The sequence below is a fragment of the Psychrobacillus sp. NPDC093180 genome (assembly GCF_044754065.1).
Taxonomy (GTDB): domain Bacteria; phylum Bacillota; class Bacilli; order Bacillales_A; family Planococcaceae; genus Psychrobacillus.
Genome location: NZ_JBIVOJ010000004.1, coordinates 230,685 through 288,355 on the forward strand (window position 1 = coordinate 230,685; position 57,671 = coordinate 288,355).

The window sequence follows — 57,671 nt, forward strand, 5'->3', positions numbered from 1 at the left end:
GAAAAGTAGAAATGAAAAACGAGCATTTATTGCCAAAGGATGGCGGGTATATCGTCACTTGTACGCATAGAGGCTGGTTAGAAATTGTCATATTAGGAATGTGTGTACCAAAGCCGATTCATTTTATGGCAAAGAAAGAGCTTTTTGAAAACAAACTGATTGGGCGGTTTCTACGAAGCATAAATGCTTTTCCTGTCGACAGGGAAAACCCATCTCCTAGCAGTATTAAGCAACCAGTAAAGCTTTTAAGATCTGGTGAAGTAGTTGGCATATTCCCCAGTGGCACTAGAGCATCAGAAGGAGCACCTTTAAAAAGAGGTGCCGTAACAATTGGTAATTTATCGAAGGCCCCAATCATTCCTGCATTATATGTTGGTCCTAGGACATTAAAAGAGTTACGGAAAATGAAAAAAGCTACAATCATTTTTGGAGAACCTATATACATAAAAACAACCAGCAAAGAGGAGCTAGCTACATATACCGAGCTCTTAAATGAAAAAACTAATTTACTAGAAACACAAATTGGATAATGGAAGCTAACAAACATAGCCCAACCTTGAGCTTGAAGGGTATCTCTCTTACTTTGACTGAAAAATGCTTTTACATCTTTTGCAGTAGTAATACGCCTCAAGACTTAGACAAAGTCACTTCTCCAGACCATTTGAATATTTTCTATACACTATATAATAAGATGTATTAAGGAAATATTAAATGGGAGCTGACAAGATGAGTTTAAAAAAGATTGCAATTATATGTATATTTGTATTATTAGCTGGAGCAGCTATAAATATTATCTTAAATGTCACAGATACTTTCGTAAAAAAATCAGATGAAATTGTCATAGAAGAAACTAATTTTTCCAAGATTGAAGTTTTAGCAGACAATGCAGCTGTAGAATTATTACCATCGAAAGAAAATAAAACGATCGTATCGTTTTCAGGTAAGATGAAGAAAAAATTGAACTATCATTTAAGTGCGGATGTTAACGGTGATACATTAAATGTCGAATTAAAAGAAAAAGGTTGGCATTTTATCCAAATTGGATTTTCTTCATTAAACAATAAAATCACTATTCAAGTACCTGAAAAGGAATATAAAGAAATTAAAACAGAAATTGATAATGGTCAGATAATCATAAAAAATATGCTAGTTACTGAAGTGAATCTGGAATCTGATAACGGAAGAATAGATCTTCAAAATCTTGCTAGCGAAAATGTACGGGTTCAAACAGATAACGGGAAAATTGCCCTTAACAATGTAGAAGGCTCTATCAATGCAGAAACAGATAATGGCCAAATTTCATTAATTACAAACAACCTGGACCGAAAAATAACGTTAGAAACGAATAATGGACTTATTAGCATTCAGACTGGTCAGGAGCCGACTAATGCAACGATACTTGCTAAAACAGACAATGGTAGAATAAGCATTTTTGGTAAATCAGCAGAGAAAACGACGTTTGGAAAAGGAAAAAATATGATCTATTTAACCACTGATAACGGTATGATCACTGTCAAATAAGGTTATCAATTATTGGGGAACAACATTCATTGACGTGCATGATTTTCTTTGATAAATTTAATGTACTATCATTTAGAAGAGAATACTCTTGTATTTACAAGTAAGACTCGTCCTAATTGGGCGAGTTTTTTTCATCGAGTTGGAGGGGAACATAATAGAATGAAAAATTTAATAGTCATTGTGGGCTCTCTAATTATCGCATTTGCATTTAATTTATTTTTGGTGCCTCATGAAATACTAAGTAGTGGGGTAAGTGGAATAGCCATTTTACTTGGTTTAATCACTCCATTCGATACCGGGTTACTGAACTTCATCCTTAATTTGCCTTTACTAGTATTAGGTTATTTCAAGCTTGGGAAAAAAATTACGTTGAATACACTTGTTTGTGTAATCTCCTTATCCATTTTTTTATACTTCATACCTGCCCAATCCATTACAGATAATGTACTACTCTCTTCTATATTCGGTGGTATAATAGGCGGAATTGGAATTGGAGTAATTCTAAAATATTCAGGTACTTCAGGCGGAATGGACATTATTGCGATGATTATTTCTCGAAAAAGTAATATTCGTGTCGGTTTACTTTTAACTGGTATGAATGGGCTCATCGTACTCATCTCGGGAGCAGTATTTAACTGGGAAATCGCATTGTATACATTGTTATCCATTTACTTGACCGGTAAAATGGTGGATACAATTTACACAAACCACGAAAAGCTGACGATGCAAATCGTTACAACTTCCGGAGAAGAAATAAGGAAAGAACTACTTAGCTCCATCTACCGTGGAGTGACGATTACAGATGGGTATGGCGGTTTTACTTTAGAAAAGAAGCAGATTTTAATGATGGTAGTTACTCGTTATGAAACGATGCAGATAAAGCAAATTGTTCGTAAACATGATGAAAAAGCATTTATTAATATTTTTGAGACAGTAGAAGTAGATGGAGAATTTGCACGTAATTAAATAGTTCCAAATTAAAGAGCTTAACTTCCAATAATGGGAAGTTAAGCTTCTTTTTGTGGCTAGTCGATCAATTGGGGAAATGCGTTCTAGCCTACGAGGGGGGACTCAACTGGAACATATCTGGTTACTTGAAAATTTGAGTGGTATTTGTACAACATTCTATTCCAATTTCTCACTGCTTATAAAAAACAGCTCCTAACATTGGCGTTTTGATCAAGTAAACTTCCTATTTTAAGTATTAGTTGCTTTCACTAGTATTTTGGTTGCTCTCATGCTGATTTAGTTGCTTTCCGAATAGAATTGGTTGCTTTCAATGACTGTTGTTTGCTCTTAGCTATTTACTGGATATTAGTGCATCGTGGTTCTTCCCGATATGGGGATAGTGAGTTGTAGTTACCGACGTCCCACTACAAGTAAACTTGTTATTCTAAGAATTGATTGTTTTAATGAACAATCTGTTGCCCTTAGACATTTATTGGATTTACCCAGTCGAAAAACTGCTGCTCATTCTGCTTTTAACAAGTCGATAATTAATAATGGCTGTTTTCGTAAAGATTGTTGTTATTTAATATACTAATTTTTGAAACGTTAAGAGGACTTGCTTCGTCTAACCTGAATAATAAAGACAATACAATAGGAGGTTATCATTTATGAGTAAAATTATGTTTCTTGCATTGTCATTGGCTTTAACGTCTGTCATTCTTTTAGGTTGCCAATCAGAAGATCGCACTACAATAGACACAGATAAGACTAACACTGAACAGCAATCAGAAAATAACGGAAAATTGAAATTCGATGGAGAAATTACCAAGGTTAGCATTTCAAAATCAAAAGGAAGTAGTGCAACCATTTTTGAAGATGATGGCTCTATTGAAACTTTTAAAAGTATGATTTCAAGTGCTGTAAAAGAAAATGGTATAGCAGAAATGGCTAAACCAGAGTTTTATGTAGATGTTATCTATGAAAACGAAAACAAACAAAGTTTTTATTTATGGATAGGCGAAAAAGGTGAAAAAAGCACTTTGATGAAAACTGATGATACACACACCATTTATACGGTTTCAGAAGAAATGACTAACAAGTTAATTGATTTAATTGATTAGCAGTTGTAACCAAGACCTTGAATTGAGGTCTTTTCTAATACACTTCTTAGCATTTCAACCGTTGTATGACTGGACTTTTGGCAGGCTGAGATAAGCATTTGGCAATTTCCTTTGATTTGCGCTAGTGGCTGCAACTCCTGCCTGATGATGGGGAAAATTAAGTAGGTACCCATCTCGTGGCATTTCTTTTACGGAAATTTATTAGACTTCCTCTTAGTATGTAAGTATGTATCACCATAAAGACATTGTAGGTTACAAAAACATATTAGATAATAAGGGTAATGACAGTAACACATGGAGGGCTAATAGCAAATGAAATATCCTATACAATTCGTAAATAAAGTGATTGGTGCATTTGGTGAAGTAGGGGAAGAATGGCTAAATAATTTGGAGAGCACTATCCAACATTATTTAGAAAAATGGGATCTGCAACTGGAAGGGCCAGTTGATAACTTATCGTATAATTATGTCTTAAAAGTAATAGATGAGAATGGGAATAAAGCGATTTTAAAGCTTGGTGTTCCAAATTATGACTTTGAAAATGAAATTCGAACGCTTCAAGCATATGATGGAAAGGGATGTGCAAAGTTATTGATTGCAGATGCAAAGCATGGAGCTATGCTATTAGAATATTTACATCCCGGTAAGATGCTTAGTAAAGTGCATGATGAACAAACAGCAATCCAACATTTTGCGAAAGTTTGGACTTCTATACGTACCAGTGTTATGAAGAATGACAGTCATCCTGCTATCAGCGATTGGTTAGTCGCGTTTGATAGCTACTCAGAAAAAAATCCCGAAGAGGAGGGAGGAATTTCTCTGGACTTTATTCAACAGGCAAAGACATATTATAAGGACTTGGTTGATACTAGTAGAGGAAACGAGCTCTTGCATGGGGATTTACATCACGAAAATATTTTATACTCGGAGTCAAAAGGTTGGATGGCAATCGATCCGAAAGGGGTAATAGGGGATTCTTATTTTGATGTTATCTCGTTTTTAATCAACCAACTATTTCATCATGACAACCCAAAAACAGTATTAAAAAATCGTGTGGAAATGCTTTGTGAAGAACTCCAATTAGAAAAGGCTAGATTACTTAAAGCCGCGATAGTTATGGCTACTCTTTATGCCTGTTGGGGTGTGGAGGACAAAGATCCTGACTGGGCGGATGCTTACACATGTGCACAATGGTTTAAAGAATTTCTTTTATAAAAAAAGAAACGATTATATTTACACTTGTAATGCCAAGAGCTTTATTGTCTCTTGGTATTTTTTATTGCTTTGTAATGTCCACTCAACGAATAAACGTAGGATGATATGGAAAAGCTTTCTTATAACATGCAAAATAAAATTGGTAAAGAGGGATAAAATGGGTTTTTTTTATGAGAGAAAAAATGATCAGTCAAAGCCCACTACTCCTTCGGAAAATCAGTCTCAATCGAAGGAGTCCAATGATAAACAAATATTAACAACTAACCTTCAGGATAATATAAAAACCGTAAAGGATACGTTAGGCGATAGTACGGATATTGTAATTCGAGAGATTCGAATTGGTAATAATGGAGTTCTTAAAGCTGCAATAGTGTATACAGACGGTTTAAGCGATGGACCTTCTATACAAAATTTTATAATGGAATCATTAATGCTAGACATTAAAGAAACAGAAATAGAAAGCGAGCTAACTCCTAATCCAAACCTTATAAACACTATAAAAGATTATGCGCTAACCATGGGCGAAATAAAAGATGTTACTGATTTTGAAGAGCTTTTTACCTCACTCTTATCAGGGGATGTAATTTTTTTAATCGATGGGTATGCAAATGGGTTAACAATTGGCAATAAACATTGGGTTGAACGAGGAGTTACAGAAAGCACCACCCAGACAGTAATAAGAGGGCCAAGGGAAGCTTTCTCTGAAAATATACGTATTAATACCGCTTTAATAAGAAGGAAAATAAAAGACCCAAAACTTTGGATGGAAAGTAGAGAGATTGGAAAACGAACAAAAACGAATGTTGCAGTCATGTATATTAGCGGTATCGCAAATGACAAAATAGTCGAAGAACTTCGTTTACGACTAGATCGGATTGATATAGATGGAATTCTTGAAAGCGGCAATATAGAAGAGTTAATCCAAGATGCACAAATGTCCACGTTTCCAACTGTCTATAATACAGAGCGTCCAGATGTAGTAGCTTCAGCTTTATTAGAAGGAAGAATTGCCATTTTAATCGATGGTACACCTTTTGTATTACTCGTTCCTGCTTTATTTGTTCAATTTTTTCAATCTTCGGAGGACTATTACCAGCGCGCGGATCTAACTAGTCTTGTTCGTATCCTTCGTTTTTTTTCATTTGGAATTTCTTTACTTGCTCCAGCTTTGTTTGTAGCCGCAACTACTTTTCATCATGAAATGATACCGACCGCACTCCTTATTAATCTGGCAGCACAACGAGAGAGCGTCCCATTTCCTGCATTTATAGAGGCGCTCATCATGGAAATTACGTTTGAAATTTTACGTGAAGCAGGCTTAAGAATGCCCAGAGCAATCGGTTCAGCCATGTCTATTGTAGGGGCATTCGTTATAGGGACTGCAGCGGTAGAAGCAGGCATGATTTCCGCTGCAATGGTTATTGTTGTTTCTATAACAGCTATCGCTAGTTTCGTTTCTCCCACTTATGACATGGCGATGTCTGTTAGAATATTGCGCTTCGGATTTATGGGCCTTGCAGCTACTTTTGGGTTATTTGGCATCACAGTAGGTCTAATTGCCCTGATTTTGCATTTATGTAGTTTACGGTCATTTGGCATTCCATATATGGCTCCAATCGCTCCTTTTAATATGGAAGGACAAAAGGATACATTTATACGATTACCAATTTGGAAAATGCTGACTCGCCCACGTTTAATCAGTCAACAAAATAGAAATAGACAGCAAGATCCAACTTCCGCAAAACCAGGTCCGGAAAAGGATCAATGAGAGATGGCAAGGGGATTAGTGTATGAAAAAAGGCATCGTTATATTACTGGTTCTTTGCATCTTTCTAACTGGTTGTTGGAATCGAAGGGAGTTAAACGAGCTGGCAATCACTCTTGCCATAGGGATTGATAAATCAGATGATGAATACCTTGTTTCTGCTCAGGTTGTTGTACCTTCCGAAGTATCATTGGCTGGAGGAAAGGTAGGTTCACCAGTAACCCTCGTCCAAGCAAGAGGTGAAACTGTATATGAAGCTTTTCGAAAAATGACAAAGAGCTCACCTAGAAAAATTTATCCAGGACATCTTCGAATGCTTGTGCTAGGTGAGTCATTAGCTGAAGAAGGAATTGGCGATCCTTTAGATCTAATATCAAGGGATTGGGAATTTCGATCAGATTTCTTTGTAGTAATAGCTAGAGATTCGACAGCTGAAGAAATATTAAATATTCAAACCCCAATAGAAACCATACCAGCCAACAAATTGTTTAACACGCTTAAAATATCCGAAGAAAACTGGTCGGCTACAGCTGGAGTGAGAATAGATGAGTTAGTAGTAGATCTTAGAAGCGATGGAAAAGAAGCTGTGTTAACAGGGATTCTAGCTATAGGAAATAAGGAAATAGGATCGAGCAAAGAAAATTTGGAAACCATTATGCCTTATGCCGAACTTCAATATGATGATATAGCAGTGTTTAAAAAAGATAAACTAGTGGGATGGCTAACAGAAAATGAAAGCAGAGGCTATAATGGCATCAGAAATGAAGTAAAAAGTACGGTGGCAACAATATCTTGCCCTAAGGAAGGAAAAGCTAATTTAGAAGTTCTACGTTTCAAAACAAAACTTAAAGGCAAAGTGAAAAATGGAAGTCCGGAAGTAGATATTAATATGCACATAGATGCAAATGTTGGTGAGATAGAATGTCCAATCGATATTAGTAAGCCTGAATCCATTAAAGCTTTAGAGAAAATATACGAGAAAGAAGTGGAAGAGACAGTTAGACAGTCTATTACCAGCGTACAAAAAAAATTCGAAACAGATATTTTTGGATTTGGTGATGCTATTCATCGGTCTAATCCAAAAGAATGGAAAAAGTTGAAACATCAATGGGATGAACATTTTACTAATATGAAAGCTAATATTAAAGTAGACGTAAAGATTTTGAGAACTGGTACAGTCAATAATTCCATTACTGAAAAGGAAAAGGACAACTAATTATGCTTAAAAGCTTTGGAATACTATTAGTAGCAGCTGTTATTGTATATCTCGAAGTCCCATCTCTGGTGAAAAAAAAGCAAAAAAAAGAGCTGATTGTATTTTCAGTGCTACTTGCGATTGGAGTAGGTCTTGGTGTTTTACATAGTTTTGGTAAACCTATTCCGAACCCAACACAACTTTTAACTTTTATTTTCAAGCCATTGCATCATCTCCTATCCCGTTAAGAAAATTAGATTAAAAAGTGAGGTGGAAAAATAATATAATGCCAAAAGTAAAAATAAATTCGTATCAATTCTTAGTTTTAGTTACATTATTTACGATTGGTACGAGCATATTACTTGGTCCCTCTCCTTTAGCAGCAGAAGCTAAGCAAGACGCTTGGATTGCCGCCTTACTTGGTACGGGTATTGGATTATTAATTGTATGGCTATTTACCATAATAGGTTTTTGGTTTCCTGACCTCACTTATATTCAACTGAATGAAATTCTTTTTGGAAAATGGATAGGTAAAGCCTTATCTTTTTTATTTATATGCATGATGCTTTTATATACTACTACTCTTTTGTATCATTCCGGTTCTTTCCTTACGACGCATATGATACCGAATACGCCGATGGTAGCAACAAATATTCTAATGGCTGCAATATTAATAATGGCGGTTCGGCTTGGGCTTGAGACGATTGCTCGTTCTGCAGAAATATTTTTTGTTGTTTTTTTCCTCCTATTTTTTTTCTTAGTCATTTTCATATCACGTGAAATCGAATTTGAAAATCTTGAGCCGATATTTGAGGGAAACATAAAAACGATTGCTGAATCTTCCTTAATACTAGTCATTGTCTCTGCTGTCAATGCAGTTAGTTTATTGATGATTTTCCCGGCTTTTATCAACGAACCTAAAAAAGCTAAAAAATCATTTATCCTTGGAAGTTTAATAGGTGGATTAGTTGTTAGCATCATCACTATTTTGTGCATTTTTGTGTTAGGTTCTGACACAACCGCAAGACAAATTTATCCAAGCTATGGCTTGGCTAAAAGGATTAACATCGGGGATTTTGTGACTCGCATAGAGGCATTTATGGCTGCACTTTGGATAATCGGTCTTTATACTAAGATGGTTCTCTATTTTTACGCAAGCGTGTATGGATTGGCGCAAATTTTAAATTTGAAAGATTATCGACCTTTAACTTATCCGTTAGGAATGATCGTTGTCGTTTTATCACTTGTTATTTTTCCGAATGTTGTCTACCAACAAGAATTCGAGCGGATCACAGGACTTTATTTCTCGGTTTCCATTGGACTTCTTATACCTCTTATAATGGTAGTTGTATATGCTATAAGAAAAAAACAATTGAAAAAAGAAATTGATTCTTCTTAATTTAATCCTATTGATTAAAAAAACCCTGCCGTTTTTTAGGCAGGGTACATTATTGTGCTTATTTCACTATTAACACAGGACAATTGGCTCTTTTGACTACTTTATGGCTCACGCTTCCAAGTACCATCTCCTGCAATCCATTTAATCCTCTTGAACCAATCACAACTAATTCAAAAGAGTTATCATTTGCGTACTTAATAATGGTTGGGCCGGGTTCACCTCGTAAAATATTCGTCGTGTATGAAATATTTTGAGCATGTAATAGTTCTTGCACTGGAAGTATTTTTTGACGGCGTGAAAGATCGAGTTCTTCTTTACCTTGCGCATGCAATATTTCCTTCTTTGATTTGGAGAAATCTGCTACGTATACAATATCAACTTTACATTCAGAATTCATTGAAGCTATCTTTACAGCTTCAGTAGCTGCGCGAAGAGAGTTTTTTGATCCATCGACTGCTAACAAAATCTTTCCATACATACTAACACCTCCACGAATAGATTAATTAGAACTAGGGTTTGCTTTATTGTAAATAGCTAATTTTTGTACCATGCTTTCACTTTTCGAATCCAGTCCTTTGATGGTGACTGTATTTAGATGTTCACGATACTTTAAAACTACCTTATCAATTGCACCAACTGCTGAATCGTCCCAAACATGAGAGTGTGAGAAGTCGATGATAATTGATTTATTGTCCACATTAAAGTCAAAAGCATCTACAAAATCTTCCACAGAAGCGAAAAATAATTGACCTTCAATATCAAACTGAGTAGTACCGTTGCTTAGGTCTTTTTCTATTACTTTTATTTTGGCTATTTTGGCTACAAAAAAGACAGCACTTAAAATAACCCCTGCAATAACCCCTTTAGATAAGTCATGAGTTGCAACGACGATAATAACCGTAGTTAGCATGACAATTGCATCTGTTCGAGGAGCTTTTCGTAAGTACGTAAAAGAGGACCAATCAAATGTTCCGATACATACCATAATCATAATACCAACTAATACTGGCATTGGAATTTGGACTACAAGATCTCCTAATACAATGATTAAAAACATTAAAAGTAAACCTGCGACAAATGTGGAAAGTCTTCCGCGCCCGCCTGATTTAACATTAATCACCGATTGACCAATCATCGCACATCCAGCCATTCCTCCAAAGAAACCAGTTACGATATTAGCAATCCCCTGTCCTTTTGCTTCTTTATTCTTATTACTTTCGGTCCCAGTCATATCATCCACGATTGACGCAGTTAGTAAGGATTCTAATAAACCGACAATCGCTAGAGCAAGGGAGTAGGGGAATACGATAGCAAGTGTTTCAAAATTAAAAGGGATATTCGGAATAAAAAGTTCCGGTAAAGATTTCGTTATTCCTCCTAGATCACCAACCACTTTCATATCAATTCCAGCGTATATAGTAACCGCTGTAAGAACAATAATCGCAATAAGTGGAGCAGGTACAGATTGTACAAATCGAGGAAGCACGTACACAATGACTAATGTAATCCCTACAAAAACATATGTCATTGTAGACTCTCCTAGAATATGTGGTACTTGGGCTAAGAAAACTAGTATAGCCAATGCATTTACAAAGCCAATCATAACAGCCCGAGGAATAAATTTCATCAGCTTAGCTATTTTAAAAACACCAAATAGAATTTGAATCACACCTGTTAAAACAGTGGCTGCTAGTAAATAATCATGTCCATACTCTTTTACTAATGGAACCATTAATAGCGCCATTGCACCTGTTGCTGCAGAAATCATCGCTGGACGACCTCCGACGAATGCAATCGTAACAGCTATTAGGAACGAAGCATATAATCCAACCATCGGATCGACTCCAGCAATAATAGAGAAAGCAATTGCTTCTGGAATCAGTGCTAAGGCTACTACAGCTCCAGACAAGATGTCAGCTCTCACATTGGAGAACCATTCTCTCTTTATTTTTTCTAACACTAAAATGTTCACCTCATCTAACTTTCCATTCATTAATTTCGATAACCATCATATCAGTTTATCATTTTTTATTTTATAAATGAATATTTTTCGCTATTTAATTTACTTTTATCTTTTTTACTACGAGAGTGCAGTTACGGGTAATTACTCACAAAATAAAAGATAAAACGCTCTCAGAGCTAATTTGAAGCAACCTAGAATATGGAATTATTTTTCCTTTAAACGAGTTCATTTTACAATAAATCATTAAATTTCAATAAGGTTCCCAAATTCATATTTGGGAACCTTATTTTGTGATAAAATAGGAGAAGAAGAGGTGAAATAAGTGCCGAAAATTTTGAAGGATTTTTTAGTATATTTAACAACAATAAAAGGAAAATCGATTCGAACCAGAAAGGAATACGAATATGACATTATCTTGTTTCTTCGTTTTTTAAAAGCAATAGAAAATGATATAGATCCTACTAAAACGGAAGACATCGATTTAAAAGATTTAACTATCGAATTTATCCGTGAAATTTCATTAGAAGACATATATTTATTTTTGGAATTCTGTGAAGTACAAAGAGGAAATAGTGCAGCGACGCGAGCACGCAAAGCCGCAACGATTAAATCATTCTTCAAATATTTAAAGGGGAAAAGAAGATTAATAGAAGAAAATGTAGCCGACGAGTTAGAAACACCCAAAATCGGGAAGAAAAAGCCAATTTATATGAACCAAGAAGATGCGGAAGTTTTTATCAATGGTATTAAAAGAAATAATCATTACTATCGTAATTACGCGATGATAATGTTCTTTTTAAACCTAGGGCTCCGTGTATCTGAGTTATGTAGCTTAAACTTAAACTCGATCCAGGATAGGGTGTTGCATGTAATAGGGAAGGGAGATAAGGAACGTACAGTTTTCTTGAACAACGTATGCATTCAATCGCTTGAAGTCTATATGTTAAAGGAACGCAAATACATACAAGGAGCAAATAGCAACGAAGCATTATTCTTGTCACAAAAAGGGACGAGGTTAACTCGTCAAACAGTCGCCAAGATAGTAAAACAAATAAATGCTGACTCTGGTTTAAACAAAGAGAAATTAACTCCACATAAGCTAAGACATACTTCAGCGACGATTATGTATAAAAATGGAGCAGATATCCGTAGTTTGCAGCATATACTTGGCCATACCAGTGTTTCCACGACCCAAATTTATACGCATGTAGAAGATAAAGAAATACAACAGGTGATTGAAAATAATCCATTTAATCAATTAGGTTGAAATAATTGTATTATGTTAACTAAATGAAAAATAAACTATATTAATATTTAAAATAATGTTACAATTTAACGATATTGGATGCTATTTCACTGAGTAGTCTTTTAGAGAATTATTTTAGATTCATCTCTTAATAGAAAAGATAACGGAGCCGCAGTTACTATTTTTGGTAATGAAGAACAAGAAAATGCTTAATTTATGGATTGTAGAACGTTTGTTCTATTAGTTGGGCGACTCGTTAGTATTGCACAGATAATGGTTTCCAATGCTAGGTAGCGCTAGGTGTGTAGCTACTTTTCAAAGTTTCATTAAATAGGTTAACATAATCTTATTATGTTAACTAATAGGAGGTTTTTTTATGTTTACATACAAATTAGACGAAAAAACACATTTAAAAATGCTCGATTTACGGGACATAGAACATCTGTTCCATTTAACGATTGGCTCAAAAGACAGCTTGAGAGAATGGTTGCCATTCATCGATTACACCAAGTCTGTTGTTGATACACAAAGCTTCATCCAGTCCACGATGAAACAATTTAGTGATAACAATGGAGTACAGTCAGGAATTTGGTATGATGGAAAGCTTGCTGGCGTGATTGGCTTTCATCAAATTAATTGGAGCAATAAATCAACTAGTATTGGCTACTGGCTTGGAGATGATTATGTTGGTTTAGGATTAATGACTAAGTCAGTTAAAGCCTTTGTCGATTACGCACTAAACGAATTGGAGTTAAACAGAGTAGAAATTCGTGCTGCCGTAGAAAATACAAAAAGTAGAGCAATCCCTGAAAGACTAGGTTTCATAGAAGAAGGGTGCATTCGTCAAGCAGAGTGGTTGTATGATCATTATGTTGACCATGTAGTTTATGGAATGTTAAAGAAGGATTGGGAAGAGAGAATGTAAATCTATTTATCCGAAGAAACCCTGCTAGTTAATTTAAACAATTAATAGCAGGGTAGAAATCATAATTCAATTATAACTATAGTAATCTTGCGCATGTATGACGACGAAACCGACTGATTCATACAGCTTAAGCGCATTTGCATTTGTTGTTTCTACCTCAAGATGAACAGAGTGACCAGATGCTGATTGTTCTTTCACTACTTTTTGTATTACTTTACGGCCAATACCTTTTCTTTGCTGGGTAGGTAGAATCGAAAAGCCATAGATCCATGCTTCGCCATTTTCTTTTTTCACTCGAATTTTTCCGACCGTTTCTTCATTCACATCTATCATGTACATAGCATTGTCACTATCTCCATTGATTCTGCTTTCCATTGCGTGTGCATCTTCTCTCGTTAAACCAAATGCTTCAACATCCAATCGAACACGCATTTCTAAATCCCCTTCATTTGCTAGCCGCAAGGTGAAGCCATTAACTTCTTCCAAAAATTTTTCTTTCCACTCCATTTGATGCTCTGAGAATACATAATTTGCTCCAATTGTCTTTAAGAATAGCTTAGCTTCTGCAGAACTTGTTGGCGCATTTAATAATATTTTATTGTATGGAGGTTGTTTGGCTATCGCCATCCCTTGTTGAAACAGTTTAGAGAAATATCCCTTTCTCCGTTCATAAGGCTTCACCATACCACATACTTCTATAGTCGAACCGAACGGATATAACCCCAAAAAGGCTACCAGCTCATCATTTTCATATTGAAAAAAGTCTAATTGAGTGGATGTACGATTTCTAAGCATTTCCCAATTTAACTTCAGTTGGATGTGATCATGTGTTTCACATTCTTGCTGAAGTTGATTAATATCTTCTAATTGTTTTTCCGTTAACATAAATTACTCCTTTATCTAATGTTTGGAGGTTGAATTCATTCTCTTATATTTTACATTAGCAAAAGGGTAAAGCAAGAGTTTTCGGATAATTTAATAACCTGTTATTCGAAGAACTAACATATAAGAGATTAAAATAATAATATTATGTAAACTTAATGTAATGATTTTCTTTATGTAGCAAACGAAATACATGTTAGTAACCAGAATAAAGACAAACTACAATCGCATAGTATATTAAAATAAAATTGAAAGCAGAGGGATCACCGTGGGAAAGAAAGTATTATTATTTGGTGATATTGGCATCGATGATACAGTTGCTCTCATTTATGCAAGCTTAAATAAAGAGGTAGAGATTGTAGGAATAGTAGCCGACTATGGCAATGTATCAAGAGAGGATGCAGTTTCTAATATACATTACTTAACAAAAGTATTTGACTATCCTAATTTTATCCCTATTATACATGGGGCGGACGTACCTTTAACAGGGGAGCAGCCAGCTTTTTATCCAGAGATTCATGGAGAACATGGATTAGGACCTATTATTCCCAACGACGATCAAGAATTTGAACTCGAAAATTTTTTTGAAATAGTGAAAATCATAGAAACTTACAAGAATGATTTAGTGATCGTCAATATTGGTCGACTTACTTCCTTAGCTACGATGTTCATTCTCTACAGGGAATTGATGAATAATATAGAGGAGTATTATATTATGGGTGGAGCTTTTGGTGTACCAGGCAATGTAACAACCGTTGCAGAAGCAAACTTTTATGGGGATCCAATTGCTGTGAATATTGTGCTAACTTACGCAAATAACGTCACAATTATTCCGTTGAATGCAACGCAAAAAGCGATTGTTACACCTGGCATGGTAGATTATATTGACCAATTCGGGAAAACCAAAATCCTCAAATCATTAATGGAATACTATACACGCTTTTATCAGGAACGAGACCCGTCTCTACAAGGCGCACCTGTTCATGATGTTGTAACGTTAATGGCCGTAATGCATCCTGAAATGTTCTCTTTTCAATCATTTCCCATAAGTATCGTACTTGATCTTGTTGGTCCTGCAAGAGGGCAAAGCATTGCGGAGAATCATCACTCCAATACGCAAAAAACAAACAAAAATAAAAAGCATCGAATTGCTTTAGATTTAAATTATGATATATTCTTTCAACATTTTTTAGCCGTCATGATTGGTCAATATCTTAATGGCGATTAATATGCTTACTCAAAAACGCCATCTCTAAGTATTTCAAACTTAACCTTTACATTTATCTTCATATTCTTATACATTACATGCCATTTCTCTTTCGTTAACTTAGAGTTTCTAACCGAGCTTCTATATTTATCGCCAAAGCCAAAGATATCCGATTGAACATTTTGAGATTGAGCAATAATCCTAGATATCTCATTGGATAAATTTTTACTTACCGCATTTTCAAGTTCTTCGATTACTTTTGGATCGCCTGTGTTTATATCAGGATGTACTTCTAATAGCCTTGCTTTAATATTTAACTGCACGTCAAATTCAGGTGTCCCAGGATCTACTAATTTCATCTTTCTTTTGGAACGAATAGCATCAAAAGCTAATGGCATTTCGTTAACTTTGTTTTTCGCCAGTTTAGGAGGGATTTCATCTTCTTGTAAGATAGTTTCAAATAAGCCTGATTTAAAACTGTCTCTCATAAGCTTCAAATAAAAGCTATCTTCTACTGGAAATGCGCTTACCATTTTGCCGCCATTAAATAAGGCAACACCGGTTAGCTCGACTAATTCTTCATCCTTTTTAATGATTGGCATTGCACTATCCTTGCCCTCCATATAAAAATCGTGAGCAATTTCATGCAAGGTAGAAGAAATCATATGTTCATTTTTAATATTTTGTTCCATTAATCTATATATATGTTGTCCAATATCGTCTATATTTTTATATTCGTGTTGAAGTAATTCGGATGTTTCTCCTTCTACGACCGCCAAATAGAGCCCATTACTAACAGACGGATTTTCTAAGAGAGAGTCTATGTAAAAGTGAAGATCATCTTTTGCCACTTCTTCACCAAACAAAACGACTCGCATCTGACCGACCGTAATTTTTTTGGATAACTTTCGATTGGCTTTCATTCTATTTCCTTTACTTGTTTCGTTTTCCGTTGTAATCACTTCTACATTGCTTTGAAATTCAGGGTTTACTTCCCTAACAACCGCAGTAGTGGACATTTTTTCTTCAGTCCCAACATCATAACCGACTAAAGTGGTTAATCCTACTCGATCCAATATATTTGTTTCAGTGCAACCAACTAAAATGCTGAATAGAACAAGAAGGATAAAATAGATTTTAAACTTTCTCATTATTTTGCTCCTTCTTTGATGTAAATTTCTTTTTCAGCATCGCTATGAACAGCAAAATTATAGGATAGACAAATATAATATAAAAAGCTATATGTCCAAATTGAGTATTAATCGTATTTATTTGGGTCCTACTTTGAATAATCACTGTAGCTATAAAAACAAGAATAGAAAAAATCCAAACAAATTTCGTCCCACTGATTTTAAATACTCTTTGTGCACCGCGATAAGCAGCCCATAAATAAAGACATAGATTCGGTAAGATGATCAACATCCAAAAACAAATTGCCACAAATTCAAATCGCTCCATAAAAGGAAAACTAATAAAGCTGAAAAGAGTTAATGTTGCCCAGATCGTTTTCTCTAACTTTCCTTCGCTATAATAAGTGAGGGAGACGAGCATTAAAACTAGATAAAGGACTGTAGTGAATAACAAGCTAAAATGGACATTCTTTTTCACATTTTCTTTATCTTTTACAAAAGGATAAATGATTTGAAGTATTTCAAACCCTATAATCGTGAATGCCATCGACTTTGCGCCTTTTAATATAGAACTTATATCAGCTTCCAAAATGGGGTACAGACCTTCTGTATATGCATATTTTAAAGGAAATAATAGCATTGGAATAATCCATAAAGCGAGCATGATACTAAAAAATGCTACGCCTACAATTACCCGAAGCCCACCTGTAAACGCATAAATAGTGATTAAAAGTAAGGTTCCAGAAAGAAACCAAGTAGCTAATCCTGGAAAAATCCATGTCTGAATAACTTCAATATAATTTCGCAAGACAGAGAAAAATGCGATACCACAATACAATATATAAATAACATTAAAGAAATTTCCAATCCATTTTCCGTAAACCTCTTGATGAATTCCGTAAAGATCATTAGAGCCGTATATTTCTAATGTTTTAATCATACAAATAGCGACGATATGAGTGGCAAGACCTGCCAGAATAACGGAAATCCAGGCATCTTGTTTTGCATCTTGATATACAATGCGCTGAAAACCATGAATACCGACCCCTACTTGAGCTCCATGAACCACAAAAAAAAGTAAAGAAGCGTTAATCATATCTTTAGGACTAAAATGTATAGAGCTTTTCATTTATTCCACCTTCAGTTCAACTTTTTTCCGGTTTTACAGGTTCAGGATCGAATTTCTCTTGATCAGCCGGTCTTGTAAGAGACGCTCTTTTCGCTATTAATGGCAAGGGAAGTTTTATAATACTATCCCGCATATCTTTCAACCTTGGTGGATAATAAGGAGACAAATATGGTGCACCCAAGCTTGATTGACGTAATAGGTGAATAAGTAGAAAACAAAAGGCAAGCATAATACCATAAAATCCCCAAAATCCAGCCATTAAAATGATGGGGAAGCGTATGAGACGGATTACATTTCCCATCGTATAACTTGGCGTTGTAAAGGAAGCTAATGCACTTAAAGCAACAAAAATAAGTAATATATTACTCGTGATTCCTGCTTGTACAGCCGCTGTTCCAATTACGATACCGCCTACGATACCAATCGTTTGACCAATCTTTGTAGGTAATCTTGCTCCAGCCTCTCTTAGCAGTTCAATGATCAACTCAAGAAGTAATGCTTCAAATACAGGGGGGAAAGGAACTAACGCCCTCGATTCACTTAATGGAACTAAGAAGGCCTGTGGAATAACTTCATAGTGAAATGTGAGCGCGCCTACATAGATAGGCGTTAAAAAAACAGATAGAAAAATAGCTGTAAATCTTAATAAGCGTGCAAATGTGGCAACTTGCCATCGTAGATTTTGATCTTCTCTGCTCTCAAAGAATTCAATAAATGATTGAGGACAAACTATTGCTAGTGAGCTACCCTCGACTATGACTCCCAATTTTCCATTTAATAGACCATCACAAAACCTGTCTGGTCTTTCCGTTAAAAGCATATGGGGAAAAGGAGAAAGTGTGTTGTCATCAATCATTTCAAGAAGTACCGCACTATCTAGTAAAGCATCCACATCCACATCTTTTATCCGTTGACGAAGCGTATTTACCATTTGATCAGAAGCAAGACCGTTCATATATAGAAGTGAGACGGAAGTATGTGTACGCTTTCCGATTTTCATTTCTTCATTACACAAATTAGGACTTACTATATAGCGACGAACCAAGGAGACATTAGTGGAAAGACTTTCATTGAACCCGACTTGCGCTCCAATTACTTGTGATTCATTCTCAGGTGTTGATAAACTCCGCGATTCTCGTTTAGGGATCGGTGCTAACACCACTTGTGAAAAACCATCCACATAAATAAGAGCACTTCCTTTTACTAGCGAAGTTATTGTTTCTTCTAGCTGACTAGATATATTCACCTCTGGTATCGAAAGGGCAGGCCAAATCGCTTCTGGCGTTTCATAAAATTTATTTTGTAGATTCGTTATAATATGCTCGTTTAAAGTCTGATCATTTACTAAATTATTTATGTAAATAAGAGTTAGATTTGGTGGAATGGATTTAATGATTAGATCAGCAGGATTGTTGGTAGCATCTTTTATTAACTGAGTAAAATCGTTTTCTGAAGGAGCAATCAATTCTATATTTTCTTTGACGACATTCATTTCCTCGGATGGTTGCTGTTTCTTTTTGAAAGGTAGTTTAAATTTCATCTGGAATAGTAGCTCCTCTCATTCCTTACTTAGTTTATAGAATAGACTTTTAAGTGAATATCTATACTTATTTCTGTAATTTCTCCTGTAGCTGAATAAAAATATAAGATGCATCCACATATTGTTGACAATTTTCTAAAAAATTAAACTTGACTTAATAGTGCATACTTTATAAAATATATTGCATATACATAGAAAATTCGTGATTCGATGCGCGAACTAGAGGGGAAATAAATCCATGTTGGCTTTGTTAGGTTTTTTGATGATTGTTACTTTTTTATTTTTAGTAATTACTAAGCGGCTCTCTGTAGTAGTAGCTTTTATCGGTGTAGCAATTGTGTTTGCGCTGATTGCAGGATTTGGTCCTGAGATGGGCGAGATGATGATGGCAGGTATCCTCAAAGTTACTCCTACTGCGGTTATGATTGTTTTTGCCATCCTGTATTTTGGCTTAATGATAGACGTTGGATTATTTGATCCAATGATTAACCGAATTTTGACTCTTGTAAAAGGGGATCCATTGAAGGTAGTTTTGGCTACTGCTGTTATAACTATATTGGTAGGTTTAGATGGAGATGGTTCTTCTACATTTATGGTATCCGTTACTGCCATGCTTCCTTTATACATACGGCTTGGGATGAGTCGATTAGTGCTAGCCTGCGTAGTAGCTTTGGCAGCAGGTGTAATGAACATTATTCCTTGGGGAGGACCACTCGTTCGAGCAGCAGCAAGCCTTCAAGTGGAAGTTGCCGATTTATTTATCCCGTTAATACCCGTGATGATTGCTGGGTTATTGTGGACGTTATTTTCTGCTTATTTGTTAGGGAAGAGGGAAAGAGCAAGGCTTGGAGTAATTGTGTTGGAAGATCCAGCCACTTCTGTTGCAGAATTAGCCGCAACGACTGTTGAACAAAAAGGCGTTTCTAAAATTTATTGGTTTAATCTTTTCTTAACGATCGTATTAATGGCTTTACTTGTAATGGATATATTGCCGATTGCTATTTTATTTGCCACAGCATTTGCCATTGCTTTAGTAGTTAACTTTCCGGATGCACAAAAACAACAAGATCAAATTTTACGCCATGCAAATAACTTTGTCATGATTAGTACGATGGTTTTTGCAGCAGGGATTTTTACAGGTATTTTCAGTGGAACAGGTATGATGGATGCGATGGCGTCAACGCTCGTTTCGGTAATTCCTGAGTCGCTTGGAAGTCATATGCCTGTAATTGTTGCACTTACTAGTATTCCGATGGGTCTTGTTTTTTCTCCGGATGCATACTACTTTGGTATTCTTCCTATTTTAAGTGAAACAGCGGCTGGTTTTGGTATTGATCCAGTGGAAATCGGACGAGCTGCATTACTAGGGCATTCAACTGCAGGATTCCCGTTGTCGCCATTAGTGCCAGCTACTTTTATCCTAATTGGGTTAGTTGGAGTGAATTTTGGTGAACATCAAAAATTCTTATTTAAATGGGCTTTTGGTACTTGCGTAGTTATGACGATTGCAGCCGTATTGACTGGTGCGATTACATTATAAATATTAAAACGCTACTGCAAAAAATGCAGTAGCGTTTTTTGTTGGTTAGGAGACTATAGAAGAATTGTGCACCGAGGTACTTAGCTTTATTGGAAAACTGCAAGGGAGGTATCGGTGTCACTACAAGTAAACTTGTTTTTTTAAGAATAGGTTGCTTTTACCATCCATTTGGTTGCTCTTATGCTGATTTAGTTGCCTCCCGAATTGAATTGGTAGCTTTCAATGATTGTGTGATTGCCCTTAGCCATTAACTGGATAAAAGGCAGGAGGATATTCCATGCCTTTGTACTTAAACGAAGAATGAGTCATTTTTTTCTATATATAACAACGCTTCGCTAGGACAGGTTGCAATCACTCTTTTTACATCTTCCCTAAGTGCAGCATCGGGCAGTATCCAGGGCTTTCTATTCATGTTGAAGGTAGAGGGTAAATATTTTAGACAATTGGCTGCATGTGTGCATTTACCAGTATGAAAATAGACATCTACTTCATGCCCGTTATATTTCTTATAACCTTTCTGTAGTAAATCTTTTGTATCTTCTTCCATGAGATATCACACTTCGATCATAATCGGAAGAATCATTGGCTTCCGCTTTGTGCGAGAATATAGGAGCTGCTCCACTGATTTTTTGATGCTTTGTTTTAGTACACGTTGGTTTCTATTTTTATCTTTCATTTTATGAATAGTGGCTTGCACGGCTTCATTCACTTCGTTTATAAGCTCACCAGATTCTGGACCGTAAATAAAACCTCTGGAAATTGTATCAGGACCTGAAATAATTCTTCCGGCTGATTTGCTTATCGTCGTAACAATGACTAGCATGCCGTCTTCTGAAAGTACTTTGCGATCGCGTAGGATGATTTCACCAACATCACCAATGCCGATGCCGTCAACGAAAACATTTCCTGCGTCTACACTTCTCGTTTGAATGGCCTCATTGTTCTCAATATCGACGACGTCTCCATTACTAACAATAAAAATGTTTTCGGAATGGACTCCAACAGATTCGGCTAGTAGTTTGTGCTGATGAAGCATACGATATTCTCCGTGAATAGGGACAAAGTACTTTGGTTTCATTAGCGTCAGCATCAGTTTCAACTCTTCCTGACAAGCATGTCCTGAAACATGAAGTCCAGTAACAGTACCGGAACCATAAATTACTCTAGCTCCTAATTGAAACAAATTATCCACTATTCGAGAGATACTCCGTTCATTCCCCGGAATAGGACCTGCTGCTAGAATGACCGTGTCATCCGGAAGAACCTCAATTTGCCTAAAGTTTGAACTTGATAAACGGGATAATGCCGCCATAGGCTCACCCTGACTCCCTGTACATAGAATAACCACTTTTTCTGGATCCATCGAGTTGACTTCATTTGCTTCTATAATCATACCCTCAGGTACTTCCAAGTATCCTCGATCAATCGCAACTGCTACTACATTGACCATACTACGTCCAAGTAAAGCAATTTTGCGATTTGTCTTAATAGCTGCCTCTATAATTTGTTGAATCCGGTGCACATTGGAAGCGAATGTAGAGATGAAGACCTTTCTAGGTGCGTGGCGAAATGCTTCTTCTATATGATCTCCTACGAGCCGTTCCGAAGGAGTAGAACCTGGTCTTTCTGCATTCGTACTTTCGGATAGGAGCAGTAAAACACCATTTTCTCCTAGCGCCGCCATTTTGTGAATGTCAGGACCGTGTTTATCAACCGGGGTCCAATCAAACTTAAAATCTCCTGTATGCACGATTGTACCTTGTGAAGTATGGAAAGCTATTCCAAGACAGTCCGGAATACTGTGACTAGTTTTAAAAAAGGTTGTCCTAATCGTGCCAAACTGTAGCTCCGATTCACTATCTATTAGAAACAACTTTGTTGATCTTAAGAGGCCATGCTCCTTTAACTTAATTTCAATTAGCCCTAACGTTAAATTAGTAGCATATATTGGGACGTTTAGTTGCTTTAAGAAGTAGGGGATACCTCCCGTGTGATCTTCATGTCCATGTGTTACAATAAGTGCCCTAATTTTTTCTTGATTTTCTTTTAAGTACGAAATATCTTGGATGATTAAATCAATACCTAACAGACTTTCATCTGGAAATTTAGAACCGCAATCAATGACGATAATGTCATCATCGGATTGTAACACATACATATTTTTACCGATTTCATTTACGCCACCGAGCGCAAAAATCGATATTTTTTGATTTGTTGTATTCAATATATTTTTCCTCCACTTCAAATTCATATTCAAAGTATTACCTTTTCTACATCTTTTATAAGTGAGTTTAGATGGTTTTTATAACTAAAAATAATAATCCTCATATAGAATATTTACCTTTTTCGGAATTATGAAAAATCATATATTGTCGAATATACTAGTATTATGCTAGACTGTTATTTATATTAAAATTTTTAATCATTTTAATAATGGAAATCGTTTGAACTAGAGAAAGAGGGCGACTATATGCAAGAACAGCAGCTAGCAAGAGGTTTAAAAAACAGACATGTTCAGTTGATTGCTATTGGAGGTGCAATTGGGACAGGCTTGTTTCTAGGAGCAGGTAAATCTATTCACTTAGCAGGGCCTTCCATATTATTTGCGTATTTGATAACAGGGATTATTTGTTTTTTAATCATGCGTGCACTGGGAGAACTACTTCTATCGAATTTAAACTATCATTCTTTTGTAGATTTTGTACAAGATTATATGGGTAACATGGCAGCATTCATCACAGGATGGACGTATTGGTTCTGCTGGATCTCTATAGCGATGGCAGACTTAACGGCAGTTGGGCTTTATACGCAATACTGGCTTCCTGATGTACCTCAATGGATGCCTGGACTAATCGCACTTGTTATTTTGCTAGTTATGAATCTAGCAACTGTAAAGCTCTTTGGCGAAATGGAATTCTGGTTCGCATTGATAAAAGTAATTGCTATTTTAGCATTAATTGTCATCGGTATTTTCATGATTATTAAAGGGTTTTCAACCGATGCAGGGGCATCCAGCTTTTCAAATATTTGGGGCAATGGGGGCATGTTCCCAAATGGTATAAATGGATTTTTACTCTCCTTCCAAATGGTTGTGTTTGCGTTTGTCGGAATTGAACTTGTTGGTCTTACAGCAGGAGAAACAGAAAATCCCGAAAAAGTAATTCCAAAAGCAATCAATAATATCCCGATTCGTATATTAATATTCTACATCGGAGCACTGATTGTCATTATGAGTATTTATCCATGGAATGCGATTAATCCAATGGAAAGTCCATTCGTTCAAGTTTTTGTAGCGGTAGGTATTGCTGCAGCTGCTGGTATTGTTAATTTTGTTGTGTTAACATCTGCCGCTTCTGCATGTAACAGTGCTATATTTAGTACAAGCCGCATGCTATTTTCATTGGCTAAAGATAAAAACGCACCAGTACCGTTAACAAAATTGACTACACGTCAAGTTCCTTCCAATGCATTGTTCTTTTCCACGATCGTTATTCTAATTGCTGTGGTATTGAACTATGTAATGCCTGAAGGAGTGTTTACTTTAATTACTAGTATTTCTACCGTATGTTTTATCTTTATTTGGGGGATTACAGTAATTTGTCATTTAAAATATCGTAAAACAAGACCTGAACTAGCTAAAGTAAATAAGTTCAAGATGCCACTGTATCCATTTGCAAATTACTTAATCCTTGCTTTCTTAGCTTTTGTTCTTGTCATTTTAGCGCTTGCAGCAGATACGAGAGTTGCCTTGTTTGTAACTCCAGTATGGTTTATTTTACTGATTGTAGTTTATATGATTAGAAAAACGAAAGTTAAAGGTACTCTTGTAGAAACTGCTTCCGTTGAAAACCATTAAGAATAACTTACTAATCTAATTGTGAAATCCTCTGTCTTTTTTTAAGACAGGGGATTTCTTTTTTCTATTATTTGAACAAATTATTTTTTCAAAAGAGTGAAAGACACGAAATGAATAATGTTGGTAAGTATGCATAGAGTTAAAGGTGAAGTAAAATAAACGATTTGGTAGGTGATTATATGAATGATAATAGATCACAGGAAGGCAACAGAAATGTGGATGAAAATAGCAAAAATGAACAATTAGAACAATTTCGAGTACAAAATACAGGAAATCCATTGACAACAAATCAATCGAGAAAAATATCGAACGATGAGGACCAATTAAAAGCCGGTGTCCGCGGTCCAACATTACGTCAGGATTATGATTTCTTTGAAAAGATGACCCATTTTGTTCATGAGCCGATACCTGAAAGAAAAGTGCATGCAAGAGGGTATGGAGCACATGGAGAGTTTGAATGCTATCAGTCAATGAAGCAGTTTACAAAAGCCGGCTTTTTACAGGAGGCTGGGAAAAAGACTTCAGTATTTGTCCGGTTTTCCACTGTACAAGGGAGCAAAGGCTCGAAGGATACAGCAAGAGACTTACGTTGCAAAGGCGTTAAATTCTATACAGAAGAAGGAAATTATGATTTAACTACAATTGCTATGCCTGTACTAATCAATCAAGATGCGATGAAGTTCCCTGATGCAATGCACGCATATCAACCTGAGCCAAGGACTGGAATGCCAACAGCCGCTGGTGCCCATGATACTTTTTGGGATTATGTCGCAAATAACCAGGAAGGGCTTCATATGGTACTGTGGATTATGTCGGATAGGGGACTTTTAAGAAGTTATCGAATGATGGAATCCTGGTCGATCAATACTTACTTATTTGTTAATGATCAAGGTGTAGCCACATTTGTAAGGTTTGTTTGGAAGCCTGTCCTGGGTGTCCATTCTCTGCTTCAAGATGAAGCGCAGAAAATTGGCGGAATCGATCCGGATTTCCACAGACGGGATCTGAGAGAAGCTATTGATCGTGGTGCTTATGCTGAATATGAATTAGGTGTCCAGTTGATCGCTTTGGAGGATGAATTTAAATTTGAATTTGATGTCTTGGACCCTTCAAAATTTTGGCCGGAAGAAATTGTCCCGGTTCAGCTGATCGGAAAGATGACACTAAATCGGAATGTGGATAATGAATTTGCAGAATTGGAACAAGTGGCGTTCAACCCTGCAAATGTCGTTCCAGGAATCGATTTTTCTAACGATCCTGTCCTTCAGGGAAGAATAATAGCTTACCAAAGTGCGCAATATCATCGTCTCGGCAGTGCTAACTTTCAGGACTTACCGATCAACCGACCAATTTGCCCGTTTCATAATAATCAACGACAGGGCTTTATGAGATATCGAATCGATGTGGATCAAGTAAACTATCATTATAACTCGTTAGCAAATAATACACCGTATACGACGCCTCCAGAAGAAGGCGGATACGAATCCTATCCGAAAAAGGTAGATGGGCATGTCATACGGGCAAGAAGTAAATCGTTCGATGATTTCTTCACGCAGCCGAGGATCTTTTGGAATAGCCTAACTCCAATTGAGAAGCAACACACGATCGAGGCACTTAGTTACCAGCTTGCAAATGTAATGAGTGAATCGGTCCGCCAACAAAACGTTGATATGTTAGTCAATGTAGACAAGGAAATGGCCACTATCGTTGCGGATAATATCGGAGTTGATAGACCAAGTGGAACTAATGTACCTGTTACTACAAGTTATCCTTCCCTTAGCCAGTACAGTACACCAAGTTATGCTTATACACAAAAAGTTGGTGTATTAATTAGCAATGGCTTTAATGGGCAAGAGGTCACATCTGTACTAAATTTCTTACAGCAAAATGGAGTTTTTATGGAGATTGTTAGTGAAAGGCTTGGCATAGTAACCGGTGATGACGGAACACAAATCCAAGTCAATAAGACTTTCCTTACGTCTAGTCCTTATTTAGTTGATTCCTTTTATGTGGTAGGAGGTAATGTAGAAAATAAACCAAAGCTAAAACAAGATATTAAGTATTTCGTGAATACCGCATATAAAAACTTTAAACCAATTGGTGTTGCCTCAACAGGACAGTCTTACATTAAAGCTTCTGATAAAAATAATCTAGTAGGTGTTATTTTTGCGAATAATAATCCAAACTTTAGCAACGAATTTGTCTCTGCAATTGCTCAGCAACGTTTTTGGGATAGAACATAATGTGATGTGAAACTACTAACCGATCTTTCCTTTCTCTAGGAAAAATCGGTTTTTTTATACGACTAGCGGGCTTCCTAGTTATTAAGGGGTTGAGATACAACAAGCTTTCGCTATAACTGGACATTGATATCTTTTTAACATTAGCTCTTGTTGCTTGGATAGAAATAATGAAAAGAAGGTTTAGGAATACAAAAGCAATCTGCTGGGTAAACTAATTCTAGAATAAATATATCTTTTATAGTGATATTTCAATTTAAAATAGGGTAATGATAGATAAAGTACCCCAAAGTGCTTTACATACTTGGAGAGTGATCGGATGAAGATAAAGGGATTTAGTATTGTTTACGAGTTTTTTATCTTTCTATTAATCTTATTATATTTAACAATAACTATCGCAGGATATACTGGTAGTGAAATCCTAGAAGCTAAACAAATCAAATGGATAGATTATAGCCTCATCTTCTATTTTTTTATAGAATACATAATCAGATTATCAATCGCCTCCGATAAAGGGAAGTTTGTTAAAGAAAATATATTTGACCTAATAGCTATCATCCCTTTAGATGCTTTTTTTAAAGTGGCACGTTTAATGCGTCTAGTCCGTTTGTTTCGAATAATGAAGGTTTCTAAAACGTTACAAGGTATTTTCAAATCTGGTGGCTTAAACTATGTATTTGCTTTCACTCTCATCGTATTAACATGGGGCGCTACAAGCAATTTTATATTAGAGAAGGGGCATAATCAGAATATCAACAGCTTTTTAGATTCTATTTGGTGGGCAGTTGTAACAGTCTCTACTGTAGGATACGGAGATATTTCCCCCGTTACTATGGGAGGTAGAATAATAGCAGGAATTCTAATGTTAGTTGGCATTGGATTGATCGGCTCTATCACAGGGAGTATGGCTATGTATTTTTCAAACCTTGAGCGCACAGTGGAGAGGGACAATAAAGCCATAGAAGAAAATGAGGACGATTTTGTACCATATATTACTCGACGGTTAGCAAAAATCGATATGTTGGATGAAGAGGAAATAGAACACCTCATTGACTCAATAAGAATTCGCTATAAGAAAAAAGGAACCATTCGAGATGATCAAATGACCAAAGCAAATGATACGATGGGAGGAAGTACAAATGGTATGTCAAAAATGTAAAGGGACAGGTAAGATCAAAATATTCCTTCCCTTACCGATGGATATAAAATGCCCAGTTTGTAAGGGAAGAGGAATTGTATAAAATTCCTTTCGACAGAACTAGATTCTATTATATCTGCTAGTTACGGCATACGTTCTTAGGAGTAAAACATTTCATGCATCGATCTTATAACCTTTTTCAAAATAGAAATTAAAACTTTTCAAAGCAGAAAATAGTAAATGTTTCTAAAAAAACAATTGTCAATGTTAAGAATATTTGATATGTTTGAATAGAAAATTGAATAGGTGTAGAAATAGGTGCCGTATAGAGACTAACTATTCGGCTTAAAAGGGAAGTTCGGTTAGAGTCCGACGCTGTCCCGCAACTGTGTATGGGAGCGATTCGAAAATGCCACTGTTTTCTTGAATAGAAAATGGGAAGGTTCGAAGAGCATTGATCATAAGCCAGGAGACCTGCCTATTTTAGCATGCATCGATACCTACGAGGATAGGGGGTGTTAAGTGCGAGACTAATGGGTGTGTTTTCTCATCAAACATGTTTATTTAAGTATTCCTTCGTGCCTTAACAACTTCTTATAAGAAGTTGTTTTTTTATTGTCTATTTTTATAGACAATCGACATGAACATAGATTACTTTCTTTCGCAACCACAAGGTTTGTAAGGGCTTTCAAATGGAGAGAAATAGAAAAAGGAAACGGGAGGTATTGAAATGGAAGCAGTAAAAGATTTTTATCCAGGTTTAGACGGCGTGGTGGCAACAGAAACAAAAATTTCCTTTTTAGATACGGTACAAGGAGAAATCGTTATTCAAGGTTATGACCTAATTGAGTTATCCAAAACAAAAGAATATCTGGACATTGTTCACCTGTTACTGGCAGGAGAACTTCCAAGTGTAGAAGAAAAAACAACTTTAGTAGAAATATTAAAAGGGGAATATGATCTACCAAACGAAATCCTAGATGTCTTTAAGCTTTTACCTGCTAATACACATCCTATGGACGCTTTACGCACAGGACTGTCAGCTTTAGCAGGATTTGATCAACAAATCGATGATAGCTCAGTAGAAGCAAATATGAAAAAGGCTTATAAACTATTAGGGAAAGTTCCGAATCTCGTTGCAAATAGCTATAGAGTCTTGGAGCAGCAAGATGTAATAGCACCACTTCCGGAATTATCATACAGCGCAAACTTTTTTTATATGATTACGGGTAAAAAACCTACCCCGTTAGAAGAACAGATATTTGATCGTTCCCTTGTTTTGTATAGCGAGCATGAAATGCCTAACTCTACGTTTACTGCACGAGTGATCGCCTCTACAAAATCCGATATGTACGGTGCACTTACTGGAGCAGTCGCTTCTCTAAAAGGAAATTTGCACGGCGGAGCGAATGAAGCGGTTATGTATATGCTGCTAGAAGCAAAAACGGTAGCAGAATTTGAAAAGGTGCTGGAAACAAAATTGGCTAATAAAGACCGGATTATGGGATTTGGTCATCGAGTTTATATGAAAAAAATGGATCCTAGAGCAACCATCATGAAAGATGCTTTACGTCAATTATGTGAGATAAAAGGAGATGATCTTCTTTATCAAATGTGTGAAGCAGGGGAAAGAATAATGGAGAGAGAAAAAGGCATTTACCCAAATCTTGACTATTATGCAGCACCGGTATATTGGATGCTCGGTATTCCGATTCCTTTGTATACGCCAATTTTCTATAGTTCTAGAACAGTAGGTTTATGTGCGCATGTGATGGAGCAGCATGCAAATAATCGCTTATTCCGACCGAGGGTACATTATACAGGCGAGCGACGCGCCATTGTTATAAACCAATAGACAAATAGTAGTTTAAAGCACGCCGCCAAATGGATGTTCTGCAAAACATCCATATCAATTTTAAACCAATATCATTCGAAAGGAAAGATTAACTTGTTATCTATAAACGAGCGAACGAAAACAGATATTTCACTAGAGGAAATAGCAGATTACGTGCTGCATAGAGACATTGTTAGTGAGGAAGCTTTTCAAACAGCACAGTATGTCTTATTAGACACGCTTGGATGCGGCATTCTAGCACTCAATTACCCGGAATGTACGAAGCTATTAGGACCAGTTGTGCCGGGCACGGTTGTTCCAAACGGCACAAGAGTACCAGGTACCTCTTTTGTCCTTGATCCAGTAAAAGGAGCTTTTAATATTGGCTGTATGATCAGATGGCTAGATTTCAATGACACTTGGTTAGCTGCTGAGTGGGGCCATCCATCAGACAATCTAGGTGGAATCCTTGCTGTTGCCGATTATTTATCACAAAAAAATGTGGCAGAAGGAAAAGAGCCTTTAACAATCCAATACGTGTTAGAAATGATGATTAAAGCACATGAAATCCAAGGCGTACTAGCACTAGAAAATAGTCTAAATCGAGTTGGGCTTGACCATGTTTTATTCGTCAAAATTGCCACAACTGCGGTTGTAACGAAAATGCTTGGAGGCTCAAAAGAAGAAATCGTAAACGCTCTATCCAATGCGTGGTTGGATAACTCTAGTCTACGAACATACAGACATGCTCCAAATACCGGTTCTCGGAAATCATGGGCTGCAGGAGATGCAACAAGTCGCGGTGTACATTTGGCGATGATGGCGCTTAAAGGGGAAATGGGATATCCAACAGCTCTATCAGCACCGGGCTGGGGCTTTCAAGACGTCTTATTTAATAAACAAGAGCTGAAACTTGGTCGTCCACTCGATTCCTATGTAATGGAACATGTATTATTTAAAGTTTCTTATCCTGCGGAGTTCCACGCACAAACAGCAGCTGAGTGTGCTGTCAAGCTTTCCCCATTAGTGAAGGACCGCTTGGATGACATTGAACGAATCGTCATCACAACACATGAATCTGCTATTCGTATTATCGACAAAACGGGACCCCTTCATAATCCGGCTGACCGTGATCATTGTTTACAATATATTACCGCGATCGGTCTGATAAAAGGAACTATAACGGCAGAGCACTATGAGGAAGAAACGGCAACAGAACCTATAATCGATCAACTAAGAAATAAGATGGTTGTCGTGGAAAATAAACAATACACACATGATTACCTCGATCCGAGCAAGCGCTCAATCGCCAATGCAGTTCAAATTTATTTCAAGGATGGGACATTAACGGAAAATGTAGAATGTGAGTATCCTTTAGGACATCGTTTCCGCAGAGAGGAAGCTATTCCACAAATTAAAGAAAAGTTTTCGCTTAATATTCAGACGCACTACCCAGCGAAACAACAGCAAAAACTAGAAGAAATTTGCTATGACTATAAGACATTATCAGAAATGAAGGTACATGAATTTATGGAGCTGTTTCTACTTTAAAAGGAGGAATTTAACATGGCTTGGATAGTAGATCAAGACTCTACACAACAAGAACTAGCGGAACAATTTCGTGCTTTAATAGCAGGCGAGCATATTTTGCAAATTCCTGGGTGTCATGATGCCATGGCCGGGTTAATAGCAAAAGAAGTAGGGTTTTCCGCACTATATTTATCAGGAGCGGCTTATACAGCTAGTAAAGGACTGCCTGATTTAGGGATCGTCACGTCTACGGAAGTGGCTGAGCGCGCGAAAGACATAATTCGTGCGACAAATCTACCTCTCTTAGTAGATATTGATACAGGATTTGGTGGAATATTGAATGCTGCTAGAACTGCCAAGGAGATGCTTGAGGCTAGAGTCGCTGCTGTTCAAATCGAAGATCAGCAACTACCGAAAAAATGTGGGCATTTGAATGGAAAGCAGCTTACTTCTACCGAAGAGATGGTGCAGAAGATTCAAGCGATCAAGGAGGTCGCTCCTTCATTAGTAATCGTTGCACGGACAGATGCTCGAGGAGTGGAAGGATTAGATGCTGCCATCGAACGAGCAAGCGCATACGTGGAAGCAGGGGCGGATGCCCTATTCCCAGAAGCACTCAAATCAGAGGATGAATTCCGTCAGTTTGCTAGAAAAATCCCTGTTCCATTGCTCGCAAACATGACAGAATTCGGTCAAACTCCTTACTATACAGCGGAGCAGTTTGAAGAAATGGGCTATAAAATGGTCATCTATCCAGTTACGTCACTTAGAGTCGCTGCAAAGGCTTACGAAACCATTTTTCAATTGATTAAAGAAAAAGGCTCACAGCAAGAAGGAGTATCGGATATGCAAACAAGAAGCGAATTGTATGAAACGATTTCCTATTACAAATTTGAAGAATTAGATAAGGCTATCTCGAAAACAATATTAACTAAACAACAATAAAGAGGGATAAAGCTGTTTCGACAGCTTTATCTTCATTAAGTTAGGAGGCTAAGGATGGAAAAACAATTGCTCCATGCGCAGAACCTCTTTTCTCTGGAAAAAGACACGCATGCTAATATATTTACTCCAGACGATTTCACGGAAGAAGATCATCTTATAGCAAAAACGACGGAGTCATTTATCAAACAAGATGTGATTCCTCACTTATCTCAATTTGAACAACATAATTATGCTTTAACGAGCAAGTTGTTTAAAAAAGCGGGTGATCTAGGCTTACTCAGTATCGAAGTTCCCGAAGATTATGGTGGTTTGTCATTAAATAAAAAAACGTCGGGACTAGTCGCAGAAAAAATGGGCCAAAGTGGTTCTTTCAGTGTTTCCTTTAATATTCATGTAGGCGTTGGAACCCTTCCATATGTTTATTTCGGCACAGCAGAACAAAAGGAAAAGTATTTGCCAAAGTTTGCTTCAGGACAGTGGATCGGTGCTTATGCCTTAACAGAACCTAGTGCAGGTTCTGATGCTTTAAGTTTAAAAACGACGGCTGTTTTGCAAGAAGATGGCACATGGTTATTAAATGGAGAGAAACAATGGATCACCAATGCAAAAGTGGCAGATGTCTTCGTCGTATTTGCCAAAACGGTAGATGGAGTCACTGCTTTTATCGTAGAGAAATCCTTTACTGGTGTATCCACAGGACCAGAAGAAAAGAAAATGGGGATTAAAGGTTCATCTACAGCGACGCTTATTTTAGATAATGTAGTTGTTCCAGGTGAAAATTTGTTAAGTGTAAGTGGGAAAGGTCATCAAGTCGCACTTAACATATTAAATATGGCAAGACTCAAGCTCGCTTTTGCCAACATTGGAACTGCAAAGCAAGCAACCCGGCTTTCAATCGAGTATGTAAATGAACGAAAACAATTCAACAAACATTTGGCTAACTTTACGATGATTCAAGAAAAAATAGCTAATATGGTTATCTCTATATATGGTGCAGAAAGTGCTGCTTACCGTACAGCCCACAGTATCGATGAATCTCTAGAAGCAATCGAGAGTGATCAAGAGATTCCTGCCGTATTAGCCAATTATGCAATTGAATGTGCGCTAAATAAGATTAATAGCTCCGAAATATTAGATGAAATTGTAGATGAAGCGGTACAAATTCACGGTGGCAATGGCTTTATGCAAGAATATGAAGTAGAAAGTCTTTACCGAGATGCAAGAATCAGCCGTATTTTTGAAGGGACAAACGAAATAAATCGTTTAACTATTTCTAAATTAATCTTGAAAAAACAAGCAGAGCTTATTTCAACTGCTTCGTTAGTGGCGAGTGAATCTTCGTCTAGACCAAACCGTAATTTCCAATATATTATTCTATCACTAGAGTTACTACAAAAAGTTCTGATAGCCTTTTCTAAGACAACTTTAAACTTAGAACAAGAACAAGAATACTTGCGACTTCTAGCTGATATGACAAAAGATATTTATGTAATGGAATCTTCCTATTTACGCTTGGAAAAATACTTAAGAAAGACCGGGATAGCCGAAGAAGAAACAATTCACCAATTGATTACTTCTGTTATTTGCGAGGAAGGTTATCGGAAAGTAGAAACGGCCGCTGTTACGATTCTTTCTTCATTAGAAATAGAGGAACAATTGCGAGCGGTTATGCTACAAGACATCAAACAACTGTCTGTCCCACTATATAGCAATCTATTTATTAGAAAGCGAAAAATTGCAGAAGTAATGATAGGGCATGGTCGATATTTCATATGAATAGGAGTTGTTCGGATGAGAAAGATAGGCTTTGTAGGGCTTGGAAACATGGGTTCACCGATGTCGCTCAATTTGATCGCATCTAATTTTGACGTGTACGGAGTTGATTTGAATCAAGAGGCTTTGCTTCATTTTGAGAAAAATGGAGGTAAAGTAGGCTATACCGTCGCACAATTAGCAAATATATGCGATGTTATTTTTACGAGTCTTCCCTCAAACGCGGCAGTAGAAACAATCTACTTGGGTGAACAAGGTCTAATCGAGCACGCTCATCCAAACATTCTATTAATCGATACAAGCACTGTTTCTCCCGAACTCAATATTAAAATTGAACAAAGCGCGAAGCTAAAAGTCGTTGATTTTCTTGCAGCACCCGTTAGTGGCGGCGTTATTGGAGCCATTAACAAAACGCTCACTTTTATGATTGGTGGTCCCAAGAATGTTTTTGAAAAGGCATTGCCGGTTATTAATCTACTAGGAGAAAATATCTTTCATGTTAGTGAGAAGATTGATAGCGGTACCGCTACAAAATTGATCAATAACTTGCTAATTGGCTTTTATACGGCGGGAGTAAGTGAGGCGCTTACCCTTGCCAAAGAGAGTCAACTAGACCTAGATAAATTGTTCGATATGTTAAATGTCAGTTATGGGCAAAGCAGAATTTATGAACGAAATTATAAGAGCTTTATCGCAAGTGATGATTATGCGCCAGGTTTTGCTCTTAATTTATTAAAAAAGGATATGGGTTTTGCATTGGAGCTTGCAGATAAAAATCATGTCGATTTGCCGGTAAGTAAAATACTTTACGGCATGTATGAAGAAGCAGATAAAAGTGGTCTGGGAGAAAAGGATATGTCTGTCCTTTATAAAAAAGTTAGTAGCCAAACACCATCTATTTCATAAAAGACAAATCAGTCTGGATAAGGCACCAATTATCAATCCCTTTTGTAAATGTTTTAATGCAAAAGGGATTTTTAAACAAATTCATAATTATTGGAGGTAATGATCAATGGAATCCACATATACAAAGGTTACGAAGGATAATTTTATTACGACGGTAGAAATCAATAATCCTCCAGCCAATACTTTATCTTCTTCTTGCATAGAAGAGCTAAGACTAGTATTTAGAAATCTTTCAAATGATGAGGAAACTAGGGCAATTATTCTAACGGGGGCAGGTAAGTTTTTTGTCGCTGGAGCAGATATTAAAGAATTTGTTGCAGCACTAGGTGATGAAGAAAAAGGTCTAGCGATGGCTAAAGCAGGTCAAGATCTATGTAATGAAATCGAATCGATGAACAAACCTGTTATCGCCGCTATAAATGGAGCAGCGCTTGGTGGAGGATTGGAGCTTGCAATGGCTTGCCATTACCGAATTGCTGCAACTTCAGCATTTGTTGGATTACCAGAATTGAAACTAGGATTACTGCCGTCATTTGGAGGCACTTATCGTCTGACAAAACTGACAGATGTTTCAACAGCATTGAATTTAATCTTAACGAGTAAACAATTAACAGTAGATGAAGCAAAAGCGCATGGGATTGTACAACTAGTTGTGCCCCAAGAGGAGCTTTTAAGCACTGCTCGTACGATTGCACAATCATTTATCGAAGGAAAAAGCATGACTAGTATCACCAAAGTGATAGAATGTATTGTACAGGGTAGCAAAGAGAATTTACAAGATGCTTTGGAAAGAGAACGAAGTAAATTTGCTGAGTTATTTTTGACTGCGGATGCAGATGAGGGAATAAAAGCTTTTATAGAAAAAAGAAAACCTAGTTTTATTCATGCATAAGGGGGACATTATGACAAACGAAGTTCTATTTTCAATTAATAATAATGGAGTAGCAACCATCACACTTAATCGACCAAAAGCATTAAATTCCTTGTCTTTTGAAATGGTGAAAGAACTAAGGGCAAAACTGGAGGAATGGCAAACCGACGACAGTATTTGTCTTGTTGTTTTAAATGGGGCAGGAGAAAAAGGTTTTTGTGCCGGTGGAGATATAAAAGCACTTTATCAATCGAATTCTAGTGATGTCGCATATCAAGAAGCCAAGCAGTTTTTTAAGGTAGAATATGAAGTTGATCGATTAATATATTCATTTCCAAAACCAATTATCGCTTGTTTAGACGGAATTGTGATGGGGGGAGGAGTTGGCCTATCCTATGGTGCAAGTCACAGAATAGTGACAGAGCGAACAAAATGGGCTATGCCTGAAATGAATATAGCCTTCTTTCCTGACGTGGGGGCTGCCTATTTTCTCAATAAAGCACCTGGCTACTTAGGCCGTTATTTAGCTTTAACGGCAACTGTCATTACAGCACCGGATATTTTATTTATAAATGCAGCGGATGGATATATGACTCAAGAGGCTCTCAGTGAGTTTATTATGACGGTAAATAAAACAAACTGGCATGAGCGATCTATTGAAAATACGCTTCAAGATTTGATTGAGAATTATGCTACTTCTCCTAAAAAAGCAAGCAATCTTCAAAGTCTAGAAGAACGTATAAATGAGCATTTTGCTTTTGATACAATAGAAGGTATTATATCGTCCTTAGAATCGAAAGATGATGCTTTTGCCGAGGAAACAAAGAAAATACTTCTGTCCAAATCTCCTTTTTCTTTAAAGATTACATTAAAGCAATTAATAGACGGGCAAAATAAAACAATAGAGGAATGCCTAGCAACAGACTTAACATTAGCAACTAATTTCATGAAGCATACTGATTTTTTTGAAGGCGTACGCACTGTTTTGATCGATAAAGAACAAATGCCGCAATATACGTACAAAAAGTTGGCGGATATATCGGAAAAAGTGGTGAATGACTTTTTCAAACCTATTTGAAATATTATAATTTTAAGCAATTGAGGGATTAGTTCGGTTTTCCTTCTTGAACAAATACTCGAATGCTTGGCAACAGAAATAGCCCAGGTTCTAAGAATGATAATAACTGATGGATATTAGTAGAAAAGTACTTTCTACATTTTTATTTTAAATAGTAGATAAGTAATTTTTCTAATGAATGAAGGTAAATTATACTGAAATTTATCATGTTCTATTAAGGAGTACCTTCATGCATATTTCAGCAAGTGCTAATACAAGCACTCAAGTATTAAATAGTACATCTGTCTTGGCTGCTTTAGAGTCTCATTTAGCTATGATAGAATTTAATTTGAATAGAGAAGTTATTTGGGTCAATGAAAACTTTGCCAAGGCTATGGGTTATACAGTTAAAGAACTTAAGAATTTCCAGCATAAACAATTTTGTACCACAGAATTCAGAAACAGTAGACAATATAATGAACTATGGAATAATCTCGAAAAAGGAAACAAGTTTCAAGAAAAAATTCAACGGATCAATAAAGAAGGAAAGACAGTTTGGCTTGAGGCTACCTATATACCAATTATAAATGCTGAAAAAGTCCAAGCTGTTCTTAAGATAGCAACTGATATTACAGAACGTGAAAACAATACAGCAAAAATCATTTCTCAATTAAAAGATATGCCCAAAGAATTAGTTGATTTAGTTGTAATGAATTCTAAAGAAAAAATACTGGCAGTTGAATCACTGGAAATACAGACAGATTTAATCAGCGAAACATCTAAATTCATTCGAACTATTTCTTCACAAACGAATATGTTAGCAATAAACGCAGCAATCGAAGCGGCTCGGGTAGGAGAGCAAGGGAGAGGTTTTAAAGTCGTTGCTGATGAAGTCCGCAGGCTGGCCAATAATGTAGATAATGCCATTAAGAATATCAATGAAAATGTAGAAAATATCACGAGCGATGTAAGAAAAGTAGCTATAATAACAGATAATTTGCAAGAAATAGTATTAGAAACCCAATTGCAATTTAATAAAACAATAGAAAATTTTGAAGTGCTTGCATCGGAGAAAAGTTAAGGAACACTTTTTACATTATTAAATAAATGTAATAATTAGGGGGAAACTGAGAAAAAATTATATTCTCAGTTTTTTGTTTTTGATTTCCAGAACATTTGTTTGTATAATGGGAGTGAAGCTATTCTGGAGGGAAAAATCATGCCTAGAAAACGGGGTATTACAGATGAAATGATTATAGAGATGTATAAAAGCGGAAGGACCCATAAAGAAATGGAGGAGTTATTTGGACTATCTTCTGTTGCAATACTGAATGTAATCCATAAACACAATATACCTATTAATAGAAAGCAATATTCAGGTAGACCAAGAAAAAATTATGTGAATGAACATTATTTTAAAGTTTGGTCCCATGAAATGGCTTGGGTTTTAGGGCTGTTAGTAACAGATGGCCATATTAATAAAGGGACCCATACTATTAATTTCTCCCAAAAAGACGAAAGAATATTGCAGTTAATAGCAACCTATTTAGAAGCTGATTACGTGTTAGCTCCATATGGAAAAACTAAAAAGACCCCAACTTTAATAGTGAATTCTAAGATTATGAAAGAAGATCTTGCTATACTAGGAATAACTCCAAATAAATCATTAACAGTTCCTTTCCCAAAAATACCAACTGAATATTTAGCTTCCTTCGTACGAGGAGTAATTGATGGAGATGGTTGGGTAGAGAATAGGGGATATTCAACTACCGTTACATCTGCAAGCTTAGAGTTTGCAAATGCATTATTAAATCTATATCAAAGCTGGTATTTGAAATCTGGCATATTAATTCAAACTACTATAAACCAAAATACTATATACCGGATATGGGTAAAAGGGAAAGCTGATGTAGCAAAGCTGTCAGAAGTCGTATATAGAAATGCAGATACAGAAAACTTTCATATTTATAAAAGGGTTTTTATGTCACAACATGCTCAAAATCCATATTTAATTGAAGATACGAACGATCCAGCAAGATGGAAAATAAATAATGGCAAAATAGTTCTTATACCAAATAGTTCTCGAATAGGTTATAAAAGTAGAATTAGTCAATCAATTTTAGACAAATTAAAAATACAAGCTGCAAATAATAACACCTATGTAAACTATATGATTGAGCGTGCGTTAAAGTTATTTTTAGAGAAAACAGAAATCACTTTTACTAGAAATCAGAAACCAAAAGATCGTGTGGAATTCAGTTCTACTTATGATAAAGAGCTTATAGAGCAAGTTAAATTATTTGCCAAAAGTAAAAGAGTGCCTATAAATGAGATTATTGAATATAGCATTCAACATATTGATTCTGATATGTGGTAGAAGAGGCTTAGAAAATATAGCCTTTTTTTCATTTTTCTTTTTTAGTTAACATAATATATATTATATCAAGCTACGTTTCAATAAAGAAGTATACTTGAAACAGTGAGATATTTGAAAGAATTTATTAAAAAAGCTAATTTATATGTTTAAAACCCAACCCTTAAGAAAACGCATTTTCTTTCAAATTCTTAAAATGTCTCATTTTATTTGCTTTAATTCAATATCTGATCCATCTTACTTAGCATATTTAGATTGTTTAACATAACAACATTATATTAGCTTGTTATAATCTGATTATTCCTTTGATTTTTCTCACAATTACATTCTTTCTAAAATGTCACTTGATTCCTCTCACTAAATCAATCTCTCTGCAATTAGTAGTCGCTATTTGCTTAGTTACCTTATTTAAACATTCACTTAAACTAATTCCTTTAATTGGGATACACGATTATCTAACTTCTCTATGCTTCAAGTGCAGCATATCTTCCCCATCCAAAGCATCTTTCTTGCTTTTTCCTTGTTTCAGCAAATTCACTACACAATTTCCATGATTCCTAAATGACTAAGGTTAGGAATATGCACTTATAAAATGCATGTACAAGAGCCCTATACTTCTCTTTTTAAGCCCTCAAAAAGCAATCTATGTGAATAGCCTTCTAATGTCTCATTATTTATTGGAGTTCTTTAAATATCACTATTAAAAACCCAAAATTGAATAATACCTAAACTACACAAAGTAGCTATTTAACCAGATTGCAATATTCCCAAATAAGAAGTAAATGTTATCTTTCAGTTATTTGATAGTTAAATGAACTATATCAATATTTAACTTGTTCATATGTTACAGAAGCAAGGTTTAAATTAATCCCTTTTTCAACCCTGCCAATAAATAGGAAAGGAGATTATACAATGAGTCAGCGGAAATACTGCGAACAATCTGAGAGTTATTATCCAATGGGGATGGAACATCAAGCTAATCGTTGGAGCGATGATTATTCTAATGATGCAATCGTTTTAGAAGACATCGACCAGCTCTCTTCCGTTCATCAAGAATCAGATGAATTAATATGGATTAGAAATTCCTGCAACATCAGCGTTCAGACCACAGATACTCAAGCAGCGGTTTCTCTTCAAGTAGGCCTACAACTTGCTATTGCTTTAGTTGTAAGTATTGCAATTGGCGATAGTGACCGTAGCCATGCTGTTGCGCAAGACATCTTCCAACAATTTAATGACGAACAAACTAATAAACAAGTAATCTATATTGATAACTCGAAAGACGTTAATATCGTAACTACTGATACAGATTTATCAGTCAATATACAGGTACTTTTAGAAGTTTTGGTTGCATTAATAATTAAATTAGATGTTCTTTAATGAAAAAAGAAAAAACGAAAAGAGGTGAAATAATGAGTAAAAGCAAATGGAGAGCATTAGATCATTGCGATGACAAAGGAAAAAACAACGATGCAGATGTTCAACAAAATGGAGAACAAATTGTGACCACTAAACAGCAATCTAAGGAATGGATCATAGTAAGGGATTCAGAAGGTGTTGATATTCAAACAACGGATACTCAAGCAGCATTGTCATTGCAACTAGGTATTCAAGCAGCAATTGCAGCAGTTATTAGCCTTACTATTGGAGATACAGCTCAAGGTAGAGCGGTAACTCAAGATATGAAGCAATTTGTAAAAACAAAACAACAAAACGTTCAAAAAACGATAGTTGAGGGATCAAGAAATATATCAGTTACAACAACTGACACCGATGTGGCAGTGAACATCCAAGCAATGCTTCAAATTCTTGTTACATTAGTAGCTAAGTTAGACATTCTCTAATATATTTTGCAACACAAAATAAACTCCCTCTGTCGTGTCGGGCTTATTTTGTGTTGCTTTATTTTTATTTCAGTATAACTTTTGTGTATTTGAAATAGTATTCCTCTTCTCCTCTTTCATGATAACTGCATATATTAAAAATGATAATAAAAAGGAGTGATGAGTATGAGCGAACTACCTAAAAAAACAAATGCTATTCCTAACAAGGTCATTGATTTATTAGTAAGTGATACCCTCCGTAAAAATGGCATAAATCTTGATGATGCAAAAGGAAAACTATCCTCGGACCAAAAACAGATGCTTAAAGAACTAGTAGAAGAACTAACGACACAGGTCAATGAATTTGTCGATAAAACGACCTCACCAAAAAAAGGTAACAAATAAGTTATATGAAAAACGCCTTTGACAGAGGCGTTTTTTATATAGAATTCCTTAGTCACTTTAATAATAGATTTTCTACTATGAATCTCCCTCCCTCTCCGAGCATTCGAAACACCTGGCAGGCAATAAGATTAAGGTCTTATTTTCCATATGATAATACTTGTTTATTGCTCTAAAATGATATACTCTATGACTTGAAACAATTAATTGGATGAGGAGTGATTTACATGGCAAAATCAGCTGCCAAACGAAAAAGAACACATTTACTTCGTAATACAGGTAAAGATGTTACAAAATTACGCAATGAGATCGACTTTAGTACTCACATTCGCATGACGAAAACAAAAAAGGAAAAACTACAGCATTATGAAAACAAATATAAAAAGCATTTCCAACAAGGTCAATATCCCGATGGAAATGCTTTTTATATTTGTTTATACAACTTGCACGCTTAAAAGTAACGCTAAGTATGCAGAAATGACAACTAAAATGCTCATGGTAAAAGAAAATAATGGCGGCATTTTTTTGAAAAAAGATAGGATACTTACTGTAAAGAAACCAATAGATACAACTCCTAGCAATATACCATCTAATTTAGGCACTAATTTGGCGTGTAAACTAGGTTGAATGGTTCCGTCATAGAATAATCCAAACAAAGGAGAAATCCCTTCAGAACTCAATATATCCGCTAAATTACTAGGTGGGGATTGCTGACTCATCGCTCCAGTGGCTACGAAAATAAGTAAAATGACAAAGAATTCAACTTTTGCCCAGGGTCTAGGATCAAAGCTTTCTTCTTTTTGCAACTTTCTCTTCATCACGATTCCATTTACGAATGCATACCCGACTAATGGTATAATGAGCAAATGCTTGATAAGCAAGCTTTGACCGTAAGAGAGCATCCAAGAATCTGTATAAGCACTCCATTCCATTGATAGATTCATAAGGGAAAGTCCTGTAATGATTACGATAGCAAAACAATACAAAGCCATGATATGAAACCACTTCAAAAAGTTAACCCAATTCTCCGTATTAAGTGAAAACCAACTGACGATTAGTAAAATGCCCACCCAAACAACGACGGATGCAAAGTGCATGAAATGGGTGATAAAACCTTTCACTGGAGAAATCGAGCTTGCATGGCCAGCCATTCCAAGGACTGCAATTAAGACAAAAATCAATATAATTCCAATAACAGAATATATAGAAGCCGTTTTCTTATCAAAGAAGCATATATACATGCCTAAAATAATCGAAATGATTGCTAAAAACAACCATGACTTTCCTACCTCAAAAGTGAAAATTATAGATTTTAGTGTTTGCCACAGACCATAATCTTCATATAAAAAAGTAACCAGACTTATCAGTGGTGCAAATGAAAAAATAACGATACCCGCAACAGCAATAAGCTTGATTTGCTTGGAGATGATTATTTTAGGTTTTAAATCAGCTGGAAATAACGAAAATATGTAACTCCCCATTAACAAGGCGAAGCACGTATAAACAAGTGCTTCGCTAATTGTTGTTAGAAGAAAAATCATTTACTTTTTCTCCGTGTCATAAAAAAGATTGCTGCAGCTAATACAACGACAATCCCAATAATAAGTCCAGTATTGCTACCCTTATCTTGTTCCGCGTCAGCTGAAGCAGTTTCTTCTGCAGCTGGCTCTTCTTCCGCTACTTCCGGTTCTGTAACTTTCGTTTCTTCCACTGTCTCTGTTGCTGTTTCATCAACAGTTTCTTCTGTAATTGGTGCGTTTAATACGAAGTCTACTTCCCCTTCGATTGGATGACCATCAATTCCAACGATTTTCCAAACTATTTTGTAGGGTCCATTTTCTAAATTTCCTTCTACATTACCTGTCATTACATTATCATTTACAGCTAAGTTTGTAATATCCATGGATTCATTCGAAGCATTCACTAATTCAAATGAGCTAGTTTCCTCAATCTTCGTCATATAAGTTAAGGTGATTTCATCCAAGCTTTGAGTTACCGTCGTCCCTTGAGCTGGATCCGAACTCTCTAAACCTGTGTGTGCAAATGCTTGTGTACTGAATAAAAATAAACAAGCGATTGTCATTAAAATTATTTTTTTCATGTTCTTCCTCCAAATTTATATATTTACTACTCCTATATACTTATACCATATAGTTATGAAGAAAGAATGAAATGCGCATTTTTGTAGAATTCAATTAAATAGAAACGACACAGAAAAGAAAAAGCGCGGTATCCTATAATAATTAGGACAACGCACTTTTTCTTGTTAAATCTCAATTACAGCATGGATACAGAACAATACTAAGCACCAAGTCTGTGAATGGATAACGATGCATTGAGAACACCTTGGCCATCATCGGTCCCTATAAGAGTATCAGCAGTATTACCAACATTTCTTAATAGTAGTGTTGAGTTAGCTGGAACGCTTATTATTGCAGAACCAGTCAATGTTTGATTGGTACCTGCTGGACTAGTAGCACCATAACGAGTAGCAGAGTTAGGAACTTCTACACCATTAAGAATCAGTGCATACGCGGACATCTGAGGTCCATCGACAGCGATGGTATATTCTACTAAATAGTCCCCCGCTACTGGAATTAAAATAGCTGCAGTACCTGGAGTATGGCTAATCCTAACTAATGGTCCATTACCGCCAAAGATTACATCACCACCAGAAGCAACAACTTGGACTGGGAAGTTAAAGACATATCCATAAGCTGGTCTATTGGTATTCACAATAATGGGACTAAGGGCATTATCTTCACAATTACACATATTATCACCTCCTTTCTCTGCTATTCTATTCATAGAATTGAAAGGTCGACGGGGTTTTGAACTATTTCTTTAGAGATTAATAAAACTATCTCATAATTTTTTTGAATAGACTCATTTATAAACTTTCTAAGAGATTAATTGTTTGAGAACCTGGCACCCGCATTAAATAGAATTAATAAAGCCCCTTTCACTATTTAAAGGAAAGGGGCTTGGGATAAAAAAGTGATCGGTCTACTTCTGCTTAATTAGTCAATAGTTATACCTGCACTTGCGAAACCAGTAACGGTAACCGCAGCTGTTAATCCAGTTGCCGTTACTGAAAACACCATAAGCAAACGGTCACCTGGTGCTACCGGAACGGAGAAACCTGACGCTGATCCAGAGCTTAATTGCCCGGCTGCTAAAGGAGCTGTCAAAGGTGGAGCTAATAGTACTGTTGCGGCTGTAGGACTGAAGATATTAGATCCAGCTGGTGCACGGAAAATTTGAGCACGGATTGTCGCAGTTCCAGTAAGAACCGTTAGAGCTAGAAGCGTATTGAAGTTTGCGGAAATAGCTGTTACGTTACCTGCTCGTGGAACAGTAAACGCTTCGCTTGAAGCTAGACCAGTCACGTCTATTAAGCCTCCAACTAGGGATATACCTGTAAGGGCAGAACCAAATCCAAGGGTACTAACAGTACTAGCTAATCCACCTGCAGTAGTAACTAATGCAATTGGTGTAACAATACCGGAAGAGAACGGTATTACCGAAGATCGAGCACCAGCAGCGGGTGGAATAATGCAGTCCGCATCTACAGCAACAAATGGTCCAAGATTGGTGCAACGCCCAAAGTTACAGCCGTTGTTACATTGAGAGTTATTACAACACATATTATCACCTCCTTTCTCTGCTATTCTATTCATAGAAAACAGGGTGAACGGGGTTTTTAACTATATCTCTAGGGAAGTTTTTAAAATATTTTTATTTAGAGTCATAAGACTTTCTCGGTAATTATCTAAATATTCTGTAAAAATAATTAAGATTACTCAACTTTTACTTGCCTCAAACCTATATTTAGATCTTCTAAGAGGCTTTCCAAATTAAAAAAAGCATTTCGCAAAAGGTAAAGTACCTAATGGAAATGCTTTTACTTAGATTTATATGTTAAGTTCTTTTATTCTTTTTCCTCAATCGGTTGCTTCCATACTCGAATAAGTTGACCGTCTTTAGCAGTGTCAACGACGAGCGATCCATTGGAATAGCGATCAACTGTACGCAAAGTATTCAATTGAACTATTTCTAGGATTCCTTTTTCTGTTTCTAAAATGAGTTCTTCTTTTTTATTTGTTAAAAGCACTGCAAATACTTTGTGTGGATTTGTTTTTAGCTCTCGAAGGGTGACGATGCCACGTTTAGCACGTACACCTGATTCGATTTCTTTCAATGCCATTTTCTTCACTGCCCCACGATGTGTAACTAATGTTATATCATCATGGCAGTCTTGCGGTATGACGTTTACACTCACAACATAGTCATCTTCTTTCAAGCTAATACCTTTCACTCCGCCAGTTTTCACTCCGGTAATAGGTACTTCATCTAAAGAGAATCTTACAGAATAACTTAAGTGTGTCGTTAATAGCACATCATCAGAAGGAGCGACTAGCTGTGCTAAGATCATCTCATCATTTGCTTTTAAATTAATCGTTTTGATCGGTCGAGCATAACGTTGTACAACATAGTCGGATAATAATGATCGCTTAATTTGTCCATCTTTCGTGGCAGTTAATACACATAAATCTTGTTCAAATGAATCAATACCAATTGCATTAATAATTGTTTCGTTAGTATCTAACGGCACAATGCTCGAAATATGCTGACCTAAGTCTTTCCAGCGAATGTCTGGTAACTCATGTACCGGCTGATAAATATAGTTCCCTTTTGACGTGAAGAGAAGTAAATGGTGCTGCGTATTAATCGAATCTTGATACAATAAATAATCTGATTCTTTAATGGCAAAATCCTGTCCGTTAGATGCGGTAAATGATCTTACACTTGTACGCTTAATATAACCATCTTTTGTTACCGTTACGATCACTTCTTCACTTGGAATAAGCACATCAAGCGTTACTTTGATCTCTTCAATTTCTTCTTCGATTGTCGATTTACGTGGCTCAGCAAACTTCTTCCTTACTACTAACAATTCTTTTTTAATCACTTTCATAAGAACTGATTCTTTTGCAAGTATACTTTCTAATTCTTTTACTAGTGCATTTAATGATTCTTCTTCTTTTTTTAGCTCTGTAATATCTGTATTGGTTAATCGATATAATTGTAAGGAAACAATTGCCTCCGCTTGAGGCTCAGAGAATTCAAAAGCGGCTATTAAATTATTTTTGGCATCTCGTTTATCTTTGGATGCACGAATTGTTCGAATGACCTCATCTAAAATAGATAAAGCTTTCATGAGACCAGCTACAATATGCAGACGCTCTTTTGCTTTATGTAGATCAAATGCGGTACGGCGAGTAACTACTTCTTTCTGGTGATCGATGTATGAATCTAATAATAAAGGCAATGTCATCATCGTGGGTCTACGATTATGGATTGCAATCATATTGAAGTTATAGGTTACTTGCAAGTCTGTATTTTTGAATAAAAACTGTAAAATACCATATGCATCTACTTCTTTTTTCATCTCTATAACGATTCGTAAACCACTACGGTCCGATTCATCTCGAACGTCTGCAATGCCATCTAAGCGCTTATCATGGCGCTGTTCATCAATTTTTTTGACTAAATTAGCCTTATTCACTTCAAACGGAATCTCCGTAATAACGATCTGTTCTTTGCCGCCTTTAATCGTTTCTATTTCTGTTCTAGAACGTACAACAATTTTCCCTTTACCTGTTTCATATGCTTTTTTGATACCATCTACCCCTTGAATAATTCCTCCTGTTGGGAAGTCAGGACCTTTAATCACTGTCATAAGCTCTTCTATTGTTGCTGCTGGGTTTTCTATACGCATTAATACCGCGTCTAGTGCCTCATGTAATGCATGTGGAGGTATATCTGTAGCATAACCAGCAGAAATCCCAGTAGAACCGTTTACGAGCAAATTTGGAAAGCCTGCGGGTAACACAACCGGTTCTGTATCCGAATCATCAAAGTTTGGTATAAATTCTACCGTATTTTTATTGATATCATTTAATAGCTCTTGCGAAATAGCAGATAGTCGCGCTTCTGTGTAACGCATAGCCGCTGGTGGGTCACCGTCAACCGAACCATTATTACCTTGCATCTCTACAAGCATATGGCGGAGTTTCCAGTCTTGGCTCATACGTACCATTGCTTCATAAACAGAACTATCACCATGTGGATGATAGTTCCCGATTACATTTCCGACTGTTTTAGCAGATTTACGGAAAGGCTTGTCATTCGTATTGCCTTCATGCAACATGGCATATAGTATACGACGCTGTACGGGTTTTAACCCGTCTCTTGCGTCTGGAAGTGCACGGTCTTGAATGATGTATTTACTATAACGTCCAAACCGGTCGCCGATTACTTCTTCTAGTGGTAAATCTTGATAACGTTCGGTTTGTGTCATACTACTTCATCCTCCGTGTGTATTCTTTCGTTTTCTAAAATATTGGAATCATCTTCTAAGCTGAAGTTAACGTTTGATTCGATCCATTTACGTCGAGGCTCTACTTTATCGCCCATTAATGTCGTTACATGTCTTTCCGCTCTTGCGCCGTCTTCGATAGTTACTCGTATCAGCGTGCGAGTTTCTGGATTCATCGTTGTATCCCATAGTTGGTCTGCATTCATCTCTCCAAGCCCTTTATAGCGCTGAAGCATGAAACCTTTACCAACCTTTTTCGTAGCTGCATCCAGTTCTTTTTCTGTCCATGCATATTCGAACACTTCTTTTTTGCCTATTCCTTTAAAAACTTTATAGAGTGGTGGTAATGCAATATAAATTTTCCCATTTTCGATCAATGGTTTCATATAGCGATAGAAAAAGGTCAATAAAAGAACTTGAATATGGGCACCATCTGTATCGGCATCGGTCATAATGACGATTTTATCATATGCGATATCCGCAATTTGGAAATCTGCTCCTACACCACCGCCAATTGCATGGATAATAGTTGAAATCTCTTCATTTTTCATAATATCCGCAAGTTTTGCTTTTTCCGTATTAATAACTTTTCCGCGTAACGGCAAAATTGCTTGGAATGTACGATCACGACCTTGTTTTGCAGAGCCTCCAGCTGAATCACCTTCGACAAGGTACAATTCATTTTTAGCTGCATTTCGCGACTGAGCGGGTGTTAACTTACCTGAGAGAAGCGTATCGGAACGTTTACGCTTTTTCCCGTTTCGTGCATCCTCTCGCGCTTTACGAGCAGCTTCTCTTGCTTGTTGTGCTCGAATTGCTTTTCTGATCAAAGAAGCGGTTAACTCTGCATTTTCTTCTAGAATATATTGCAGTTTTTCGGAAATAACTCCGTCCACTGCACTCCTTGCTTCACCCGTTCCGAGCTTGCCCTTTGTTTGGCCTTCAAATTGCAAAATGTTTTCTGGAATTCGTACAGAAACAATGGCAGAGATTCCTTCCCGAATATCGGAACCGTCTAAGTTTTTATCTTTTTCTTTTAACAAACTCGTTTTTCGCGCGTATTCGTTAAAAACTCTCGTTAAAGCAGCTTTTGCGCCTGTTTCATGTGTACCGCCGTCTCTTGTTCGTACATTGTTAACAAAAGATAATATGGTTTCTGAGTAACCGTCATTAAATTGAAATGCAAACTCTACTTCAATTTCATCTTGCGCGCCTTCCATATAGAACACTGGGTGCAGCACATCTTTTTCTTCATTCAAATAAGAAACGAAAGCTTGAATTCCCGTTTCATAGTAAAAAATATCATGAGCGCCTGTACGTTCATCTTCTAGCTCGATTTTAAGTCCTTTCAGGAGAAAAGCTGATTCTCTAAGTCTTTCGCATAAAGTTTCGTAGTTATATTTCACTGTAGAGAAGATTGTATTATCCGGTAAAAAGTGCACGGAAGTTCCCGTTTCTTTAGTCGTTCCTATCTCTTTTAACGATTGGACAATTTTCCCGCCGTTTTCAAATCGTTGAACAAATTTTTTGCCATCTCTGTGGATAATAACTTCCACGAAGGATGAAAGCGCATTTACAACGGAAGCTCCGACCCCGTGAAGTCCACCACTTGTTTTATATCCACCTTGTCCAAATTTACCACCGGCATGTAATACAGTGAAAATAACTTCCGCAGTTGGAATTCCCGTTTTATGCATTCCCGTCGGCATTCCCCGACCGTAATCTCGCACTGTGATACTTTGATCGGTGTGTATCGTTACTTTAATATGATCTCCGAACCCAGCTAAACTTTCATCGACTGAGTTATCAACTATTTCATAAACTAAATGATGCAATCCTCGTGCATCAGTTGAGCCTATATACATACCAGGTCTTTTTCGAACGGCTTCTAAACCTTCTAATACCTGAATATCATCATCACTATAGCTCGTTAATCTTTCTTCTTTACTCAAATACGTTCCCTCCAAAAAACAAAACATCTGTTCTTTATTCTCTATTAAGCGTACAAACAGATAATCATTATGTCAATACTTCCAAAAGAAAATTGCAAGGCAAAAGATAGCCATTGTAATGAAACAGGCAACTAAAACGCCAGATTTTAATTGTAGGTAATTATCCATTAGATTGCAATCTGCCTTTGTGTAGGATTCTCTGTCCTAGTGCAATATTCCTTCTTTAAAGATTGGTTCATCCTCTATACGAGAATTACATGTAACATCCATGTTATCAATCTTCTTGGATGTTGTCCTGTTCTAAGTATACCTCTATTTTAACATTTTGTTCGTTAAATATTGTTGGAGTAGCGAAGTAATCGTATTTTTGTGGAAGTTCTTTTTCTTTACATTGAACAAAATGAAGCGAGCGTGGTAAACTGAAGTAGTTCAATATAATATTAGTTTCATAACTAAAGGAGTATGCTATGACGATCATCATTTTACTTTTACTTGCCTATATAATTGGGTCTATCCCTTCCGGCTTATGGATAGGGAAATTATTTTATAATACAGACATTCGTGAGCATGGCAGTGGTAATTTAGGTGGAACGAATACGTTTCGGACGCTTGGTAAAAAAGCAGGACTAATTGTTACGATTATGGATATTTTAAAAGGGACAGCAGCAACACTTTTAGGCTATTTGGCTGTATTTGAATCTACTTCTGTACATCCGCTTATTCTTGGGATTATTGCTGTAATTGGGCATATGTTTCCCATTTTCGCTAACTTTAAAGGTGGAAAAGCGGTTGCGACGTCTGGTGGTATTTTACTTGCTTATAACTGGCCACTTTTCGTACTGTTAGTTGTAGGATTTTTTATTATCTTAAAGATTACGAAGATGGTTTCGTTAACGTCCATGATATTAGCAGTGATTGCACTTATTTATTCGATTGTTTATTACTTTACAGTGGAAAAGGATTGGCCCTTAATTGCGATGCTCGTTTTAATAGCCGTATTTATTTTTTATCGTCATCGCGCGAACATCGAACGTATTAAAAAAGGAACGGAACCTAAGGTTAAGTGGATATAAGGAAGGCTTGGTGATTTGTATGAAAATCTTTATCTCGCAAGATGCATGGACCTGGTTTCAGAAGGAAATGGAAGTAGGCTCTGGAGACACTATCCGTTTTTATGCACGCTACGGCGGATCTAGTCCGATACAGCAAGGTTTTTCGCTTGGAATGACCAAGGATACACCATTTGAACCTGTTGTAACAGTGAAACTTGGAGAAGTATTATTTTTCATAGAAGATGTAGATGAATGGTATTTCGATGGACATGATTTGTATGTAGATGTAGATCACAAGTTAGATGAGTTAGCCTATACGTATAAAAAAGCGTGATTCGATATCACGCTTTTTTTATTGAAACTTCATCAGTTGATCTAACAGCCCTTCTTTTCGCATGATTTCATATTCATGTTTTCCAAATAAATCAAAATGAGGATAGGCTTCCTTGTGATCAATCCACTCTTCTTTTAATCCGTATTTTTTGCCCCAGTCGATTAACTTTTCTAAATTACTACATCCGACTTTAGTAACCGTTTTACATCCTGGGAAACGATCGTCTAGCCAGTAATGAGTGAGAAAGGCAATCTGTTCTTTTTCGACTGCCGCTTTCCAACGCAGCAACTCATCTCTCGTAATACCAAATGCCATTAATCCATCACCTTAGCAATTTCCGTATATTTTGCATCCCATTCTGGATGAACTTTTTTTAAGGAAACTGGTCGAAAATTGTCCTTATTCACCACAACATGTTCCGAAGTAGCAGAAGAAGCAACCGTCCCGTCCTCGTGAACAATTTCATACCCGTATGTAGTCCGAAGCTTTCCATGACTTTCAATCCATGTTCTTACAACTACTGTCTCCCCGTATCTTACAGAAGATCTATAGTTTATATTCACGTTTGTCACGGGAGATAGATAACCATCTTTTTCGAGTCCAGCATAAGAGAATCCTAAGTCTTTAATAAGCTGTGTTCGACCAATTTCTAGCCATATTACATAGTTTGCATGATAAACTACTCCCATTTGATCTGTTTCTGCGTAGCGTACTTCAATTTCTTTCTCACTTATAAACATATTCCTGTCACCTCAAAGCTTATTATACAAAAAGACAAAACAAAAAGCTGTAAATCAAATCTTTACAGCTAATTCTTGTAATCGTTTTTTATCAATTTTGCCAACATCCGTACGAGGTAGCTCATCTAAAACATATATTTTTTTCGGTACTTTATAACTACCAAGTACCTGCTTGCAACTTTGCAACAATTCTGTTTCAAACGATTCATCTGTCGCAGTACAAGTCACAAATGCAGTCACACATTCTCCCCATTTTTCATCTGCGACACCGACTACTGCTGCTTCTCGGACATTTGGATGTAAAACGAGGCACTGCTCCACCTCTTGCGGATACACATTTTCCCCACCCGAGATAATCATTTCTTTTTTTCTACCGACTATATAATAATATCCGTCTTCATCGACCTTTGCTAAATCACCTGTTTTTAACCAACCATCTACAAAAGCTCGATTCGTTTCTTCTTCGTTATTCCAATACTTCGTGAATACATGCTTACCTAAAATATAGAGCTCTCCCACTTCGTTTGGACGACAAAGCTCTCCATTTTCATTCAAAATTTTCACTTCATTGAACAGCATGCATTTTCCAACGGACCCTCTTTTTATACGGGCATCCCGCGGATCTATAAAAAAGTTGTTCGGTCCTGCTTCCGTAAGTCCATAGCCTTCTTTAAAAAGAATGCCCTTGTCTTCAAACTGTTTATAGATCGTATGAGGACAAGGTGCACCACCGGATAAAAATACTTTTACAGTTGGGAAAGTCGCTGTTTTAATATAGGTCGTATCAAGCATTGCTTGATACATAGTCGGAACAAATAAAGACAACGTCGTTTTATAAGTATTTAACGCTTTAAGTGCTTCCTCTGCATCAAAGCGGCTTCCCACAACCACAGTTCCACCGCACATTAAAATCGGAATACCAAGAGCATTTAAACCACCCGTGTGAAACATGGGCATATAATTCAGCGTACAATCGGCATCGCTTAGTCCCCAGCTTGTAATGGTATTGATCGCATTCCAATTAACTGCATCAAAAGACAGCTCTACCCCTTTTGGCTTCCCTGTCGTCCCTCCTGTATAAATAATAATCCAACAATCCGAAGGGCTCCAGTTAGTCTGTGGAGGATAGAAAAAGTTCGCACTTTCTAGTTTAGTTGTCACTAATAAACGTTCCACCTGTACAAATGACTCACACAACACTTGATGGGCTTCATCATGAATAATGAGCACTGGTTGACAATCCTCTAAAATATACGTTAGTTCTACTTTACTTAAACGAAAATTGAGCGGCACATAGAGTAGACCCGTTACACCACATGCGAAAATAATCGCAAATAACTCTATTCGGTTTTGGGAAATAACGACGACTCGATCGCCTTTTTGATAATTCTTTTGTTGAAAATAGTGAACCCATTTGGATATATGCTCGGTTAGCATTCGATAGCTCCATTGTTCATCTGTACTACTATCAATAAGCGCTATTTTGGTTGGAGACAATGCTGCACGTTTATATATCCAAGCTTGCTCTGTATACACCTTGCACCGCTCCTTTCGTTACATCATAATACCGCCGTCTACTTGTAAAACTGTTCCATGTACATAACTCGCTTCATCCGAAGCTAAAAATAGATAAGCATTCGCAATATCTTGTGGCTCTCCAAGTCGTTGCAAGGCAACTCCAGCCTTCATCTGTTCAATAATTTTTTCGGGCATTTTCGCTACCATTGCAGTTGCAGTAAACCCGGGGGAGACAGCATTTACATTTATCCCTTTCCGTCCTAGCTCTTTCGCCCATGTTTTAGTCATACCGATGACTGCCGCTTTGGAGGCAGCGTAATTGGTTTGCCCAACATTTCCGTAAACGCCACTTACGGACGAAGTGTTAATGATCTTCCCGTAGCCTTGTTCGATAAAATGAGGTACTACTGCTTGTGTGCAATGAAAGACTCCTGTTAAGTTAACGTCTAAAACACGAGAAAAATCTTCTACCGCCATTTTAGTCAACATAGCATCTTTTGTAATCCCTGCATTATTGACTAATATATGAATCTCTCCAAAATGTTCAATTGTTTGCGAAACAAGCGAATCCACACTTTCCCGATTCGTTACATCTACTTGAATAAACTTCACATCATAGCCTTGTTCTTTTAGTGCATTCTCTTTTTCTGCTCCCGCATTTGCATCAAAGTCCGCTAACACCACTTTTGCACCTTCTTCTGCAAAGCGAAGAGCTGCTGCCGAACCTATACCATTCGCTCCTCCGGTAATAATGGCAACCTTGTCTTGTAATCTCATTGCTCCTTCTCCTTTGAAATGAAATTTTCGATTCGGTTAGTTAACTGCTCCAAATCGTCTATCAATGGAGAATGGCCACAATTGGTAAGTGGAATATAGGTGGCATTCTCCCCTAAGTCAGCGACAATTTCCTGTGTCATTTCCTCTGTTACCACAAAATCACGATCCCCTCTTAAAATAAGGACAGGAATTGTAATATCCTTCGCTTGATTGGTCCCTTTTGCCGCTTGATTATCTATTGAACTAATATTAAACGTATTTAACGCATGATAGACATCTGCTAAGTTTCGTTGCGTTAGCATATCATCCAGATAAGCGTCGTAATTCTCCTCTTTTGGTTGGTTATGTGTGTAAATTGCAGCATTCCAAACAGCTCTTAATCCTGCTTTATTTTTCATGTCATACAGGCCTTGCATCGGTATCGTTTTTGCTGGATCATTCTCCACTTCTTCGATTGTTTGGAATCTACTTGTTAGATTAGGTGTACCATCCAAATTTGTTGCATAAAATGGATAGCCCCTCGTAGATGCGGACGCTAGCAGTACAAGTTTTTCACAATATCCTGGATAATCGGCAACGAATTGCATACAGATCGCTCCGCCAGTTGACCAGCCTATTAAGTGAAAATGCTTCAATTCTAACGCGTCGATAACCTCTTTTAAATCATCCGAAAAATCTTTTATCCCTTTTACTCGCGTATTATACGTTGATTCTCCAAAACCACGTAAATCAATTGCGTATACTTTATATTTAGGATCTAATTTGTCAATTAGCACATCCCAATGTTTCGATGAAGTCATATTTCCGTGGATTAGTACAATCACCTCTTCCCCGCCCGAACGTTCGCGATATGCGAGCTGTTCTCCGTTTTCCAACTGAACTTTCGATAAACTCATTTTCTCCACTCCTTTTCATCTTCCCCATTTAACAGCTACTGCACCCCATGCATACCCTATTCCAGCACTGACTAAAACAGCTAAATCGCCGTCCTTTAATTTCCCTTCTTTTTGTGCGAGTTCCAGTGATATTATTTGATCCATTTGTCCAATATGGCCGTAATCGCTTAAATAAGTTGTTTGCTCACTTGTTAAACCAAGCTCCTGTAATACAAAATCATGTGCCGATTTTTTCATATGGAGGATAGCCAAATAATCAATGTCTTGCTCGGAATAACCACTTTTCATCAATGCATGTCGAATGACCTTTAAAAAGTTCTGCATGGATTTCTGCTCTAGCCTCGCCTTCATGCCTTCTGGGTCTAATACATCTAGGCGATATAATCCTTTTTCTAAATGATTCGTAGTCAAAGGTTCTTTTGTTCCGCCGACTGGTACAACGACATCCTCTGAAAAAGATCCATCCGTCATCATATCCGTCTCTAGAACAATGTTTTCAGTATGATCTTTTTTCAGTATCATTGCGGCTCCGCCTGCCCCTAAGTTAAACATGAAGCGGGTGCGTTCATTCGTATAATCGATAAAATCACTATTACGATAACCACCGGCAAGTAAAACGGTGTTGATCGTCGCGTCTGTTTCCATTAAACTTTTCGCTACCTTCATGGCCATAATCGTTGTTCCGCAGCGAAGCGCAACGTCAAATCCCCAAGCATGATAAGCACCGAGTTCTTCTTGCATCTTGATAGCAGCAGTCCATAGAGGATATTCTTTATGCTCTTCTCCTATATAGATGACTAAATCGATTGTTTTTGGGTCAATATTTCCTTTTTGCAGTGCTTTTTCTGCTGCTCGAATTCCCATTGCTACTGTATGATCATCTGGGCCAGGAATGGCTTTTTGTGTGATTCCCATTTTGTCTTTTATCACATGGAGCGGTAACTTAGATAGCGCAGCTATTTCTTCAGCTGTCATTACGTTGTCTGGTATGTAAACGCCAGTACTGACAATCCCTATCGTCATTTTAGTAGCTCCTTTCGTTTAGGAGCGATTTTAACTTTCGGTTCGTTGTTTTTACGTTTCCAAAACGCATAACGAATCGTTCCAACAATCCCTCTTGGGAAAAAGATAACCGCCAATATATAAATGATTCCAAAGAAAATGATCCATCTTTCAAATATAGGGTATTCTTTAGCAAGACCAGATAAGTAATGCTGTGCAAGTTCAATAACACCCGCACCAATAATCGGTCCGATTAATGTACCGACTCCTCCAATAATCGTCATAAGTAGTGCATCTAGCGTAATATCCATCGTAAGCACACTCGTATTGACAAAACGTAAGGAAATAGCATAGAGAGAGCCCGCTAAACTTGCGACAATCCCTGCAATAACAGATGCAATCACCTTGTAGTGCAAGGTCTGGAAGCCTAATGATTTCGTCCGTTGTTCATTTTCACGTACTGCGATCAACACTCTTCCTAAAGGAGAAGAAACAAACCGACGCAACAGGAAATATACAAGCACTAAACAAGCAAGTACGAGTAAATAGAACATCACACGATCTTTAAAGAAATCAGGCGCACGAAACGTGAATCCATCATTTCCATGTGTGAGCGTTCTCCACTTCTCTGCAAGTACCAAAAATAAACCGGAAACTGCAAGTGTCAGCATAGCAAAGAAATGACTCTTCAGTCGAAGTGTCAATAGACCGACTAAAAAACTGATAACCCCTGAAATGACCATTCCGACCGCAATGGAAAGAAAAAAGACACTTAAACTTGGATCAAAACGATCGAGCATAACTGCGGTTGCATAAGCACCCATTCCAAAAAACATTGCATGCCCAAATGATACGATCCCCGTATACCCTAGCAAAATATCATAACTCATCGCCAAAATAGAGAAGATGAATATTTGCGTCAACAAAATAGTCCATGTCCGTGAATCGGAAACAAAAGGGAATACAGCGAGGGCTGCCACTATGACAAGTAAGATACCATTATTAACTTGGAATTTTGTCTTCATCTCGCATCATCCTTTCGCTGTAAACAAACCTTGCGGACGGAAAATTAATACAATTGCCATAAGCATCATATTAACCGCAAGTGATAGTGCAGGAACATAATACGCCATAAAGCTGCCCGCAAGACCGACCAGTATTGCCGCAAGAAGAGAACCTGGAAAGCTACCCATCCCGCCGATCACGACTACGATAAACGCTAATATCGCGAATTCCATACCCATTTCTGCATAAATAACCCCTGAATAAGGAGCCATCAATACTCCTCCAAGCGCAGCAAGGGCTGCTCCTACCATAAATACATATAAAAATACTTGCTTAATATTAATGCCGAGCGCTTGCACCATTTCCTTGTTCATCACACCTGCCCGTACGATTAATCCTATTTTTGTACGTTTTAAGATGAACTGGAAGATACCAAAGACTAGAATGCCTACTAGAATGATAAACAAGCGATACTTAATAATAATGACATCCCCGATTTCCCAGCTGCCCGATAACAATGGGGGTGTCTTAGCTGCGA

53 protein-coding genes and 1 riboswitch (2 of these 54 cut by a window edge) are annotated in these 57,671 nt (G+C 36.8%); of the genes, 31 read left to right on the plus strand and 22 right to left on the minus strand.

All coding sequences use genetic code 11. The features are described from left to right. From ACIP9W_RS08265 to ACIP9W_RS08305, 9 genes are all read left to right on the plus strand, one after another. A protein-coding gene (locus ACIP9W_RS08265; protein WP_400788060.1) for a lysophospholipid acyltransferase family protein crosses the window boundary here: on the plus strand, window positions 1–530 show its 3' portion. The gene continues 49 nt to the left of window position 1, outside the view; only the last 530 of its 579 coding nucleotides appear in the window; its start codon lies beyond the left edge, outside the window; it ends in the stop codon at window positions 528–530. 196 nt (window positions 531–726) lie between these two features. Continuing rightward, complete coding sequence (locus tag ACIP9W_RS08270) at window positions 727–1,521, plus strand: DUF4097 family beta strand repeat-containing protein (protein WP_400788062.1); 795 nt, start codon at window positions 727–729, stop codon at window positions 1,519–1,521. 159 nt (window positions 1,522–1,680) lie between these two features. Further along, window positions 1,681–2,487: a YitT family protein gene (locus tag ACIP9W_RS08275; protein WP_400788065.1), complete on the plus strand. Its 807-nt coding sequence runs from the start codon at window positions 1,681–1,683 to the stop codon at window positions 2,485–2,487. A gap of 650 nt (window positions 2,488–3,137) precedes the next feature. After that, entirely contained in the window at window positions 3,138–3,590 is a 453-nt protein-coding gene (locus ACIP9W_RS08280; protein ID WP_400788068.1) for a YhfM domain-containing protein, read from the plus strand. Window positions 3,591–3,902: 312 nt separating this feature from the next. Continuing rightward, complete coding sequence (locus tag ACIP9W_RS08285; protein WP_400788070.1) at window positions 3,903–4,805, plus strand: aminoglycoside phosphotransferase family protein; 903 nt, start codon at window positions 3,903–3,905, stop codon at window positions 4,803–4,805. A gap of 157 nt (window positions 4,806–4,962) precedes the next feature. Next, complete coding sequence (locus ACIP9W_RS08290) at window positions 4,963–6,573, plus strand: spore germination protein (RefSeq protein WP_400788072.1); 1,611 nt, start codon at window positions 4,963–4,965, stop codon at window positions 6,571–6,573. 22 nt (window positions 6,574–6,595) lie between these two features. Further along, window positions 6,596–7,786, plus strand: coding sequence for a Ger(x)C family spore germination protein (locus ACIP9W_RS08295; RefSeq protein ID WP_400788074.1), 1,191 nt, complete (start codon window positions 6,596–6,598; stop codon window positions 7,784–7,786). Between the two features lie 2 nt (window positions 7,787–7,788). Continuing rightward, window positions 7,789–8,013, plus strand: coding sequence for a hypothetical protein (locus ACIP9W_RS08300; RefSeq protein ID WP_400788076.1), 225 nt, complete (start codon window positions 7,789–7,791; stop codon window positions 8,011–8,013). A gap of 38 nt (window positions 8,014–8,051) precedes the next feature. Beyond that, window positions 8,052–9,164: a GerAB/ArcD/ProY family transporter gene (locus tag ACIP9W_RS08305; protein ID WP_400788078.1), complete on the plus strand. Its 1,113-nt coding sequence runs from the start codon at window positions 8,052–8,054 to the stop codon at window positions 9,162–9,164. Window positions 9,165–9,222: 58 nt separating this feature from the next. Here ACIP9W_RS08305 and ACIP9W_RS08310 read toward each other — a convergent pair whose 3' ends face one another. Beyond that, a complete protein-coding gene (locus tag ACIP9W_RS08310) occupies window positions 9,223–9,642 on the minus strand; it encodes a universal stress protein (RefSeq protein ID WP_400788080.1) in 420 nt (139 codons plus the stop codon). A 21-nt stretch (window positions 9,643–9,663) separates the two neighbouring features. Then, window positions 9,664–11,124: a SulP family inorganic anion transporter gene (locus ACIP9W_RS08315; RefSeq protein ID WP_400788082.1), complete on the minus strand. Its 1,461-nt coding sequence runs from the start codon at window positions 11,122–11,124 to the stop codon at window positions 9,664–9,666. Window positions 11,125–11,449: 325 nt separating this feature from the next. Here ACIP9W_RS08315 and ACIP9W_RS08320 point away from each other — a divergent pair, with 325 nt between their 5' ends. Both ACIP9W_RS08320 and ACIP9W_RS08325 read left to right on the plus strand, forming a co-directional pair. Then, window positions 11,450–12,394, plus strand: a complete 945-nt coding sequence (locus tag ACIP9W_RS08320; protein ID WP_400788084.1) for a tyrosine recombinase XerC — start codon at window positions 11,450–11,452, stop codon at window positions 12,392–12,394. A 355-nt stretch (window positions 12,395–12,749) separates the two neighbouring features. Next, window positions 12,750–13,298 carry a GNAT family N-acetyltransferase gene (locus ACIP9W_RS08325; RefSeq protein ID WP_400788086.1) on the plus strand — a complete coding sequence of 183 codons (549 nt, stop codon included), beginning with the start codon at window positions 12,750–12,752 and terminating at the stop codon, window positions 13,296–13,298. A gap of 66 nt (window positions 13,299–13,364) precedes the next feature. Here ACIP9W_RS08325 and ACIP9W_RS08330 read toward each other — a convergent pair whose 3' ends face one another. Next, window positions 13,365–14,183 carry a GNAT family N-acetyltransferase gene (locus tag ACIP9W_RS08330; protein ID WP_400788089.1) on the minus strand — a complete coding sequence of 273 codons (819 nt, stop codon included), beginning with the start codon at window positions 14,181–14,183 and terminating at the stop codon, window positions 13,365–13,367. A 265-nt stretch (window positions 14,184–14,448) separates the two neighbouring features. Between ACIP9W_RS08330 and ACIP9W_RS08335 the strand changes: the two genes are divergently transcribed. Next, the gene (locus ACIP9W_RS08335; protein WP_400788091.1) at window positions 14,449–15,408 is read left to right on the plus strand and encodes a nucleoside hydrolase; all 960 of its coding nucleotides are present in this window, start codon (window positions 14,449–14,451) and stop codon (window positions 15,406–15,408) included. A gap of 5 nt (window positions 15,409–15,413) precedes the next feature. On the opposite strand, the gene ACIP9W_RS08340 is transcribed toward ACIP9W_RS08335, so the two are convergent. Genes ACIP9W_RS08340 through ACIP9W_RS08350 form a run of 3 tightly spaced genes read right to left on the minus strand, consistent with a single transcriptional unit; the run spans window position 15,414 to window position 19,186 of the window. After that, window positions 15,414–16,538, minus strand: a complete 1,125-nt coding sequence (locus tag ACIP9W_RS08340; RefSeq protein ID WP_400788093.1) for a Ger(x)C family spore germination protein — start codon at window positions 16,536–16,538, stop codon at window positions 15,414–15,416. After that, complete coding sequence (locus ACIP9W_RS08345) at window positions 16,525–17,646, minus strand: GerAB/ArcD/ProY family transporter (protein WP_400788095.1); 1,122 nt, start codon at window positions 17,644–17,646, stop codon at window positions 16,525–16,527. The genes ACIP9W_RS08340 and ACIP9W_RS08345 overlap by 14 nt, the downstream gene beginning before the upstream one ends. 16 nt (window positions 17,647–17,662) lie before the next feature. After that, window positions 17,663–19,186 carry a spore germination protein gene (locus ACIP9W_RS08350; RefSeq protein ID WP_400788097.1) on the minus strand — a complete coding sequence of 508 codons (1,524 nt, stop codon included), beginning with the start codon at window positions 19,184–19,186 and terminating at the stop codon, window positions 17,663–17,665. 238 nt (window positions 19,187–19,424) lie between these two features. Between ACIP9W_RS08350 and ACIP9W_RS08355 the strand changes: the two genes are divergently transcribed. Next, window positions 19,425–20,726: a CitMHS family transporter gene (locus ACIP9W_RS08355; protein ID WP_400788099.1), complete on the plus strand. Its 1,302-nt coding sequence runs from the start codon at window positions 19,425–19,427 to the stop codon at window positions 20,724–20,726. A gap of 289 nt (window positions 20,727–21,015) precedes the next feature. Here the strand turns inward: ACIP9W_RS08355 and ACIP9W_RS08360 are convergent, their stop codons facing one another. Together ACIP9W_RS08360 and ACIP9W_RS08365 are read right to left on the minus strand one after the other, a co-directional pair. Beyond that, window positions 21,016–21,273 carry a (4Fe-4S)-binding protein gene (locus ACIP9W_RS08360; protein WP_400788101.1) on the minus strand — a complete coding sequence of 86 codons (258 nt, stop codon included), beginning with the start codon at window positions 21,271–21,273 and terminating at the stop codon, window positions 21,016–21,018. A gap of 6 nt (window positions 21,274–21,279) precedes the next feature. After that, complete coding sequence (locus ACIP9W_RS08365) at window positions 21,280–22,950, minus strand: ribonuclease J (RefSeq protein WP_400788103.1); 1,671 nt, start codon at window positions 22,948–22,950, stop codon at window positions 21,280–21,282. 246 nt (window positions 22,951–23,196) lie between these two features. Between ACIP9W_RS08365 and ACIP9W_RS08370 the strand changes: the two genes are divergently transcribed. From ACIP9W_RS08370 to ACIP9W_RS08445, 16 genes are all read left to right on the plus strand, one after another. Further along, window positions 23,197–24,582 (plus strand): amino acid permease, encoded by a 1,386-nt coding sequence (locus tag ACIP9W_RS08370; RefSeq protein ID WP_400788105.1) that lies wholly within the window; start codon window positions 23,197–23,199, stop codon window positions 24,580–24,582. A 179-nt stretch (window positions 24,583–24,761) separates the two neighbouring features. After that, window positions 24,762–26,825 carry a catalase gene (locus ACIP9W_RS08375; RefSeq protein WP_400788107.1) on the plus strand — a complete coding sequence of 688 codons (2,064 nt, stop codon included), beginning with the start codon at window positions 24,762–24,764 and terminating at the stop codon, window positions 26,823–26,825. A gap of 316 nt (window positions 26,826–27,141) precedes the next feature. Beyond that, window positions 27,142–27,981 carry an ion transporter gene (locus ACIP9W_RS08380; protein ID WP_400788109.1) on the plus strand — a complete coding sequence of 280 codons (840 nt, stop codon included), beginning with the start codon at window positions 27,142–27,144 and terminating at the stop codon, window positions 27,979–27,981. Between the two features lie 278 nt (window positions 27,982–28,259). Further along, window positions 28,260–28,456: riboswitch (cobalamin riboswitch) on the plus strand. Between the two features lie 234 nt (window positions 28,457–28,690). Further along, complete coding sequence (mmgD, locus tag ACIP9W_RS08385) at window positions 28,691–29,815, plus strand: citrate synthase (RefSeq protein ID WP_400788111.1); 1,125 nt, start codon at window positions 28,691–28,693, stop codon at window positions 29,813–29,815. A gap of 93 nt (window positions 29,816–29,908) precedes the next feature. Beyond that, entirely contained in the window at window positions 29,909–31,345 is a 1,437-nt protein-coding gene (locus ACIP9W_RS08390; protein WP_400788113.1) for a bifunctional 2-methylcitrate dehydratase/aconitate hydratase, read from the plus strand. 15 nt (window positions 31,346–31,360) lie between these two features. Beyond that, complete coding sequence (gene prpB, locus ACIP9W_RS08395) at window positions 31,361–32,269, plus strand: methylisocitrate lyase (protein ID WP_400788115.1); 909 nt, start codon at window positions 31,361–31,363, stop codon at window positions 32,267–32,269. Between the two features lie 54 nt (window positions 32,270–32,323). Continuing rightward, window positions 32,324–34,045 (plus strand): acyl-CoA dehydrogenase family protein, encoded by a 1,722-nt coding sequence (locus ACIP9W_RS08400; protein ID WP_400788117.1) that lies wholly within the window; start codon window positions 32,324–32,326, stop codon window positions 34,043–34,045. A gap of 15 nt (window positions 34,046–34,060) precedes the next feature. Beyond that, window positions 34,061–34,948 carry an NAD(P)-dependent oxidoreductase gene (locus ACIP9W_RS08405; protein ID WP_400788119.1) on the plus strand — a complete coding sequence of 296 codons (888 nt, stop codon included), beginning with the start codon at window positions 34,061–34,063 and terminating at the stop codon, window positions 34,946–34,948. A 106-nt stretch (window positions 34,949–35,054) separates the two neighbouring features. Beyond that, window positions 35,055–35,840 carry an enoyl-CoA hydratase-related protein gene (locus ACIP9W_RS08410; RefSeq protein ID WP_400788121.1) on the plus strand — a complete coding sequence of 262 codons (786 nt, stop codon included), beginning with the start codon at window positions 35,055–35,057 and terminating at the stop codon, window positions 35,838–35,840. A 10-nt stretch (window positions 35,841–35,850) separates the two neighbouring features. Next, the gene (locus ACIP9W_RS08415; RefSeq protein WP_400788124.1) at window positions 35,851–36,897 is read left to right on the plus strand and encodes an enoyl-CoA hydratase/isomerase family protein; all 1,047 of its coding nucleotides are present in this window, start codon (window positions 35,851–35,853) and stop codon (window positions 36,895–36,897) included. A gap of 229 nt (window positions 36,898–37,126) precedes the next feature. Then, window positions 37,127–37,957 carry a methyl-accepting chemotaxis protein gene (locus ACIP9W_RS08420; protein ID WP_400788126.1) on the plus strand — a complete coding sequence of 277 codons (831 nt, stop codon included), beginning with the start codon at window positions 37,127–37,129 and terminating at the stop codon, window positions 37,955–37,957. Window positions 37,958–38,095: 138 nt separating this feature from the next. Beyond that, complete coding sequence (locus ACIP9W_RS08425; protein ID WP_400788128.1) at window positions 38,096–39,253, plus strand: LAGLIDADG family homing endonuclease; 1,158 nt, start codon at window positions 38,096–38,098, stop codon at window positions 39,251–39,253. A 909-nt stretch (window positions 39,254–40,162) separates the two neighbouring features. Further along, window positions 40,163–40,630 carry a spore coat protein gene (locus ACIP9W_RS08430; RefSeq protein ID WP_400788136.1) on the plus strand — a complete coding sequence of 156 codons (468 nt, stop codon included), beginning with the start codon at window positions 40,163–40,165 and terminating at the stop codon, window positions 40,628–40,630. A 32-nt stretch (window positions 40,631–40,662) separates the two neighbouring features. Then, window positions 40,663–41,094, plus strand: a complete 432-nt coding sequence (locus ACIP9W_RS08435) for a spore coat protein (protein WP_142536962.1) — start codon at window positions 40,663–40,665, stop codon at window positions 41,092–41,094. Window positions 41,095–41,259: 165 nt separating this feature from the next. Further along, window positions 41,260–41,478 carry a spore coat protein gene (locus ACIP9W_RS08440; protein WP_282244737.1) on the plus strand — a complete coding sequence of 73 codons (219 nt, stop codon included), beginning with the start codon at window positions 41,260–41,262 and terminating at the stop codon, window positions 41,476–41,478. Window positions 41,479–41,702: 224 nt separating this feature from the next. After that, the gene (locus tag ACIP9W_RS08445; RefSeq protein ID WP_400788139.1) at window positions 41,703–41,930 is read left to right on the plus strand and encodes a hypothetical protein; all 228 of its coding nucleotides are present in this window, start codon (window positions 41,703–41,705) and stop codon (window positions 41,928–41,930) included. On the opposite strand, the gene ACIP9W_RS08450 is transcribed toward ACIP9W_RS08445, so the two are convergent. The 6 genes from ACIP9W_RS08450 to parE form a co-directional block, all read right to left on the minus strand. Beyond that, on the minus strand, window positions 41,910–43,016 hold the full coding sequence (locus ACIP9W_RS08450; RefSeq protein ID WP_400788141.1) for a copper resistance D family protein: 1,107 nt from the start codon (window positions 43,014–43,016) through the stop codon (window positions 41,910–41,912). The genes ACIP9W_RS08445 and ACIP9W_RS08450 overlap by 21 nt on opposite strands. Continuing rightward, window positions 43,013–43,576: a copper resistance CopC family protein gene (locus ACIP9W_RS08455; protein ID WP_400788144.1), complete on the minus strand. Its 564-nt coding sequence runs from the start codon at window positions 43,574–43,576 to the stop codon at window positions 43,013–43,015. Before ACIP9W_RS08455 ends, ACIP9W_RS08450 begins: the two co-directional genes overlap by 4 nt. Window positions 43,577–43,776: 200 nt before the next feature. Further along, complete coding sequence (locus tag ACIP9W_RS08460; protein WP_400788146.1) at window positions 43,777–44,250, minus strand: BclA C-terminal domain-containing protein; 474 nt, start codon at window positions 44,248–44,250, stop codon at window positions 43,777–43,779. 245 nt (window positions 44,251–44,495) lie between these two features. Continuing rightward, window positions 44,496–45,122, minus strand: a complete 627-nt coding sequence (locus ACIP9W_RS08465) for an exosporium glycoprotein BclB-related protein (protein ID WP_400788148.1) — start codon at window positions 45,120–45,122, stop codon at window positions 44,496–44,498. A gap of 284 nt (window positions 45,123–45,406) precedes the next feature. Further along, window positions 45,407–47,839 carry a DNA topoisomerase IV subunit A gene (gene parC / locus ACIP9W_RS08470; RefSeq protein ID WP_400788150.1) on the minus strand — a complete coding sequence of 811 codons (2,433 nt, stop codon included), beginning with the start codon at window positions 47,837–47,839 and terminating at the stop codon, window positions 45,407–45,409. Further along, entirely contained in the window at window positions 47,836–49,809 is a 1,974-nt protein-coding gene (gene parE, locus ACIP9W_RS08475; RefSeq protein WP_400788152.1) for a DNA topoisomerase IV subunit B, read from the minus strand. Before parE ends, parC begins: the two co-directional genes overlap by 4 nt. A 467-nt stretch (window positions 49,810–50,276) precedes the next feature. On the opposite strand from parE, the gene plsY reads away from it, so the two are divergent. Both plsY and ACIP9W_RS08485 read left to right on the plus strand, forming a co-directional pair. After that, window positions 50,277–50,882, plus strand: a complete 606-nt coding sequence (plsY, locus tag ACIP9W_RS08480; RefSeq protein ID WP_400788155.1) for a glycerol-3-phosphate 1-O-acyltransferase PlsY — start codon at window positions 50,277–50,279, stop codon at window positions 50,880–50,882. Between the two features lie 19 nt (window positions 50,883–50,901). After that, the gene (locus ACIP9W_RS08485; protein ID WP_400788157.1) at window positions 50,902–51,195 is read left to right on the plus strand and encodes a HesB/YadR/YfhF family protein; all 294 of its coding nucleotides are present in this window, start codon (window positions 50,902–50,904) and stop codon (window positions 51,193–51,195) included. A gap of 18 nt (window positions 51,196–51,213) precedes the next feature. Here ACIP9W_RS08485 and ACIP9W_RS08490 read toward each other — a convergent pair whose 3' ends face one another. The 8 genes in view from ACIP9W_RS08490 to ACIP9W_RS08525 are tightly spaced (at most 54 nt apart) and all read right to left on the minus strand, a layout consistent with a single transcriptional unit that may run on beyond the window. Continuing rightward, window positions 51,214–51,510, minus strand: a complete 297-nt coding sequence (locus ACIP9W_RS08490; RefSeq protein WP_400788159.1) for a hypothetical protein — start codon at window positions 51,508–51,510, stop codon at window positions 51,214–51,216. After that, a complete protein-coding gene (locus tag ACIP9W_RS08495) occupies window positions 51,510–51,935 on the minus strand; it encodes an acyl-CoA thioesterase (protein ID WP_400788161.1) in 426 nt (141 codons plus the stop codon). Before ACIP9W_RS08495 ends, ACIP9W_RS08490 begins: the two co-directional genes overlap by 1 nt. A gap of 54 nt (window positions 51,936–51,989) precedes the next feature. Further along, the gene (locus tag ACIP9W_RS08500; protein ID WP_400788164.1) at window positions 51,990–53,471 is read right to left on the minus strand and encodes a class I adenylate-forming enzyme family protein; all 1,482 of its coding nucleotides are present in this window, start codon (window positions 53,469–53,471) and stop codon (window positions 51,990–51,992) included. A gap of 18 nt (window positions 53,472–53,489) precedes the next feature. After that, window positions 53,490–54,230, minus strand: a complete 741-nt coding sequence (fabG, locus tag ACIP9W_RS08505; RefSeq protein WP_400788166.1) for a 3-oxoacyl-ACP reductase FabG — start codon at window positions 54,228–54,230, stop codon at window positions 53,490–53,492. After that, complete coding sequence (gene phaZ, locus ACIP9W_RS08510; protein WP_400788168.1) at window positions 54,227–55,126, minus strand: intracellular short-chain-length polyhydroxyalkanoate depolymerase; 900 nt, start codon at window positions 55,124–55,126, stop codon at window positions 54,227–54,229. Before phaZ ends, fabG begins: the two co-directional genes overlap by 4 nt. 15 nt (window positions 55,127–55,141) lie before the next feature. Beyond that, window positions 55,142–56,149 (minus strand): 3-oxoacyl-ACP synthase, encoded by a 1,008-nt coding sequence (locus ACIP9W_RS08515; protein WP_400788170.1) that lies wholly within the window; start codon window positions 56,147–56,149, stop codon window positions 55,142–55,144. Next, window positions 56,146–57,153 (minus strand): branched-chain amino acid ABC transporter permease, encoded by a 1,008-nt coding sequence (locus tag ACIP9W_RS08520; protein WP_400788172.1) that lies wholly within the window; start codon window positions 57,151–57,153, stop codon window positions 56,146–56,148. The genes ACIP9W_RS08515 and ACIP9W_RS08520 overlap by 4 nt, the downstream gene beginning before the upstream one ends. A 6-nt stretch (window positions 57,154–57,159) precedes the next feature. Beyond that, a protein-coding gene (locus ACIP9W_RS08525) for a branched-chain amino acid ABC transporter permease (RefSeq protein WP_142536946.1) crosses the window boundary here: on the minus strand, window positions 57,160–57,671 show its 3' portion. The gene runs 349 nt beyond the window's last position; the window shows 512 of its 861 coding nt (coding positions 350–861); its start codon lies off the right edge, out of view — the gene reads right to left on this strand; the stop codon is at window positions 57,160–57,162.

Coding starts and splice junctions, on each gene's coding strand:
- ACIP9W_RS08270 (WP_400788062.1), top strand. CDS start 727: ATGAGTTTAAAAAAGATTGCAATTATATGTATATTTGTATTATTAGCT.
- ACIP9W_RS08275 (WP_400788065.1), top strand. CDS start 1,681: ATGAAAAATTTAATAGTCATTGTGGGCTCTCTAATTATCGCATTTGCA.
- ACIP9W_RS08280 (WP_400788068.1), top strand. CDS start 3,138: ATGAGTAAAATTATGTTTCTTGCATTGTCATTGGCTTTAACGTCTGTC.
- ACIP9W_RS08285 (WP_400788070.1), top strand. CDS start 3,903: ATGAAATATCCTATACAATTCGTAAATAAAGTGATTGGTGCATTTGGT.
- ACIP9W_RS08290 (WP_400788072.1), top strand. CDS start 4,963: ATGGGTTTTTTTTATGAGAGAAAAAATGATCAGTCAAAGCCCACTACT.
- ACIP9W_RS08295 (WP_400788074.1), top strand. CDS start 6,596: ATGAAAAAAGGCATCGTTATATTACTGGTTCTTTGCATCTTTCTAACT.
- ACIP9W_RS08300 (WP_400788076.1), top strand. CDS start 7,789: ATGCTTAAAAGCTTTGGAATACTATTAGTAGCAGCTGTTATTGTATAT.
- ACIP9W_RS08305 (WP_400788078.1), top strand. CDS start 8,052: ATGCCAAAAGTAAAAATAAATTCGTATCAATTCTTAGTTTTAGTTACA.
- ACIP9W_RS08310 (WP_400788080.1), bottom strand. CDS start 9,642: ATGTATGGAAAGATTTTGTTAGCAGTCGATGGATCAAAAAACTCTCTT.
- ACIP9W_RS08325 (WP_400788086.1), top strand. CDS start 12,750: ATGTTTACATACAAATTAGACGAAAAAACACATTTAAAAATGCTCGAT.
- ACIP9W_RS08330 (WP_400788089.1), bottom strand. CDS start 14,183: ATGTTAACGGAAAAACAATTAGAAGATATTAATCAACTTCAGCAAGAA.
- ACIP9W_RS08340 (WP_400788093.1), bottom strand. CDS start 16,538: ATGAGAAAGTTTAAAATCTATTTTATCCTTCTTGTTCTATTCAGCATT.
- ACIP9W_RS08345 (WP_400788095.1), bottom strand. CDS start 17,646: ATGAAAAGCTCTATACATTTTAGTCCTAAAGATATGATTAACGCTTCT.
- ACIP9W_RS08350 (WP_400788097.1), bottom strand. CDS start 19,186: ATGAAATTTAAACTACCTTTCAAAAAGAAACAGCAACCATCCGAGGAA.
- ACIP9W_RS08355 (WP_400788099.1), top strand. CDS start 19,425: ATGTTGGCTTTGTTAGGTTTTTTGATGATTGTTACTTTTTTATTTTTA.
- ACIP9W_RS08360 (WP_400788101.1), bottom strand. CDS start 21,273: ATGGAAGAAGATACAAAAGATTTACTACAGAAAGGTTATAAGAAATAT.
- ACIP9W_RS08370 (WP_400788105.1), top strand. CDS start 23,197: ATGCAAGAACAGCAGCTAGCAAGAGGTTTAAAAAACAGACATGTTCAG.
- ACIP9W_RS08375 (WP_400788107.1), top strand. CDS start 24,762: ATGAATGATAATAGATCACAGGAAGGCAACAGAAATGTGGATGAAAAT.
- ACIP9W_RS08380 (WP_400788109.1), top strand. CDS start 27,142: ATGAAGATAAAGGGATTTAGTATTGTTTACGAGTTTTTTATCTTTCTA.
- mmgD (WP_400788111.1), top strand. CDS start 28,691: ATGGAAGCAGTAAAAGATTTTTATCCAGGTTTAGACGGCGTGGTGGCA.
- prpB (WP_400788115.1), top strand. CDS start 31,361: ATGGCTTGGATAGTAGATCAAGACTCTACACAACAAGAACTAGCGGAA.
- ACIP9W_RS08400 (WP_400788117.1), top strand. CDS start 32,324: ATGGAAAAACAATTGCTCCATGCGCAGAACCTCTTTTCTCTGGAAAAA.
- ACIP9W_RS08405 (WP_400788119.1), top strand. CDS start 34,061: ATGAGAAAGATAGGCTTTGTAGGGCTTGGAAACATGGGTTCACCGATG.
- ACIP9W_RS08410 (WP_400788121.1), top strand. CDS start 35,055: ATGGAATCCACATATACAAAGGTTACGAAGGATAATTTTATTACGACG.
- ACIP9W_RS08415 (WP_400788124.1), top strand. CDS start 35,851: ATGACAAACGAAGTTCTATTTTCAATTAATAATAATGGAGTAGCAACC.
- ACIP9W_RS08420 (WP_400788126.1), top strand. CDS start 37,127: ATGCATATTTCAGCAAGTGCTAATACAAGCACTCAAGTATTAAATAGT.
- ACIP9W_RS08425 (WP_400788128.1), top strand. CDS start 38,096: ATGCCTAGAAAACGGGGTATTACAGATGAAATGATTATAGAGATGTAT.
- ACIP9W_RS08430 (WP_400788136.1), top strand. CDS start 40,163: ATGAGTCAGCGGAAATACTGCGAACAATCTGAGAGTTATTATCCAATG.
- ACIP9W_RS08435 (WP_142536962.1), top strand. CDS start 40,663: ATGAGTAAAAGCAAATGGAGAGCATTAGATCATTGCGATGACAAAGGA.
- ACIP9W_RS08440 (WP_282244737.1), top strand. CDS start 41,260: ATGAGCGAACTACCTAAAAAAACAAATGCTATTCCTAACAAGGTCATT.
- ACIP9W_RS08445 (WP_400788139.1), top strand. CDS start 41,703: ATGGCAAAATCAGCTGCCAAACGAAAAAGAACACATTTACTTCGTAAT.
- ACIP9W_RS08450 (WP_400788141.1), bottom strand. CDS start 43,016: ATGATTTTTCTTCTAACAACAATTAGCGAAGCACTTGTTTATACGTGC.
- ACIP9W_RS08455 (WP_400788144.1), bottom strand. CDS start 43,576: ATGAAAAAAATAATTTTAATGACAATCGCTTGTTTATTTTTATTCAGT.
- ACIP9W_RS08460 (WP_400788146.1), bottom strand. CDS start 44,250: ATGTGTAATTGTGAAGATAATGCCCTTAGTCCCATTATTGTGAATACC.
- ACIP9W_RS08465 (WP_400788148.1), bottom strand. CDS start 45,122: ATGTGTTGTAATAACTCTCAATGTAACAACGGCTGTAACTTTGGGCGT.
- parC (WP_400788150.1), bottom strand. CDS start 47,839: ATGACACAAACCGAACGTTATCAAGATTTACCACTAGAAGAAGTAATC.
- plsY (WP_400788155.1), top strand. CDS start 50,277: ATGACGATCATCATTTTACTTTTACTTGCCTATATAATTGGGTCTATC.
- ACIP9W_RS08485 (WP_400788157.1), top strand. CDS start 50,902: ATGAAAATCTTTATCTCGCAAGATGCATGGACCTGGTTTCAGAAGGAA.
- ACIP9W_RS08490 (WP_400788159.1), bottom strand. CDS start 51,510: ATGGCATTTGGTATTACGAGAGATGAGTTGCTGCGTTGGAAAGCGGCA.
- ACIP9W_RS08495 (WP_400788161.1), bottom strand. CDS start 51,935: ATGTTTATAAGTGAGAAAGAAATTGAAGTACGCTACGCAGAAACAGAT.
- fabG (WP_400788166.1), bottom strand. CDS start 54,230: ATGAGATTACAAGACAAGGTTGCCATTATTACCGGAGGAGCGAATGGT.
- phaZ (WP_400788168.1), bottom strand. CDS start 55,126: ATGAGTTTATCGAAAGTTCAGTTGGAAAACGGAGAACAGCTCGCATAT.
- ACIP9W_RS08515 (WP_400788170.1), bottom strand. CDS start 56,149: ATGACGATAGGGATTGTCAGTACTGGCGTTTACATACCAGACAACGTA.
- ACIP9W_RS08520 (WP_400788172.1), bottom strand. CDS start 57,153: ATGAAGACAAAATTCCAAGTTAATAATGGTATCTTACTTGTCATAGTG.